Source organism: Labrenzia sp. THAF82 (assembly GCF_009363435.1).
Lineage (GTDB): Bacteria > Pseudomonadota > Alphaproteobacteria > Rhizobiales > Stappiaceae > Roseibium > Roseibium porphyridii.
This window is the reverse complement of record NZ_CP045354.1, coordinates 5,976,658-6,034,328: the sequence shown is the minus strand read 5'-3', so window position 1 is coordinate 6,034,328 and position 57,671 is coordinate 5,976,658. Positions and strand designations below refer to the sequence as shown.

54 protein-coding genes and 1 tRNA gene (1 of these 55 running past the window's edge) are annotated in these 57,671 nt (G+C 55.7%); 36 read left to right on the top strand and 19 right to left on the bottom strand.

Going from position 1 to position 57,671, the window contains the following annotated elements; translation table 11 throughout:
* The 9 genes from rsfS to fdhF form a co-directional block, all read left to right on the top strand.
* On the top strand, positions 1-193 hold the 3' portion of the coding sequence (gene rsfS, locus FIV00_RS27725; RefSeq protein WP_209006734.1) for a ribosome silencing factor. 218 nt of this gene lie to the left of the window's left edge; the window shows 193 of its 411 coding nt (coding positions 219-411); the start codon falls outside the window, past its left edge; its stop codon occupies positions 191-193.
* Between the two features lie 97 nt (positions 194-290).
* On the top strand, positions 291-773 hold the full coding sequence (gene rlmH, locus FIV00_RS27720) for a 23S rRNA (pseudouridine(1915)-N(3))-methyltransferase RlmH (protein ID WP_152503731.1): 483 nt from the start codon (positions 291-293) through the stop codon (positions 771-773).
* 33 nt (positions 774-806) lie between these two features.
* Positions 807-1,304 (top strand): GNAT family N-acetyltransferase, encoded by a 498-nt coding sequence (locus FIV00_RS27715; RefSeq protein WP_152503730.1) that lies wholly within the window; start codon positions 807-809, stop codon positions 1,302-1,304.
* 297 nt (positions 1,305-1,601) lie between these two features.
* Positions 1,602-2,951: a murein hydrolase activator EnvC gene (locus FIV00_RS27710; RefSeq protein WP_152503729.1), complete on the top strand. Its 1,350-nt coding sequence runs from the start codon at positions 1,602-1,604 to the stop codon at positions 2,949-2,951.
* The gene (locus FIV00_RS27705; RefSeq protein ID WP_152503728.1) at positions 2,948-4,276 is read left to right on the top strand and encodes a S41 family peptidase; all 1,329 of its coding nucleotides are present in this window, start codon (positions 2,948-2,950) and stop codon (positions 4,274-4,276) included. Before FIV00_RS27710 ends, FIV00_RS27705 begins: the two co-directional genes overlap by 4 nt.
* A 124-nt stretch (positions 4,277-4,400) precedes the next feature.
* On the top strand, positions 4,401-5,546 hold the full coding sequence (locus FIV00_RS27700) for a divergent polysaccharide deacetylase family protein (protein ID WP_209006733.1): 1,146 nt from the start codon (positions 4,401-4,403) through the stop codon (positions 5,544-5,546).
* Positions 5,547-5,628: 82 nt separating this feature from the next.
* On the top strand, positions 5,629-6,159 hold the full coding sequence (locus FIV00_RS27695) for an RNA pyrophosphohydrolase (protein ID WP_152503727.1): 531 nt from the start codon (positions 5,629-5,631) through the stop codon (positions 6,157-6,159).
* A gap of 322 nt (positions 6,160-6,481) precedes the next feature.
* On the top strand, positions 6,482-8,158 hold the full coding sequence (locus FIV00_RS27690; RefSeq protein ID WP_152503726.1) for an NAD(P)H-dependent oxidoreductase subunit E: 1,677 nt from the start codon (positions 6,482-6,484) through the stop codon (positions 8,156-8,158).
* Positions 8,155-10,923, top strand: coding sequence for a formate dehydrogenase subunit alpha (fdhF, locus tag FIV00_RS27685; protein ID WP_152503725.1), 2,769 nt, complete (start codon positions 8,155-8,157; stop codon positions 10,921-10,923). Before FIV00_RS27690 ends, fdhF begins: the two co-directional genes overlap by 4 nt.
* A 223-nt stretch (positions 10,924-11,146) precedes the next feature.
* On the opposite strand, the gene FIV00_RS27680 is transcribed toward fdhF, so the two are convergent.
* From FIV00_RS27680 to FIV00_RS27670, 3 genes are all read right to left on the bottom strand, one after another.
* On the bottom strand, positions 11,147-13,282 hold the full coding sequence (locus tag FIV00_RS27680; RefSeq protein WP_152503724.1) for a hypothetical protein: 2,136 nt from the start codon (positions 13,280-13,282) through the stop codon (positions 11,147-11,149).
* A 140-nt stretch (positions 13,283-13,422) separates the two neighbouring features.
* Complete coding sequence (gene queG, locus FIV00_RS27675; RefSeq protein ID WP_152503723.1) at positions 13,423-14,556, bottom strand: tRNA epoxyqueuosine(34) reductase QueG; 1,134 nt, start codon at positions 14,554-14,556, stop codon at positions 13,423-13,425.
* Positions 14,557-14,574: 18 nt separating this feature from the next.
* On the bottom strand, positions 14,575-15,267 hold the full coding sequence (locus FIV00_RS27670) for a glutathione S-transferase family protein (RefSeq protein WP_152503722.1): 693 nt from the start codon (positions 15,265-15,267) through the stop codon (positions 14,575-14,577).
* A 217-nt stretch (positions 15,268-15,484) separates the two neighbouring features.
* Between FIV00_RS27670 and FIV00_RS27665 the strand changes: the two genes are divergently transcribed.
* On the top strand, positions 15,485-16,291 hold the full coding sequence (locus FIV00_RS27665) for an undecaprenyl-diphosphate phosphatase (RefSeq protein WP_152503721.1): 807 nt from the start codon (positions 15,485-15,487) through the stop codon (positions 16,289-16,291).
* Here FIV00_RS27665 and FIV00_RS27660 read toward each other — a convergent pair.
* Complete coding sequence (locus FIV00_RS27660) at positions 16,283-17,308, bottom strand: YafY family protein (RefSeq protein WP_152503720.1); 1,026 nt, start codon at positions 17,306-17,308, stop codon at positions 16,283-16,285. The genes FIV00_RS27665 and FIV00_RS27660 overlap by 9 nt on opposite strands.
* Before the next feature lie 159 nt (positions 17,309-17,467).
* Between FIV00_RS27660 and FIV00_RS27655 the strand changes: the two genes are divergently transcribed.
* On the top strand, positions 17,468-17,701 hold the full coding sequence (locus tag FIV00_RS27655; RefSeq protein ID WP_152503719.1) for a DUF1127 domain-containing protein: 234 nt from the start codon (positions 17,468-17,470) through the stop codon (positions 17,699-17,701).
* 28 nt (positions 17,702-17,729) lie between these two features.
* Here FIV00_RS27655 and FIV00_RS27650 read toward each other — a convergent pair whose 3' ends face one another.
* Both FIV00_RS27650 and FIV00_RS27645 read right to left on the bottom strand, forming a co-directional pair.
* The gene (locus tag FIV00_RS27650; RefSeq protein ID WP_152503718.1) at positions 17,730-18,992 is read right to left on the bottom strand and encodes an MFS transporter; all 1,263 of its coding nucleotides are present in this window, start codon (positions 18,990-18,992) and stop codon (positions 17,730-17,732) included.
* 177 nt (positions 18,993-19,169) lie between these two features.
* Positions 19,170-20,144, bottom strand: a complete 975-nt coding sequence (locus FIV00_RS27645; RefSeq protein ID WP_152504484.1) for a complex I NDUFA9 subunit family protein — start codon at positions 20,142-20,144, stop codon at positions 19,170-19,172.
* Between the two features lie 178 nt (positions 20,145-20,322).
* On the opposite strand from FIV00_RS27645, the gene FIV00_RS27640 reads away from it, so the two are divergent.
* A tRNA-Leu gene (locus FIV00_RS27640) sits at positions 20,323-20,409 on the top strand.
* A 131-nt stretch (positions 20,410-20,540) separates the two neighbouring features.
* Here FIV00_RS27640 and FIV00_RS27635 read toward each other — a convergent pair.
* From FIV00_RS27635 to FIV00_RS27610, 6 genes are all read right to left on the bottom strand, one after another.
* The gene (locus FIV00_RS27635) at positions 20,541-20,945 is read right to left on the bottom strand and encodes a hypothetical protein (protein WP_152503717.1); all 405 of its coding nucleotides are present in this window, start codon (positions 20,943-20,945) and stop codon (positions 20,541-20,543) included.
* Positions 20,946-20,970: 25 nt separating this feature from the next.
* Positions 20,971-22,590, bottom strand: coding sequence for a hypothetical protein (locus FIV00_RS27630; protein WP_152503716.1), 1,620 nt, complete (start codon positions 22,588-22,590; stop codon positions 20,971-20,973).
* A 4-nt stretch (positions 22,591-22,594) separates the two neighbouring features.
* A complete protein-coding gene (locus FIV00_RS27625) occupies positions 22,595-23,203 on the bottom strand; it encodes a LemA family protein (protein WP_152503715.1) in 609 nt (202 codons plus the stop codon).
* Between the two features lie 8 nt (positions 23,204-23,211).
* Positions 23,212-24,150, bottom strand: a complete 939-nt coding sequence (locus FIV00_RS27620) for a hypothetical protein (RefSeq protein ID WP_152503714.1) — start codon at positions 24,148-24,150, stop codon at positions 23,212-23,214.
* Complete coding sequence (locus FIV00_RS27615; protein WP_152503713.1) at positions 24,147-25,604, bottom strand: VWA domain-containing protein; 1,458 nt, start codon at positions 25,602-25,604, stop codon at positions 24,147-24,149. The genes FIV00_RS27620 and FIV00_RS27615 overlap by 4 nt, the downstream gene beginning before the upstream one ends.
* 92 nt (positions 25,605-25,696) lie before the next feature.
* The gene (locus FIV00_RS27610; RefSeq protein ID WP_152503712.1) at positions 25,697-27,334 is read right to left on the bottom strand and encodes an alpha/beta fold hydrolase; all 1,638 of its coding nucleotides are present in this window, start codon (positions 27,332-27,334) and stop codon (positions 25,697-25,699) included.
* Between the two features lie 176 nt (positions 27,335-27,510).
* Here FIV00_RS27610 and FIV00_RS27605 point away from each other — a divergent pair, with 176 nt between their 5' ends.
* Positions 27,511-27,741: a LuxR family transcriptional regulator gene (locus tag FIV00_RS27605; protein WP_152503711.1), complete on the top strand. Its 231-nt coding sequence runs from the start codon at positions 27,511-27,513 to the stop codon at positions 27,739-27,741.
* 26 nt (positions 27,742-27,767) lie between these two features.
* Here FIV00_RS27605 and FIV00_RS27600 read toward each other — a convergent pair whose 3' ends face one another.
* Entirely contained in the window at positions 27,768-28,412 is a 645-nt protein-coding gene (locus FIV00_RS27600) for a GntR family transcriptional regulator (protein WP_152503710.1), read from the bottom strand.
* Positions 28,413-28,566: 154 nt separating this feature from the next.
* On the opposite strand from FIV00_RS27600, the gene FIV00_RS27595 reads away from it, so the two are divergent.
* The 11 genes from FIV00_RS27595 (at position 28,567) to FIV00_RS27545 (ending at position 40,371) form a co-directional block, all read left to right on the top strand.
* Complete coding sequence (locus FIV00_RS27595) at positions 28,567-29,073, top strand: TRAP transporter small permease (RefSeq protein WP_173006190.1); 507 nt, start codon at positions 28,567-28,569, stop codon at positions 29,071-29,073.
* A complete protein-coding gene (locus tag FIV00_RS27590; RefSeq protein WP_247649297.1) occupies positions 29,070-30,359 on the top strand; it encodes a TRAP transporter large permease in 1,290 nt (429 codons plus the stop codon). Before FIV00_RS27595 ends, FIV00_RS27590 begins: the two co-directional genes overlap by 4 nt.
* Positions 30,360-30,377: 18 nt before the next feature.
* Complete coding sequence (locus FIV00_RS27585) at positions 30,378-31,391, top strand: DctP family TRAP transporter solute-binding subunit (RefSeq protein WP_152503708.1); 1,014 nt, start codon at positions 30,378-30,380, stop codon at positions 31,389-31,391.
* Between the two features lies 1 nt (position 31,392).
* Positions 31,393-32,385 carry a C-terminal binding protein gene (locus tag FIV00_RS27580; RefSeq protein ID WP_152503707.1) on the top strand — a complete coding sequence of 331 codons (993 nt, stop codon included), beginning with the start codon at positions 31,393-31,395 and terminating at the stop codon, positions 32,383-32,385.
* A 59-nt stretch (positions 32,386-32,444) separates the two neighbouring features.
* A complete protein-coding gene (locus FIV00_RS27575) occupies positions 32,445-33,095 on the top strand; it encodes an RraA family protein (protein ID WP_152503706.1) in 651 nt (216 codons plus the stop codon).
* Between the two features lie 28 nt (positions 33,096-33,123).
* Positions 33,124-34,326 (top strand): L-dopachrome tautomerase-related protein, encoded by a 1,203-nt coding sequence (locus FIV00_RS27570; RefSeq protein WP_152503705.1) that lies wholly within the window; start codon positions 33,124-33,126, stop codon positions 34,324-34,326.
* A 95-nt stretch (positions 34,327-34,421) separates the two neighbouring features.
* The gene (locus FIV00_RS27565; protein WP_247649296.1) at positions 34,422-35,312 is read left to right on the top strand and encodes a sugar kinase; all 891 of its coding nucleotides are present in this window, start codon (positions 34,422-34,424) and stop codon (positions 35,310-35,312) included.
* Positions 35,309-36,010, top strand: a complete 702-nt coding sequence (locus FIV00_RS27560; protein ID WP_152503703.1) for an SDR family NAD(P)-dependent oxidoreductase — start codon at positions 35,309-35,311, stop codon at positions 36,008-36,010. Before FIV00_RS27565 ends, FIV00_RS27560 begins: the two co-directional genes overlap by 4 nt.
* Positions 36,011-36,045: 35 nt before the next feature.
* Positions 36,046-36,573 (top strand): 2,4'-dihydroxyacetophenone dioxygenase family protein, encoded by a 528-nt coding sequence (locus tag FIV00_RS27555; protein ID WP_152503702.1) that lies wholly within the window; start codon positions 36,046-36,048, stop codon positions 36,571-36,573.
* 189 nt (positions 36,574-36,762) lie between these two features.
* Positions 36,763-38,889: a caspase family protein gene (locus tag FIV00_RS27550; RefSeq protein WP_152503701.1), complete on the top strand. Its 2,127-nt coding sequence runs from the start codon at positions 36,763-36,765 to the stop codon at positions 38,887-38,889.
* A 3-nt stretch (positions 38,890-38,892) separates the two neighbouring features.
* Positions 38,893-40,371 (top strand): radical SAM protein, encoded by a 1,479-nt coding sequence (locus FIV00_RS27545; protein ID WP_152503700.1) that lies wholly within the window; start codon positions 38,893-38,895, stop codon positions 40,369-40,371.
* 40 nt (positions 40,372-40,411) lie between these two features.
* Here the strand turns inward: FIV00_RS27545 and FIV00_RS27540 are convergent, their stop codons facing one another.
* The 5 genes from FIV00_RS27540 to FIV00_RS27520 form a co-directional block, all read right to left on the bottom strand.
* Positions 40,412-40,915, bottom strand: coding sequence for a hypothetical protein (locus tag FIV00_RS27540; RefSeq protein WP_152503699.1), 504 nt, complete (start codon positions 40,913-40,915; stop codon positions 40,412-40,414).
* 1 nt (position 40,916) lies between these two features.
* Positions 40,917-43,121 (bottom strand): glycosyltransferase, encoded by a 2,205-nt coding sequence (locus FIV00_RS27535; RefSeq protein ID WP_152503698.1) that lies wholly within the window; start codon positions 43,119-43,121, stop codon positions 40,917-40,919.
* A 403-nt stretch (positions 43,122-43,524) separates the two neighbouring features.
* Positions 43,525-43,872 (bottom strand): SMR family transporter, encoded by a 348-nt coding sequence (locus tag FIV00_RS27530; protein WP_247649453.1) that lies wholly within the window; start codon positions 43,870-43,872, stop codon positions 43,525-43,527.
* Between the two features lie 75 nt (positions 43,873-43,947).
* Positions 43,948-44,763: a hypothetical protein gene (locus tag FIV00_RS27525; RefSeq protein ID WP_152503696.1), complete on the bottom strand. Its 816-nt coding sequence runs from the start codon at positions 44,761-44,763 to the stop codon at positions 43,948-43,950.
* A gap of 232 nt (positions 44,764-44,995) precedes the next feature.
* A complete protein-coding gene (locus tag FIV00_RS27520; RefSeq protein WP_152503695.1) occupies positions 44,996-45,670 on the bottom strand; it encodes a hypothetical protein in 675 nt (224 codons plus the stop codon).
* Positions 45,671-45,713: 43 nt separating this feature from the next.
* Here FIV00_RS27520 and FIV00_RS30010 point away from each other — a divergent pair, with 43 nt between their 5' ends.
* The 12 genes from FIV00_RS30010 to ptsN all read left to right on the top strand — a co-directional run bounded on the left by FIV00_RS30010 (position 45,714) and on the right by ptsN (position 55,772).
* Positions 45,714-45,890, top strand: a complete 177-nt coding sequence (locus FIV00_RS30010; protein WP_173006188.1) for a hypothetical protein — start codon at positions 45,714-45,716, stop codon at positions 45,888-45,890.
* Positions 45,891-46,135: 245 nt separating this feature from the next.
* On the top strand, positions 46,136-48,490 hold the full coding sequence (locus tag FIV00_RS27515; RefSeq protein WP_152503694.1) for a heavy metal translocating P-type ATPase: 2,355 nt from the start codon (positions 46,136-46,138) through the stop codon (positions 48,488-48,490).
* Positions 48,491-48,499: 9 nt separating this feature from the next.
* On the top strand, positions 48,500-48,925 hold the full coding sequence (gene cueR, locus FIV00_RS27510; protein ID WP_152503693.1) for a Cu(I)-responsive transcriptional regulator: 426 nt from the start codon (positions 48,500-48,502) through the stop codon (positions 48,923-48,925).
* Positions 48,922-49,350 carry a cytochrome c gene (locus FIV00_RS27505; RefSeq protein WP_247649295.1) on the top strand — a complete coding sequence of 143 codons (429 nt, stop codon included), beginning with the start codon at positions 48,922-48,924 and terminating at the stop codon, positions 49,348-49,350. Before cueR ends, FIV00_RS27505 begins: the two co-directional genes overlap by 4 nt.
* A gap of 10 nt (positions 49,351-49,360) precedes the next feature.
* A complete protein-coding gene (locus FIV00_RS27500; protein ID WP_152503692.1) occupies positions 49,361-49,816 on the top strand; it encodes a cytochrome c in 456 nt (151 codons plus the stop codon).
* A gap of 125 nt (positions 49,817-49,941) precedes the next feature.
* A complete protein-coding gene (locus FIV00_RS27495) occupies positions 49,942-50,562 on the top strand; it encodes a ribonuclease D (RefSeq protein ID WP_152503691.1) in 621 nt (206 codons plus the stop codon).
* Positions 50,563-50,613: 51 nt separating this feature from the next.
* The gene (lptC, locus tag FIV00_RS27490) at positions 50,614-51,270 is read left to right on the top strand and encodes an LPS export ABC transporter periplasmic protein LptC (RefSeq protein ID WP_209006732.1); all 657 of its coding nucleotides are present in this window, start codon (positions 50,614-50,616) and stop codon (positions 51,268-51,270) included.
* Positions 51,267-51,842, top strand: coding sequence for an LptA/OstA family protein (locus FIV00_RS27485; protein WP_152503690.1), 576 nt, complete (start codon positions 51,267-51,269; stop codon positions 51,840-51,842). The genes lptC and FIV00_RS27485 overlap by 4 nt, the downstream gene beginning before the upstream one ends.
* 111 nt (positions 51,843-51,953) lie before the next feature.
* A complete protein-coding gene (lptB, locus tag FIV00_RS27480; protein ID WP_152504480.1) occupies positions 51,954-52,721 on the top strand; it encodes an LPS export ABC transporter ATP-binding protein in 768 nt (255 codons plus the stop codon).
* A gap of 89 nt (positions 52,722-52,810) precedes the next feature.
* Positions 52,811-54,370, top strand: coding sequence for an RNA polymerase factor sigma-54 (rpoN, locus tag FIV00_RS27475; RefSeq protein WP_152503689.1), 1,560 nt, complete (start codon positions 52,811-52,813; stop codon positions 54,368-54,370).
* Between the two features lie 286 nt (positions 54,371-54,656).
* Positions 54,657-55,244, top strand: coding sequence for a ribosome hibernation-promoting factor, HPF/YfiA family (gene hpf / locus FIV00_RS27470; protein ID WP_152503688.1), 588 nt, complete (start codon positions 54,657-54,659; stop codon positions 55,242-55,244).
* Positions 55,245-55,304: 60 nt separating this feature from the next.
* Positions 55,305-55,772, top strand: a complete 468-nt coding sequence (ptsN, locus tag FIV00_RS27465) for a PTS IIA-like nitrogen regulatory protein PtsN (protein WP_152503687.1) — start codon at positions 55,305-55,307, stop codon at positions 55,770-55,772.
* A 79-nt stretch (positions 55,773-55,851) separates the two neighbouring features.
* Here the strand turns inward: ptsN and mdoH are convergent, their stop codons facing one another.
* Positions 55,852-57,657 (bottom strand): glucans biosynthesis glucosyltransferase MdoH, encoded by a 1,806-nt coding sequence (gene mdoH / locus FIV00_RS27460; protein WP_152503686.1) that lies wholly within the window; start codon positions 57,655-57,657, stop codon positions 55,852-55,854.
* Positions 57,658-57,671 lie beyond the last annotated feature (14 nt).

Sequence of the window (57,671 nt, the reverse complement as noted above, 5' to 3'; positions counted from 1 at the left end):
TCATCTGCTCAAGGACCTGAAATCGGCTGGCGCACGCACCTCAACGGTGGAAGGCCAGGCGACATGCGATTGGGTGCTGATTGATGCGGGCGATGTGATCGTTCACATTTTCCGTCCGGAAGTTCGCGGCTTCTACAATTTGGAGAAGATGTGGGCGCCGGATTCGGATGACGCGCCGCAGTATGTTGGCTGACATACGGCTTTGAAGTCCTGACTTGGCCGGCGGTTGAGCCTGGGCTTCGCGATGCCGATGGAGTGATAACCGGAAACTTCGTTCCGGCGAGGAATTTATGCGCTTTACGCTTTCCTGCATTGGCCGGATGAAGGCCGGTGCGGACAAAGACCTTTTCGACCGATATCTGGACCGGGCGCGCAAATCCGGACGGGGTCTGGGTATTACCGGCGTCTCTCTCTCTGAACATCCTGAAAGCCGTGCGCAGCGGCCTGAAGATCGTAAGGCGGAAGAGGCAAAGGTCATCCAGCAGTCGCTGCCGCCGGGCGCTCGCCTGATTGTTCTCGATGAGCATGGCAAGAACCTGACCAGTCCGGCTTTCAGCCAGAAGCTTGAAGGTTGGAAGGATGAGGGCATTTCGGAAGTTGTCTTTGCTATCGGTGGGGCTGATGGGCACGGTCAGGAGCTTTTGGAACGGGCAGACCTGAAACTGGCGCTGGGTGCGATGACATGGCCGCATCAGATTGCGCGGATCCTGCTTGCAGAGCAGATCTATCGGGCCATAACCATCCAGGCCGGACATCCTTACCACCGGGTCTGACCCATATATGTGCTTCTCAGGAGACAGGGCAACATGCCGCCAATTCTGACGACCGACCGCTTGACGTTGCGGCCGATGAAAATGGACGATTGGCCGAGCTACGAGCAGTTGATGCTATCCGATCGGTCGCGATTCATGGGGGGGCCATTCACCCGCTTCAATGCCTGGGGGCTGTTCTGTCAGGATGTCGCACAGTGGCACCTGATGGATCACGGTGCACTGATGATCGACGACAGTCAGACAGGTGAGTGTCTGGGTCAGGTCGGTATCAATCACGGACCTCTCTTTCCCGAACATGAGCTTGGCTGGTTCGTTTACGCACATGCCGAAGGCAGGGGAATTGCGTTCGAAGCTGCAAGTGCCTTTCGCGATTGGGCGAGAAACCAGCGCCGTCTGCCGGGATTGGTGAGTTATATGGACCCTGAAAACGAACGCTCCGCCTGCCTTGCAAAACGCCTGGGTGCGACGCTGGACAACGATGCGCCGCGACCTGATCCACAGGATATCGTCTATCGCCACTTTGGCGGTTAGGGCGTAAGCTTGGAAGCTAAGACTCCATGCCGCCGGGTTCGGCGGGCCTTGCCGAGCGTTCGAAATGGCGGAAATCTTGGCTTCTGCCCGTATCTCGCCGCATTCGGCGATTATCGCTCAAAGATTACCGGACAAACAAGGTTACGCGATACACCGGTGGAAGGCGTCGTTAGTGAACTATTTATTAGGGTAAACGGTTCGTTAACGCAGACTGTGTATCGGTGAATAAGATAACCTTTTGGGAGCTTAGGCAGGTTGTTACCGGATCGCATCAGATTTGCGAGACCTGGACTTGAGATGCGGATAGTCAAACGACCGCTCTTGAGCTGCCTGCTTGTGGCTGCACTGGCGCTGCCTGCAAACGGATTGGCGACGGAAAGCGTCGACGAGAGTTCTCAGGAGCAGACAGAACTTGCCCCGGAAGTGAACGCAGCTCTGGAGCGGAAGAAACAACGCGAGCAGGAACTGGCCGCGCTCTCTCGTGACATCGACGTATCAACTGATCGGCAGGCCGCCATCGCGCGCGAAATCAGGGCGCTTGATCGGGATCGTGAAACGCTGAATGCGAAAATCATCAGCACGTCCGACACGATCAAAGGGCTTGAAACCGAGCTGACGGCAACGGAACGTCGGTTGCGCGCACTTGGTGAGAACGAAGACGCGGTTCGACTGTCTTTGATTGCACGGCGGGATATTTTGGCAGAAGTGCTGGCAGCCCTGCAGCGAATTGGCAAACGGCCTCCGCCCGCACTTGCCGTGCGCCCCAGTGATGCTCTGTCTGCCGTACGTAGCGCCATTTTGTTGAACGCCGTTATGCCCGAGCTGAAGGTCGAAACCGAGGCGCTTGCCGCCGACCTTGAAGAATTGCACCGGCTGAAAACGGTGATCGCGGATGAAAAGAACCGACTGCGCGGCGATGCCATGCGGTTGGCTGAGGAAAGGTCGCGTCTGGAATTGCTGTTGAGCGCAAAGCGGCAGGAACATCAAAAATCGGTACGCGTGCTGGAACAAGAGCAAAAGCGCGCGGAAGAACTGGCCAACAAAGCCGGGTCCCTGCAGGAGCTGATCGCAAGTCTGGAAGCCGAAATCGAGAGTGCACGTGAGGCTGCGGAAAAGTCGCGCCAGGCTGCTCTGGACGCAAAACAACAAGATTCGCGGAAATTTGATCCGTTCTCTGACCCCGGCCGTCTTGCGCCGGCAATCGCATTTGATGATGCTGTCGGGCAGCTGCCGCAACCGGTCGTCGGCACGTTGTTGAAGGATTTCGGTGAAGAAGATGATTTTGGTGGGGAGACCGAAGGTCAATCTATCGCCACAAGGCCGGGCTCTAATGTAACCTCACCTGCAGACGGTTGGGTTGTTTATTCAGGTCCGTTCCGATCTTTCGGACAGCTCTTGATCCTGAATACGGGTGATGGCTACCATGTGCTCCTGGCCGGTATGGACCGGATAGACGCGGAATTGGGGCAGTTTGTTTTGACCGGGGAACCGGTCGGTGTGATGGGCGCGACCCAATGGGCGAGCGCTTCGACTTTCGGCTTGGGTTCAACCCAACCGATCCTATATGTTGAATTTCGAAAAGACGGCCGTGCGATAAACCCCACACCTTGGTGGGCGCGCACAGAAGAGGAAAAGGCTCGCGGATGATACGGAAAGCTTCCTTGCTGGTTGTCGGTGCTCTGATGGGTGCTGTGGCAGTCACGACCATGTCCCAGATGCCGCTGAACGTTTCAGTGGCGGCCAATGCGGCCGCGACGGACACTTATCGGCAGCTCAATCTGTTCGGTGACGTTTTCGAAAGAGTGCGCTCGGACTATGTGGAAGTGCCTGACGATGCGCAGCTGATCGAAAGCGCCATCAACGGAATGCTGACTTCCCTCGACCCGCACTCCAGCTACATGTCTCCAAAAAGCTTCCGGGACATGCAGGTGCAGACCCGCGGTGAATTCGGTGGCCTTGGCATCGAAGTGACGATGGAAGAGGGCCTCGTGAAAGTGGTGTCTCCGATCGATGAGACACCGGCTGCCAAAGCAGGCGTTCTTGCGGGTGACCTGATCACCTATATTGACGGCGAGCAGGTTCAGGGACTGACCCTGAATGAGGCCGTTGAAAAAATGCGCGGTCCGGTCAACACCGATATCGTTGTGACCATCCGCCGTAAGGGTGCCGCTGAACCGTTCGACATCACAATCACGCGTGACGTCATCCGCATTCGCTCTGTTCGCTGGCGCGAAGAAGACGACGTCGGATATGTGCGCGTCACGCAATTCAACGAGCAAACTTTCGACGGCTTGAAGAAAGGCATCGAGCAGATGTCTGAGAGCATCGGTGAAGACAAGCTGAAAGGCTTCATCATCGATTTGCGCAACAATCCAGGCGGATTGCTGGATCAGGCGATTGCCGTTTCAGACGCTTTCCTGGATCGCGGTGAAATTGTCTCCACGCGAGGCCGTGAGGCAGATGAAACGCAGCGCTACAATGCGCGTGCTGGCGATCTGACCACAGGCAAGCCTGTGATCATTCTGGTCAACGGTGGCTCCGCATCGGCATCCGAGATCGTTGCAGGCGCTCTTCAGGATCACCGTCGTGCCACTATTCTCGGCACCCGGTCCTTCGGCAAAGGGTCCGTGCAGACCATCATCCCGCTTGGCGCTAACGGCGCGATCCGTCTGACAACGGCTCGTTACTACACGCCGTCCGGCAATTCGATCCAGGCAAAGGGCATCGTTCCGGACATTGAAGCTTTGCAGGAACTGCCGGAAGAGCTGGTCGGTCGTGTCGACACCAAAGGTGAGGCTGGACTTCGCGGTCACCTGGAAGCCGACGGTGAAGAGGAAAGCGGCAGCCAGGCCTACGTGCCGGCAGATCCGGAAGACGACACCCAATTGAAACTCGCGCTGGATCTCCTGCGCGGCGTTCAGGTCGACAGCGCATTCCCGCCTGTCTCAGACAGCGCTGCTGTCAAAAACTAACAAGTAACACGCGCTGGTCCGCCAGCGCGTGCCCTCCGTTTCGTTCTGCGTATCAAAACAACAATGATGACGCCGGTAGCTGGTGCGAGTCTCAGCCAGACCCGGTCAACGGGCTCAGGACGGTATGTCGAGCGAAGATCTCACAGCTCCCTTAGGCATGGGCAAACGGCGGCTCGTGAAGCTGCCGTTTGGCCTTATCGGTGCAGGTATCCTCAGTGTCGCAATTACGACCATTGTGGTGTGGGTCGCAGTGGTGGACGATCCCATTGGCGGCGAACCTGTCGCACTCCTGCCGCTGGATGCAGTCGTCGAGGGCGTCACGTCTCACGACATCGAAGTTGTCGAAATCCGACCTGGACTCACCGGTGATCTTGGCCCCAACCTGCGGCCTGAAACGAGCGAGGATCTCCTCGGTCCGCGTTATCAGATGATCGAGCGCCCGGATGGTCTGAGCCACGATGCTCCGGTTGCGAACCTTTCGATCAATCCGGACAACAGGGTTTTTGAGCGAACCGACTACGGTTTCCTTCCCAAGATCAGCGATGCCGGAGTGCGGCCGCTCGATGCTTATTCCCGCCCTGTGGTGAGCGAATTCAAGTCGATCCCGAAAATCGCAGTTGTGTTGAACGGCATGGGGTTGAGTGAAACCGGAACGCAAAACGCAATCGACAGCCTTCCGGCAGACATAACCTTTGCCATGGCCCCTTACGGCGACGATCTTGACCTTTGGATGCAGCAGGCGCGCACCAGAGGCCATGAGCTTTTGCTGCAATTACCGCTGGAGCCGTTTGATTTCCCGGACAACGATCCAGGTCCACACACGCTGCTGGTCAGTCTGAAACCCGTGGAAATGATGGATCGGTTGGCTTACCTCCTGACCCGAGCAACCAACTATGTCGGCGTCATTCCTGAAATGGGTGCACGGTTCACCTCCACGAAGCCATCCATGGACTATCTCATGGAGAAGCTTAAGTCCCGTGGACTGATGTTTGTCGACAATGGAGCATCTTCGCGCAGCCTTGCGCCCCAGGTGGCCGGCGATCAGCGCATACCCTATAGCGGGGTCGACGTTGTTCTGGACGAAGTTCCGCGGGACGATCACATTGATGCCAAGCTGCTTCAGCTTGAAAGTATTGCTCGCGCACGGGGTGTCGCGGTGGCATCCGGATCTGCGCTACCCGTTACGGTTCGCCAGCTCAAAGAATGGGTTCAGGACCTTGAACAACGCGGTTTGCAGTTGGTACCGATCAGCGCGACCATTGATCGATAGAGTGTTTGCGGCCATGGGCCCCGATATTCAGGGTTTGATTTGATCGTGTCGCTAACAGTGTGTGTTTCCAATAGGTGATTTCGTGACAAAGCTTGAACTTGGCCCCGGTTTTCCAGAGCCTTCTGGAGGCCTGCCCTACCGCCCTTGTGTCGGTATCATGCTGATTAACAAGCACGGCATGGTTTGGATCGGCAGTCGCGACGATGGCGGAAGTTCCGCTAACTATGAATTCTCGTGGCAAATGCCCCAAGGCGGGATCGACAAGGGCGAAACCCCTGAACGGGCGGCCCGGCGCGAGCTCTATGAGGAAACTTCCGTCAGGACGATCAGTCTGCTCGAAGAAGCGCCGGAATGGTTCGCGTATGACTATCCTCCGGAAGTGGTGCAACGGAGCCGCAAGGGTAAATACAGAGGTCAGGCGCAGCGTTGGGTTGCTTATCGTTTCGATGGGGACGACGACGAAATCAACATTCTGGTACCGCCGGACGGACACTCAGCGGAATTCAGCAAGTGGCGCTGGGAACATGCAGCACAGCTTCCCGGTCTGATTGTTCCGTTCAAGCGCCCGGTCTATGAACGCGTCGTCGCAGCATTCTCACACCTGACCGACTGAATAGCCTGCGGTTGGTACGAGCGTTCGCTCGAATGGCCGCGGGCTTTGATGACCCGCGTCCTGCAACGCTACGGTGAAATTTGCCGTGACTAAAAATTGTGCTGAACCGGTGACGAAGTCATCGTCAAAGCGTCAGCAATTGAAGTCCGTTTGACGTTTTTGAAACAGACAGGCCATAGACGCCTCGCTAACATCCCGCCGAATTGAGACGTTTTGAAGCAAAACCGCCTTGCGGATTTGAAATTTCAGGACGTAACCGACATATGCTGAAGCACACACCCGGTTGAGCCGGTATGCTGCGGAACACTTGGGAGGAACGCCAATGTCTTTCGGCAAGGGGCTTTCACGGAAGCCGTCCCAGCCAAAAGGGCGTCAGTTGGAAGATGCGGCCTTAAGCGAAGTCCAGGCATTGCTGGGCGACGAACCGCGCCGCGCCGATCTGCTCATCGAGCACCTTCACAAAATTCAGGATGCTTATGGCTGCCTGGAAGCCCGACATTTGCGTGCATTGGCAGAAGAAATGCGGCTCTCACAGGCCGAGGTCTATGAAGTCGCCAGTTTCTATCATCATTTCGACATCGTTCGCGAAGGCGAAACCAAACCCGCCGCGTTGACCATTCGCGTCTGCGACAGCGTTGCATGCTCGCTAAAGGGTGCAGACGCACTTGCTGGCGTTCTTGAGAGTGGACTGGATCCGTCAAAGGTCCGCGTGCAAAAAGTTCCGTGCATCGGCCGTTGTGCTGGGGCTCCTGCTGTTCAGGTCGGCAAGCGTGCCGTTGACAATGCCACCGAGATTTCAGTCCGTTCGATCCTGTTCGAAGGTGAAACGTCTCCTGAAATGCCTGACTATATCGGCCTTGAGGAATACCGTGCAAACGGTGGTTACAAACTGCTGGACCGTGTTCGGGCAGGTGACCTCGACGCTGCTGCCATTGCCGACAAGGCGCTCGAAGCGGGTCTCCGTGGGCTCGGCGGCGCCGGTTTTCCAACGGGTACAAAATGGAAAATCGTCAACGATCTGCCCGGACCGAAATATCTGACGATCAATGGTGATGAGGGCGAACCGGGCACGTTCAAGGATCGTCATCATCTTGAACGGGATCCTCATCGCCTTCTGGAAGGGGCCCTGATTGCTGCCCACGCAATTTCTGCGGATCGCGTCTATCTCTATATGCGCGATGAATACCCGGCAGTTCTTGAAATCCTGAAGACCGAAATTTCCGCACTGAACGATGCTGGCGTCATCACGACAATCGGGATCGAATTGCGACGTGGTGCCGGTGCATATATTTGCGGCGAAGAAAGCGCGATGATCGAGTCCATTGAAGGCAAGCGGGGCCTTCCGCGCCATCGCCCACCTTTCATCGCGCAGGTCGGCCTCTTTGGTCGGCCCACATTGAACCATAACGTCGAGACGCTCTATTGGATCCGGGACATTATCGAAAAAGGACCTGACTGGTTTGCATCGCAGGGGCGGCGGGACAAAAAGGGTTTCCGCTCCTTCTCGGTCTCTGGCCGGGTTCGCGATCCGGGGGTCAAGCTCGCGCCTGCCGGTATCACGATGAACGAACTGCTGGAAGAGTTCTGCGGTGGCATGGATGAAGGGCATGTCTTCAAGGGATATCTGCCGGGTGGTGCTTCGGGTGGTATTCTGCCGGCATCGCTTGCCGATGAATCACTGGATTTCGGAACTCTCGACAAGCACGGCTGTTTTATCGGAAGTCATGCTATCGTTGTCTTCTCCGATCAGGACGATATGCGCGACGTGGCGCTGAATCTGATGCGCTTCTTCAAGCACGAGAGCTGTGGTCAGTGTACGCCGTGCCGCTCCGGAACCGAGAAGATGGAGCAACTGCTTTCGGATGGCGATTGGGACAAAGGCAAGATTGCGGACCTTGATGAAGTCATGCGCACTGCATCGATCTGCGGTCTCGGTCAGGCGGCCAGCAATCCGGTCGCGTCGGTGCTTAAATTCTTCCCTGAGGAGTTTGACAAATGAGCCAGGTCACATTCTCTCTCGACGGCAAGACTGTAACAGCGGAAGACGGTGAAACCATCTGGCAGGTTGCCAAGCGTGAAGGCGTCGCCATCCCGCATCTGTGCCACAAGGATGCGCCGGGCTATCGCTCCGACGGCAATTGCCGTGCATGCATGGTGGATATCGAAGGCGAACGGGTGCTTGCGGCGTCCTGTATCCGGACACCCGCAGAAGGCATGGTTGTCAACACTGAGACCGAGCGTGCTTCAAAGGCACGCGAAATGGTGTTTGAGCTACTTGCCTCTGATCAGCCAGGTCGCGACCACCATCCTGACCCGCAAAGTGATTTCTGGAAGTGGTCGGATGCCATCGGTGTTTCCACCGGCCGGTTCGCAGCCGGTTCCAAGCCGGATCAGGACGTTTCGCACCCCGCAATTGCAGTCAACCTCGACGCCTGTATCGCATGCAATCTGTGTGAAAGGGCCTGCCGTGAAGTTCAGGTCAATGATGTGATCGGGATGGCCGATCGCGGCTCTCACACGATGCCGGTATTCGATCTGGCCGACCCGATGGGCATCTCCACTTGTGTCGCCTGCGGAGAATGCGTCTCCGCTTGTCCCACCGGGGCATTGATGGAAAAAAGCCTCCTGGACGAGACGGCAACCAAACGTGAGATTTTCGCGGAAGAAACGATCGACAGTGTCTGTCCGTTCTGCGGTGTCGGTTGCCTGACTTCGGTTTCGGTTGCCGACGGCCGGATTGTCAGTGTTGAAGGTCGCAACGGGCCGGCCAACGAGAACAGGCTCTGCGTCAAGGGTCGTTTCGGCTTTGACTATGTCTCCAGCCCGGAGCGACTTACCAAGCCGCTTATCCGCCGGGACGATGCGCCCAAGCGCGGCGACATTTCCATGACACTTGAAAATCATCTTGATTTCTTCCGTGAAGCAACCTGGGAAGAAGCGCTTGAAAAGGCCGCCGGTGGTCTGAAGGCGAGTTTCGAGGCCAAAGGCGGTGCAGGTGTTGCCGGTTTTGGGTCCGCCAAGGGCTCAAACGAAGAAGCTTACCTGTTCCAGAAATTGATCCGCCAAGGCTTTCAAACCAACAACGTTGACCATTGCACGCGCCTTTGCCACGCATCATCGGTGGCAGCGCTCATGGAAGGGATCGGGTCCGGTGCGGTTACGGCACCTTTCAATGCCGCGGAAGATGCCGATTGCATGATCGTCATCGGTGCCAGACCGGAGCAGAACCATCCGGTTGCCGCAACCTATATCAAGCAAGCCGCCAAAAAGGGCACGAAACTCATCGTCATGGACCCACGTGGCCAGGGTCTCATGCGACACGCTGACTATGGTTTGAAATTCAAGCCGGGCACGGATGTCGCGATGCTGAACGCAATCCTCAACGTGATCATCTCGGAGGAGCTCTATGACAGCCAGTATATCGCGGCTCATGTTGACGGCTTCGAAACGTTGAAGGAAAAAATCCGAGACTTCACGCCCGAGGCTATGGAGCCTGTCTGCGGTATCGGGGCTGATACTCTTCGCGAAGTCGCGCGCCTTTATGCGACCAGCGCCAAATCGATCATCTACTGGGGAATGGGCGTTTCGCAGCATGTTCACGGCACGGACAACGTCCGTTGCCTGATTGCCATGGCGCTGACAACTGGACAGATCGGCCGGCCCGGAACCGGCTTGCATCCCTTGCGCGGACAGAACAATGTTCAAGGTGCCTCCGATGCTGGCCTGATCCCGATGGTTTTCCCGGATTACCGGTCTGTTGAGAGCGCAGATATCCGGTCGGAATTCGAAGACGCTTGGGGGCGCACGCTGGATCCCGTGAGGGGCCTGACGGTCGTTGAAATCATGAATGACATTCTCTCTGGCGGCATCGAGGCGATGTATATCCAGGGTGAAAATCCGGCAATGTCGGATCCCGATCAAAGCCACGCCCGCAAGGCGCTTGCGAGCCTGACGCATCTGGTGGTTCAGGACATTTTCCTGACCGAAACAGCCTGGCATGCAGATGTCATTTTGCCTGCATCTGCGCATGCGGAAAAACTTGGCACCTATACCAACACCAACCGCCAGGTTCAGATTGGCAGACCTTGTGTTCCAATGCCTGGTGAAGCGCGTGAAGACTGGACTATCCTGATCGACATAGCCAATCGGCTTGGGCTTGACTGGTCCTACGACGGAGTTCCGGCGATCTATGAGGAAATGCGTTCGCACATGGCCTCTCTCAAAAATATTTCCTGGGAGCGGCTGGAACGTGAAGGCACGGTGACCTACCCCGCAGATGCGTCTGATGTGCCTGGCAACGAAATCCTGTTCGGACAGTCTTTCCCAACGGCTGACGGACGCGGAAAAATTGTTCCGACAGATTTGGTGCCACCGGACGAGTTACCCGATGACGATTTCCCTTTGGTGCTGACCACAGGCCGAATGCTGGAACATTGGCACACGGGTGCCATGACCCGGCGGGCAGCGGTTCTCGACGCAATCGAGCCGGAGCCCGTGGTGTCCATGAACCCCCGCGACATCAAACTTGCGGGATTGGATATTGGGCAACAGGTAACGGTCGAGACGCGTCGGGGCGCGATCACGCTGACTTTGCGGGCTGATCGGGACGTTTCGGCAGGGATGTTGTTCGTGCCATTCTGTTTCTTTGAAGCACCGGCCAACTTCCTGACTAATCCGCAGCTTGACCCGTTCGGAAAAATTCCCGAATTCAAATTCTGCGCGGCACGCATCGGTCCGGCACAACAGCAAGAAGCTGCCGAATAGCGGTTCCCAAACACCCGAGTCTCATAGGCTAGAACCATGCGAGCGGGGCTGACGAGTTGCCGCGAATTTTAAATTTCAGCGGAAGGGTTTGCGAACAGAGCGCTGTGGGCAGACTTTGGAGCCTCCATGAGCAGGCCGAAAAGGTTTTGCCATTGAAACGAATTCTGGATGAAAAAGGGCGGCCATTTGGCCGCCCTTTGTGTGTCAGTGGAATGTCGTCCGCTCAATTCGCGGTGACAGTGACATTCAGGAGATCCGGGATCGTTTGAGGTGCGGCCATGCTGCCGAGAATTTGCGCGAGCGGCACCGGATTGGCCGGAACGAGCGTGACCTTCAACTCACCCGGGTTCTCAAGGAACTTGGAGACCGCTTCGCTCACCATGTTCGTGAAGGCTTCGTTCTGGATCGGTCTCGTCGCTTCGGTGGCCTGAGCAACCAGGGCCTCGCGGAAGACGTTTTCCGGAATGCCTTCAGCATCCGCAATATGCTTCAGACCCTTGGCCGTAATGCCGGCATCGTTGATTACAAGCGAAGCATCAACGAACTGCGCCGTGATCGCTGCCATCTGACCCTGACCTTCCGGATCTTCAAACAAGGCTTTCGGGACGTTTGCAAAACGAGCCGATGCTTCGGCTCTCCCGACACCTTCAATGTTCACCATCAGGCGCTCCAGGCGCAGCTCAAGAGTGGATTCGTCCCAGTAGAGCCGGGTTTCATCAGACCAGACAATCTCTTCAAGCCCGAGCGCCCGAAGCATGTCTTCAACGTCCTTGTCATCGACGGCGCTGATCGGGGCGCGGATACCGTCGCTCTTAAAGAAGAGGCTTGTCGGGATCGGCGGCACCGTTGTGGACGCTTTGAACTCGGTTTTGCCAATCTGAATACGCCCTTCGTCAGGAACGTTGACATCCAAGCCCTGCACTTCATAACCGAATGAGCGCGGCATGAAGGCGCGGGCAACTTCCAGCGGATTGTTTTCGCCGTAGCTCGGGTCGGCCATCAGTGTGCTGATCATGGCTTTCATCGGCGTGTATTCGGCAAACTCGATATCGCCGATCGCAGCCCAGTCGAGTTTGACAGAAGCGCCTTCCGGCAGCTCTGGGGCATCCACTCCGACAATCATCATCTCGCCAATGCCATCGGAATTGACGTTGGTCATCGCCATTTCCTTGATATTGACATCAAAGCCGCCATCCGTGTCCGGCGAAGGCACATTCAGGGAGACGCCGCTGACACGGGCATCGGAAATGCCGAATGAGCGATAAAGCTGAAACACGCTGGTGATGATCTTTTCAGGAGAAGGTTCCTTGGTGTCCAGCAGCTCGTCAAAAACGGCGAGGAAATCATGGTCGCGCTTGGTGACCGTCATTTCGCCCATGGTGGCGCTCTCGACATTCATCTTGAGCGTCATCCCCGGGAGAATTTCCTGGGTGTTTTCGTAGTCAACGGCAGACCCTGAACCGATCATGACAATTTCGTCGCCGGTCACAGGAACATCCGGGTCAAAAAGATCAACGAACGCGGCCGCGTCGATGTTTTCGTAGATGGTTTTGCCCTGGCTGGTGGTCTGGTTGACCATGTTGCCAGATCCGGGTTCGAGCGTCTGCAGGTTCTGTGTGACCTTGTCGATGGAATAGGACCCGATGAAGCCGTCTTTGGCATCGGCCATGACGTATCCATCCATCTGCATGGTGCCGGTGACCACAGGCGTTTCCTGACCGTCCTCGATAGCGTAAGCCTCGAAGGTCATGGCTGTGCTGTCGACCTTGACTTCCTCATATGAGGTCAGAACGGTGGCCTTGAGGAACGGCAGCCAGCGGCTTGCCTGGCGCTTGGGATCTTCAGCCGGAATTTCCGGCATATTGAAGCTGTAGCCGGTCGCGGATATTCCCGCCATGCGGCCTTCTGCACGCAGGCGGCCTTCCCCTTCCACCGAACCGGTGACGATCAGAACACTGTCATCGGAATAGGTCCAGGTGTCGGCGGAGAAAGCACCGGCATCATGTGTCAGACCGGTAATGGTGACGGTGCCCGACTCCATGGATAGTGAATATTCTAGGTCCTGGGTCGTGGTGTCGTCGCCGTCGTCCGACGGCAAATCGGAAATTGTGCCTGCAAAAACAAGTTTGCTGTCGGTCAGGGTCAGCGTGTCACTGCCCTCGTCGTAGTTGACGGATCCGTTTTCAACGTCAAGACCCAGCGCTGACAACCCCGCGACATATGCGTTGAAGGCGGCTATTCCGTTGTCCTGCGCCAAGGCAGGCCCCGTCACCAGAGCCATAGCCGTGGTGAGGCATAGGATCTGAGCGCGGGCTCGGAGGGAAGAGCGTGAAGACGGAAGCGTAGTTTGTGAAATCAATGTTTTGGCTCCAAATCGGATGATCGGAAATGACCGGGAAAGAGATGGTCAGACCCGATATAGGGAGACGTCCATGGCCATTCCATGACTATGAACCATTCTCTTGCCGAGGTCGAATCAAGTCCGGCTGTATCAGCGGCTTATCTCTGCCATTCCTGGCGAACGGTTTCATCGGTTTCCGAGGAAAGAGCCTTCGATTTCAGGCTATCCACAAGGTGATCTTGGCCGAGCCGGCGAAACGCCCAGACCGCAGCACCTCTGACAACCGGATCCGGGTCGTCCAGAAGAGTCATAGTGATTTGAACGAGATCCGGTGTCTTAGAGTTTCCTGCCGCGATCAGGACATTTCTTAGGAAACGGTTCCGTCCGATCCGCTTTATCGGCGAGCCGGAAAACAATTTGCGGAACGCGCCGTCGTCCAATTCGAGGAGGTCGGCCAGCCGCGGGCTCTTGAGATCATTTCGCGCCACGAGCTTGGCTTCTCTGGCGGTGTCGGCGAACTTGTTCCAGGGACAAGCGGCCAAGCAGTCATCGCAGCCATAGATACGGTTGCCCATGGCTTCGCGGAATTCATGCGGTATGGGGCCTGCGTGCTCGATGGTCAGATACGAGATGCAGCGCCGGGCATCAAGCTGGTAAGGCGCGGGGAAGGCATCGGTCGGACAGCTGTCGAGACAAGCCCTGCATGACCCGCAGTGATCGATCTCCGCGCCATCGGGTGGCAAGTCAAGCGTTGTGAAGATCGAACCGAGAAAGAACCAGGACCCGAGTTCGCGCGAGACCAGATTGGTGTGTTTGCCTTGCCAGCCGAGGCCCGCGGCCTGACCGAGCGGCTTCTCCATCACCGGGGCCGTATCGACGAATACCTTGACATCTCCACCGGCTCTGGAGACGAGAAAACTTGCAAGCTCCTTCAGGCGTCCCTTGATGACGTCATGATAATCGCGATGCCTGGCATAAACCGAGATGCCACCTTTAGTGGGATCTTCCAGATGCGCCAATGGATGGCTTTCCGGTGCGCCGTCCGGGCTGTAGTTCATGGCCAGCATGATGACCGAATTCACATCAGACCAAAGCGCAGGTGGTGCTGCACGGCGATCCGCCGTGTCGGCCATCCATGTCATGGTGCCGTGAAAATCATTCTTCAAAAAACGGCGCAGTCTTTCTCCGGCTTCGGGAATGCTGTCGGCAGCAGTTATTTTCACGGCATCGAAACCGAGCTGGTCTGCCTTTTCCCTGAAAGCAGTCAGAACTTTATGTGTTTTTGCGTCCAAACCAAACGAACTGCCGGTCTAAAAATCCAGGTCCGCGTAGGTAGGGGCAGGCGGCATGCCGAGCACCTTTTCGCCGAGGAGTGGCCGCATGCTGGGGCGGGATTTGACCCGCGCATACCAGGACTTGATGTCCTCCTCGTCGCCCCACGGGACTTCTCCGAGATAATCGGCGCAGGAAAGCCCCGCAGCAAGTGCAAAATCGGCAAAGGTCAAACGGTCACCGGCGATCCAGCGGCGGGAGGCAACCAGATAGCCGAAATACCTCAAATGATGATTGATGTTTGCGCGCGCCACCCGAAGCGCCGCTGAATCGGGCTCACCGCCGCCGGCTGATTTCGGCATGATCTGCTTGTAGATACGTTCGCGCACAAAATGGCCGACAACCTCAGCATCGAGTTTGGTAAGGCTCCATTCCACCAGCCGTCTGGTTTCAGCTCTGGCTTCGGGATGGTCAGGCATCAGGCGCTTGTCGGCAACCGCATATCCCCGGGTCTCGTCGAGATATTCCATGATCGGTCCCGGACCACAGATCGCGGGGCCTTCATTTTCCACCAGAACCGGAACGGTACCGGCGGCATTCAGCATCAAGAGCTCCTGTGGCCTGTCCCATGGATCAACGTGATGCTCCTCGAAGGCTGCTCCGTATTCGGCCAGGATAAGCCGCACAAATCGGGACGACGGCGAGAAAGGGTGATGATAGAGCGTAAGCATTAAAGCGTTTAGAGCCTGAACTGTGGCAAGACTAGGGTGCAGACCCTGAGCCCGAAGGGAAATTCGCGTTAACGTCCAGTTTGCCCGGATATGGTTATCAAGGATTTGACGGCACGAAATTGCTCCGGCAAACAGGCCGCATTGAATAGCAATCTGAGTCGCGAGACATACCCGCTCGGGCCGGAATGTAGCAAGCCATTTGGAGACCTGTGACAAAATGGATGGCCAAACGATTGTCAGCGCTCTCATTCTGGGGATTGTCGAGGGGCTGACAGAGTTCATTCCTGTCTCGTCCACTGGTCATATCCTGTTGCTTGGGCACTTTCTTGGGTTCGAAAGCACGGGCAAGACCTTCGAGGTTTTGATCCAGTTGGGCGCGATTCTGGCCATATTGTCAGTCTATTTCGCTCGTTTGTGGAACCTGGCAATCACATTGCCGAGCGATCCGACAAGCCGCCGCTTCGTGTTTGGTATTCTGGTTGCGTTTCTTCCCGCCGCCGTCATCGGGGTTATGCTGCATAGCTTCATCAAGGAGGTGTTGTTCGAAACACCCGCCCTGATTTGTGCGACTTTGCTGATTGGCGGGGTCATCCTTCTGTGGATCGACAGATTGCCTTTGTCTCCGCGCTACACCAATGTCATGGACTACCCGTTGTCGCTTTGCCTCAAGATCGGCTTCTGCCAGTGCCTCGCCATGGTGCCGGGCGTTTCGCGCTCGGGTGCCACAATCGCCGGCGCATTGCTGATGGGAACCGACAAGAGATCAGCTGCAGAGTTTTCTTTCTTTCTCGCCATGCCGACCATGGCCGGTGCATTCACCTATGATCTTTACAAGAACCGGAATGTGCTCTCGATGGATGATGCGGTGATCATCACGATCGGGTTCGTTGCCTCGTTCATCGCCGGGGTTTTTGTGGTGAAGGGTCTTCTGGACTTTGTATCCCGGCACGGTTTTGCTCCGTTCGCCTGGTGGCGTATCGGGGTTGGTATCGCCGGTTTTGCAGGGCTTTATTTCCTAGGCTGATTTATCCAGCGGCGACCGTTCATAGAGCGACTTGAGCGCGCTGAGTTCCTCGGCCATCTCCCGCCGCAGATTTTTCGGACCAAGCAATTCAGCACCAGGTCCCAGCCAGCGGACCAACGGCAGGATCCGCGCGCGCTCGGTGGAAGGTATGCTGATCAGCACTCTGCCGTCCTCTGCGGGTGTAAAGATCGCATGCCGGTAATACCAGTCGGCACTGAGTTTGCGGGCCTGGTGCGGGGTGATCAGGATCTTGGCGATGTCTTCCTCTTTCTCCCATCGACGCATGGCCTGCGATAGCCAGGCACCGCCCGTAAGGCTCTTGATGGAGAAATCCTTGTCTGGCCGAAAGTAGAGCCCACTGACTTCCAGCGAACGTACTCTGTCCGCCCGGTAGACCTTCAACAGGTCCGTGTCGACACAGCGACCGGCCAGGTACCAAAGATCACGGTCGAACATGACGCCAAAGGGTTCGACGTCATGCGACTTGACGGTTCGTCTGGACGGATTGACGTGTTCAAATCGCACGCGCTTGCTGTCCAGAATACCTGCCATGAAGCCGTCCAGCGCGGTTTGCCAGTCTTCAGTCGGTTCCGCCTTGGTTCCGGAATGAAAAATATCGGGTGGTATAGGTTCGATGCCGACGATCCTGTCGGCGTCCTTGAGAAGGCCGTGCACGGATTTGGGCAGCGACGCGAGCAGTTTCTTTTCCGCAGCGCCAAGTTCGGCAGCAAGAGGTACAGTGCGGCTCGAGCGCACAAGGGCCATGGCAGCCAGCAGGGCCGCCGTTTCATTGCGTGTCAACGCCACCGGCGGCTGAAGATAGCCGCTCGCAAGGCGGTAACCGCCTTCCGCTCCACGTTCTGCATCGACCGGGACACCGAGGGCAATCAGCCTGTCGATGTCACGATAGATTGTGCGCAGCGAAACCTGAAAGCGTTCGGCAAGCGCGGTGGCAGGGACAAGTTTGCCTCCGGTTAGCAACAGCAAAATGCCGAGCGCACGTTCGATTGGGTTCATGGATTGAGGTCCTGATCCAGGCTGGAAAAATGAATCTCAAAAAAATGATAACCTGAGAACAGAACGGGATCAAACCTGACTCGCTGTTGTCAGGATTGCTTTGGCATTCTCCTCTCGTCCCCGGAAAGCGGGGCTTCCAGATCCCTTAGGAGAAGTGAGATGAGTCTTGAGATCGATACCGTTTTTCGCAGCCGTGCGCATAGCCGCGGTCTTCTGCTTTCCGCCCTTCGTGTATTTGTTGCTGAGTTCAACAGCTATTTCCGCCGCAGAGCAACTCACAAAGCTCTGTCACATCTGAACCATGATGAACTGCGGGACATTGGCCTTGTGCGCACGACAACCGGGTATCGCGAATTGCACCACGACCGCTTGGGCGCGGAATTCTGGAACTAATGATGAAGTCGGCGGCTGACCTTGAGTTTCAGCCGCCGGACCTTCTGGTAAGCGCCTTGATTTCAGGTTTGTTCCAGGCAAGGAACATGACAGCCAGGGCAAGGATGGCGGCGATGATGACGCCGTAGAAAGGCAAGTCCAGGTCGAGCCCGATCAGTTCTCCACCGATCAGGGAGATGACGCCAGCGACCAATGTGAACACGGCTATTGTAACGCCCATCACCCAGCCTTGCTCTTCGTCACCGACCGCAGCCGAATAAAGCCCGAGAAATGTCGGGTAGGCGATCCCAAACACAAAATAGAAACAGAACACCGGAATGAAGGTAAGTATGGCCACCGGAGACGCAACGAATGCCGCCGCCGAAAGGGCCCAGACAGTAAAGGTGATCCCCAAGATCGCTTCTTTGCTAAGCCGCTTTTGTGCCGGCACAACAAGAAACGTGCTGGAAAAGGCAAGGGCTGCCCCGATTGTCAGCATCACCATGGAGCCGCCAAGGGTGCCATAGCCAAAGCGGCTGGTCAGGTAGTTGTCGACAAAAATATAGAAGGAGAGGTTGGCAATGTGAAAGAAGAAGAACACAAAGGTCAGCCGCATCACCTTCGGATATTTGGTGATTTGCCACAACAGCTCGAATATTTCAGCCGGGCGGAACACGAATGGCTGTTTTTCGGCAACAGCATCTTCCTTGTCCTCAAAGCCGAAGATCACCAGAAATATTGCAATCGCCACCAGTCCGAAGCAGGCATAAAATGGCAGTTTGATGCTGGCAATGCTGCCAATCAGGATAGGGTCGGATAGAAAGCCGCCGATCAATGGGCCACCAACCAGACCGAAGCTGACGCCCGTGATGATGTAGCCCATGTTGCGGTTTCGGTCTTCGTCATCGACGCTGCCGTCGATCATCGCCGCCTGGGCAATGGGCTGATTGCCTGCCGTCAAACCGGTGATGGCACGGCCGAGAATGAGCAGCAGAAAACTGTTGAGGTAGAGGGCGATGATTGTCAGGGCGTAGCCGCCAAGCGCACCGAACAGACAGATCAGAATGGCATTCTTCCGACCAATCACATCTGAGAGCTTTGAGATGTATGGTGCGCCGAAAAACCAGCACAGAAAAAAGACGCCGATGATCAGGCCGTAGTTGAAATGACGGACCGCATCCGACGTGTCCTTCGGCAACATCGAGGTCGACGGTTCCATGATCAGGCTGTTGATGATCGGAAACACCAGGCCCTGACCGAGAAGGTCTACGAAAACAACGAAAAGCAAAGTGACTTTGGTAAGAAATGACACAATGGGCGCCTCCCAACTGGTCACAAGCCTAAGACATGCGCAAATACGCGGCAATCGAAAGCTTGGGCGATCCATTCACCCGCTAACGATTGTCCTGGAACAGGCACTTGTTTCCGGTGCCGAAGACATGAAAAAGGCGGGCCGAAGCCCGCCTTCTGAAACTCAAATTGATGACCGTCAAGCTGGCCGGTGCGCGTCGTATTGGCCGCGTTCGCGAAACCGGTCGAGGTAAGTTGGCAGCACCGAGGCAAGTGTTGCCGGCGTGATGCCAAGGCCTTCAAGCGTCCGCCCGTCGGATTTTGCGGTTTCGGAGACCACATTGTCGGTTTTCAGAAGTTCTACCTGGTCTGCCGTAAGGGGGGCATAGGGGAACAGTTGAAAGATCTTGCCCATCGCGGATGCGACCGGGAACGGGATTGGCAACAGCAGGCGGGAGCGGCGTGTGACGCTCAGCATGTCTTCAAGGCAGGCCTTGAAGCTCTTGATTTCCGGCCCGCCAAGCTCATAGACGGTACCAGGGTTGAGCTGACCATCGACAGCGCGCGCCACAGCCTCGGCGACATCGCACACATATACAGGCTGGAAATTGGTTTCACCGCCGCCAATAAGAGGCAGGCTTGGCGAGAAGCGGGCCATATCCGCAAACTTGTTGAAGAAGTCGTCTTCCGGTCCGAAGACGATCGAAGGGCGCAAAATGACACTTTCCGGCAGCGTCTCCAGGACGCCGGCTTCTCCGGCTGCCTTTGAGCGGGCATAGGCGGAGCTGCTGTCCGGATCTGCTCCGATTGCCGAAATATGTGTCACGCTTGAAAGGCCGGCTCCGCGAGCAGCTTCAGCGATTGCTCTCGGACCGAAAGCCTGAACCGCATCAAATGACTGCTTTCCGGATGGAGCCAGTATGCCGACTGCGTTCACGACGGCATCCGCACCGAGAACAGCACGTTCGACTGACCAGCGGTAACGAAGGTTTGCCTGGATGGGCATGATCTGGCCGGGTGCACCGAGGGGCTGCAGATGGGTCGCCAGGTCCGGACGTCGCACGGCTGCGCGGACACGATAGCCCCGCTTGGCAAGGGCCTGGACAATATGACGGCCTAGAAAACCGGAGCCACCGAAAATCGTGACGAGTTTGCCGTTAAGTGGTGTGGACATTGTGAAAATGCCTTCTGTCGCGTCCAAAAGGTTTGACTGATCCGCCATCAAGCAGGTCCGTCTTCCAGTGTCTTAGCCCTTTGCAGAGCGTGTGTGAAGGGCTGGCTTGGAATGAGGAAAAATAGTCGCGCAATAATGATTGACAAGCCCAGGTCCGGCGCTTACAAGCCCCCCCACAGCCCAGGTGGCGGAACTGGTAGACGCGCTAGCTTCAGGTGCTAGTGCCCTAACGGGCGTGGAGGTTCGAGTCCTCTCCTGGGCACCAAAATCCGATCTCAGACAATCCAGTTCAGTCTGATTTCTCCGAAAAAGCTCCGGTTTTCCGGGGCTTTTTTCGTTTTGGGTTATCTTTTGAAACTCCAGTTCTGCGAGTGCGCTGCCAGACCGAAGCTTCATCTAGCGGTTTAGGATGGGGTCGAGATAAATTCCCGGCACAAACCCGGTCATTCCATAGTGGTCGATCTGACACCAGACGCCGCCGAGCAGTTCGCGTTTCCCCTCCGGTGATGCATTTTCGAAAGTCAGCGGGACGATCTCGGGCGAGCAGTTGAGAACAAGCACTTCGCTGGCTGATCGCGCAAGACTTCCAACAGTCTCTGCAGAACGGCTTCCTTGCGCGCGAACGACGAGGCGCATCCCGTTTGGAACATTTCGAAGTTTGTAGGCTGGTCCCCAGATGCCAAATCCTGGCAAGTCACCGGTGTCGGCCGGGTCGGGCTCATTTGCGGAAACCGTTTGTAGTCCCGTCAGGAAAACGGCAGCTGCGGCTAGGACACGGAAAAATGGGCTTCTTGTGCTCATGTGTTGCATTCCTTCCAACCGGCTGTCAGCGCGCCAGACCGGCCTGGCGCGCGTTGTTCAGGGCGGCCAGGCATTGAGGTGCTGACGCTGGAGCGAGCGTTTCAACGCCATGGGTCTTCAAGAGATCAGCAAAAGCTGAAAGATCGCCTGGGAAACCGACACGAACAGCGATCACCAATGCGTTGCCCAGCAATATGCAGGGGTCTCCGGCGCTTGAAGGGCTGGTTGGCTGAGGCGGAGGTGCCGGGTTGGCAGCCTGTCCGTCCGGATTGAACTCAGGTATGAAATCAGAAGGGTCTATGCCTATTTCGCGTCCGCCTGCGATCATTGTCGCAGGGTCCTCGCCGCCAAAGCCCGGCGCGCCAGACTGGGCAATGGCGGCCCAGGGGCGATTGTCATTGGCAATAAGCCCGCTGGACATCAGATCAGCCAAGATGAGTGCGCATTGAACGGGTTGTGCACTGGAAACGCTGACCAAACCTTGCGCGGTCAAAAGCGCCAGAACCTGTTCTCGTTCGGCCCGCGAACCACCACGCAGCAAAGGGCTGATCAAGGGTTGCAATATGCTGCAGGACTGAGCCAGCAAGCCTTGCGGATCGGATTGGTGCTGGGAAGACTGGTTCGTTGTTGTTGTGGGCTGTGGTGTCGGGCGCGGTGCGGACACCGTGCTGGGACGCACTTGTTGACTGGCCACTGGTCCAGGAGGAGGTGGTGGTGCGGCTGGACCCAGTCTGGCCTGTTCTTCGACCAGAACCCAGAGCCCGGCATCCTGGGAAATCAGGTCGAGCGCTTTTTGACAGGCAGCCTGATCAGCGGTCGGTTCCGTGCTCTTGACCGCCGAAATTACGTAAATGCTGCGCATATCTTGGATTTGCTTGGTTCCGGCGCGGCTGTTGATCTCCTTGGTCAGCCGGTCCAGCTCGGAACATGCATTGAAACTGGACCCGGCAGGCGAAGGTGTTGCTGGTGCCGGGCGGCCAGACTGTTGAACTTCTGGCAAGGACCGTGCAGCAAGGTCGAGACGTATTGTCATCGCTGCGAGCTGGTTGTTGCCCTTAAGCTCGAGTGTGGCTGTCTGAGCGCCGAGTCCGTTGAAGGTAACGGTGACGGCCATCGGCATGCCGCCCCAACTGCCAAAGCCGCCGGTCCAGGGTCCGGCGTCATTGCCGCTTAAGGGAATTGGGCCGGGCGTAACTTCCTGTGGCAGCGTCAGTGTTGCTGTCGATGGACCGGTCTTTTGCACCCTGACCTCACCATTGGCATCAACAGGCGTGGGTTGTGTGCGGCCTGCCGCCGTGACAGAGCCTGAGCCGCCGGTGACACCGTAGACGTAGCTGCCGATTGCAGCTCCGCTGCTCATGAGTCCGGGCGCAACGACAGGACTGTTTGAAATGTGCTGCATATCCACCCAGCCGTTCAGCCCGGCAAGCACTATCACGCACATCGTGCCTTCACACTGGTTTGTGACCTGAATTCCGCAGGTTCCAACACCGATGCCTCCAAGGACCGGACTGTTGGTGGAGGCACTGTCATAAACCCGGAGAGATTGCCCGTTCGGGGCCGAAGTTACACAGGTGTCGTCAGACGCCTTGGCAGGCAGGAGTGCGAAGGACAGCACGACCAGGCTGATGAGAAGACGCAACATGGGCTCAGGTCCTGTCTTGCTGAGGAGGAACGGCAAGTTCAAGGGCATCTAGCGAAGGATCCTTTGAGACTTCCTTCATTTCGGCCGCATCGAGTTCGAACATTTGAGACGGTTTCAGTTTGTTGAGGCCTGCAACAAAATTCCATGGAATGGATGCGACACGGGTGTTGTAGGCCTGGACATTGCCGTTGTAGATCCGCCTTGCAGCGGCCACCTGATCTTCTGTCTCTTCAAGCTGTTTCTGCAATACGAGCAGGTTTTCGTTGGCGGTTATTTCAGGGTTGTCTTCCGTGTAGGCAATGAACTGCCCAAGCGCCTGACTTAAACCGGCTTCAGCCTTGGCAATATCCGCCTGTTTGTCGCTTGCCAATGCTTCGAGAGCAGCAGATCGCGCCGTGACGATCTTGTCGATGATTGCCTGCTCGTGGCCGATCGCCGTCTTGGCAGCCTGAACCAGATTGGGCACAAGTGCGTGCCGTCGCTTGAGCTGAACCGTTATTCCGGACCAGGCTTCATCCACACGGAACTTGGCCGACATAAGCGTATTGTAGCAAAGGACATAAGTTCCAATGACCACGCCAACCAATAAGATCAATATCATGAAAAACGACATATGCTGGGTCACTCCGCGTAGCGTTTGAAGGAGGTCGACGCTGCCGCAAATGCAGCGACGATTTCCTTGACGAAGGATTGAAGTACTGTGTCATCCAGACTTTGCAGGTTGTGAAAACCGCCGAAATAGACGGTATCGCGATCCACGATGACACGTGCTGCGAAACGGTCCGCGAGCTCCAGCAGCGTGGTTTGAAATGCGGGTGTCAGCACTTGCAGCACGTTGACGGAAATCTGATCCAGATCCCCATCGTCCGCCCGGGATGTCACTCTGATGTTGAAGGTGTCGTTAAACGCCACGCTTTCCGTCTTCAGGTCACGGTCGAATGGTCCGACAGCTCCGAGCGATTCCGGCATCAGCACGATCCGAATACCCGTATCCCGATCCAGCTTGTATGCCGCAATCATCATCACGACGTTGCCCTGTGCACCTGCATTTGCCAATTTGGTGGTCTGTTTGGGCCCGCCAAAAAAAGCAGCTGACGAAAAAGCGCCAAGACCGAGCCACAAAGGCGTGCCGCTTTCCGACCGGCCCCACATTTCACTTTCAATGTTCAGCGGAATCGACCCGCCAATTCGCAGTTTGAAAAGTTCGGGAATCTTTTGCCGTATGTCGCGCAATCGGCTGGCCGGTATTTCCGGGCGAAACCGAAATCCGAGATGCTCACCTGTTTTCCAAAGGCGCTCTAGTCGATCTTCGGTAGCGCCGGTGAAGTGGTTGATTGCAAATCCGCCGGCCATGCCGAATGTCACGAGCGCTATGCCGTAAGGCAAAAGACTGTCGCCGAGAAAAGCGAGAATGAAACCCGGGAAAGCCAGAAAGAAAAGCGGAAGTTCCAGTTTTTTGAAGGATGCCGGAAGCTTCGAGGGTTCTCGCTCTGGTCTTTGCCTGAATTCCGGTGCTACCGCGCCTTCTATCGGATCCCAGAATGCGTCCTGCCCACTCATGGGAAGGTCACATTGATGGTCTGTTCTGATGCTGGGCTGACCGTTATTGACTGAAAGACCGGCTCTCGTTTGCTGCCGTCCCATGCCTCGGCGCGAACGGAGTATTGTCCAGGCAGAAGAAAAAGCGCTCCGCCGCCAAGCACCATCTTAACATACGCCTCATTTTCAGTTTTTTCCCCCTGAAAGACGTTCAGCCGGGAATCGTGTGCTTTCAGCTCGGAACCGTCAGCATTGAAGGCACGCAGAGTGACTTTCGACGTTTGGGCGATCACTTCGGCCTGTGCCGTTTCTCCGGTAACCACATCCAGTTCAACGCTGCCGGGCGACATCTTTTCAAGGCGTGTGATAATGAGCTTCGCCTTGTATTGGCCACTTGGAACGACCGCTTCCATCGCCTGGGTATAGGCCGTGAACTGTTCACCCGTGATTTTGTTTTCAACCTGCCAGAGGAAATCCGTATCCGAGAGACCAAGATCCTGGTTGGCCATCACCGCATAGAGATCGATCTTGCCGGCTCCAAGCGATAGGTTGACTTCTGTCAGCTCGCTGTCGGTCACCGTGATGTCCGCAACCGCTGAACTGCCTTTGTCCGTTCGGGCTGCGAGACGATAGGCGCCAGGTTCCAGTCGTTCACTGATGTCAGGGCGGGTGGTCAGGCGAATTTCTTCCCCGCCGCCGGCGGGCGTTGCCGACCAGTAGACACGAATACCGTCAGCATCGGTTAACGGGGCCGAACCTTCCTCCAGGCTGACCGTCGCTTTGATGTTTTTAGCAAGCGAGGGCGCTGGTTCAGGAGCCGGGGCAGGAGCTGGCGAAAGCGAAACTGTTTGCTGAAGAGCATCGGCCAGATCACCCTCATTGTCCGCCTGCAGATAGAGGCCACCCGTATTTTCCGCAAGGCACGCGACCTGGCGGCCTTCTTCCTCGTTCAGTCCGAAGCCGATCACGTGTGTCGTAAAGTTGATCCCAAGTGCTTCCAGCTCGTTCGCGACAGCACATGGGTCTGCTTCACAGGTTTCAATCCCGTCTGTCACCAGAATGACGGTGGCTTTGTCTTCTTGAAACTGAAGTTCCCGTGCGGCGCGGCGCACGGCTTCGGTCAGAGGCGTTTTGCCCTTTGGCTTGAGTGCAGCCACAGATGCAACAAGTTTGCTCGACTGCGTCGAGGCAGGCCCGACCGGGACCAGGGTTTCAATGTCGCTGCAGTCGCCCTTGCGGTTATGTCCATAGGCAATCAATCCAACCTCAAGTGCTGGCGGCAGCTGTCCGACGACGCGCGCCAGCGTGTCACGTGCCGTCACGATCTTGGGGGTGCCACTTATTTGTCCCCACATGGAACCCGACCCGTCAAAGACGATCATCGCCCTGCCGGGATCAGTATCCTGAGCCTGTGGCGCTTGCAGCGTGAAAAATGGGCAACACAGTAAAAAAGCAAACCTTGAAATAAAACGCATCGCAATCTGTCCTGAAGTCTCAAAGGAACTCAGGAGAGCACGTGTCCCGGAGCGGAAACAGCTATGGATTTTGATAGGGTGGGTTGTTTACGTCAGTCGAGAAAACGGACCCAGTCTCGCCAGTGACTGAACGGGAGACTGTGGCCGGCATTTTCGACAAGAGAGACCTGCGCTTCAATGCGCTCGGCAAAGGCCAGAATGCGTTCCGGGCGTATCGACCGATTTTGTGTTCCGTGAATAAAATGAATGGGAACATCCGTTGGTTTGATCAGCTTCTCCCAATCAGAAGCAACAAACCGGCAATCGTTGATGAAGCTGTCCGAGCCGCGTTCGACATGAAACAGGTGACCTTGCCAGAAAAGGTCCAGCAAATGCGGATCGTTGCACGCCTCGAGATCCGCCTGTGCACCTCCAAAAACGGTTTGCGCAAAGCCGCCCGGCCCATCGCGTTTCAACCGTTTGTCACCCAGTTTTGCCATGTAGCTCAAAAGCGGCACTGAGACACGCGGCAACAAGGCAAACAGTTTTTGCTGCGGCGGTGCTCCGGAAAAGTCCTGAAAGCTCCGCATGGGGGGTTGAGCGGAAATGCAAATAAGTTGCGCTACACGGTCCCGGAGATGGGGAAGACAGACCAGTGCGAAAATAGCGCCAACGTCAAAAGCAACCAGCTGGACCTGTTCAAGATCCAGCTGGTCCAGCCAGTCGCATATGTCATGCGCGTAACGAGCGGGATCATGAAGCAGAATTCCGTGACCGTCGCTCTGACCGTGCCAGGGGCGGGCAGGGGAAAGCAGACGGATACCGTTTTCGGAAAAATATCTGTTTGTGGTGTTCGGCAGCCTGTTGCCGCAAAGACAGCCGTGGAGAAAGACAACGGCTTTACCGGTCGTGTCTCCCTGCTCCAGATAGTCGATCTTGCGCCCGTCCCGAAGTCTGAGCTCCGCGCGCGTGTGGTCTGCCGATGTGGTCTGAGGTTTTCGCCGTTGTGCAGAATTGGCGATGGCTCTGGCAACTGCAACAAGCTCCCCGCTGCCCCGTGAGCGGGTTTTCGTGATCATCGATTTGATTTGCTGGCGAACTGTTTCGACCGATCGATCGCGTGCCTCCGCAATCTCGGCTGGCGTATGTCCGCTGACCAGCATGGACAGGACATCGGTTTCTGATTGTGTGAGACCATAAAGGCTCTGCATGGCCAGGCTCGCGCCCTGTTGCCAGACACGTTCAACGCCCGTTAGTAACCAGATTTTGCCGTTGTGTGGATCTTCTTCAGCGGACAAGACCAACAGAACCTGCTTGCCTGTAGCAGCGTGTGGGACGCGAACAATCGGCCAGTCCTCGGCTCGGCCCGAAACAGCTTCGTTGAGATGACCCAATGCGTCGCCATCGATATCCAGTTCTTCAAGTGATCGACCGGCAGTAATTTGCAGAATTCGTTCGGCGGTTTCATTGGCCTGCAGAACCGTAAGATCCCGTCCCAGCCTGATCACCGGCCGGTCATAGTCTTCTGCAGGTTTCTGCAGGCTCGACAGCAGCTTCTCCGCAGTTTCGAAATGCGCTTCGATATCGCGTTTTCTGCGCAAAAGCTCGCGGTGTGCACTCCTGTTCGTAATGCTGCTTTCCGCGAGTGTGATCAGTTCATCGAAGCGATCCTGGTCAAGTACGGCTTCATAGACATTGGCAATCATGTCATCCAGTCGGGAAGGTGTTTCGCCGTTCTTGTTATCTTTCAAGGCTTTTCAATGCTCCGTACTGGACAATTACTTGTGTTTCCCGAGAGCGAATCGAAAACCGCACCGACGCCCGTTCCATGTTTCGCTCGTGCATACCCAATATTGGTCATGCCCTAAGGGAAGTAAGTTGTTACGTAGATTCGACAAGGTCAATGTCAGGAGGGTCGAGCAAGACCATGGGAGCATTTGCACGGATCGAAAGCGCGTTTGAGCCTCTCACGCAGCGGGAATGCGAATGCCTGATTGAACTGGCCTCTGGTGAACGTCCGCAACGCATTGCATCCACCCTTGGTATCGCTCCGATTACCGTGGAATTTCATATCCGAAACGCGCGGCGTAAACTTGGTGCGAAAACCCGGGAACACGCCATCGCGATTGCTTTGACAAACAATCTTCTCGCGTCTTAGCACTGCGTTTTCCTGCGAACGGATCTTCACTTGTTCCAGTAAGAGCCTTCCTTGCGGCCGATATGCCTGATCATCACGTCAATGGCTTCATCTGTTTTTTCGTTTTCCAGAAGCGACGCGATTTCAACGTGTTCCGCGAAGGACTTTTCCATGTGTTCAGGATGATTGCCCAACTTGTTCCTTAAACAGGCCATCTTCGCCGCGATTGTCTGATAGGCGTCGTTCAGGAATTGGTTTTTTGCGTGATCGAATAGCCTTTGGTGGAACTCCGTATCCAGGCCGAGATAGTCGCGTTCGTCGCCCTTCTTTCGGGCCCTGGTCATCTTCTTGGTGATTTCCTTCAGGCTTTTCGCAAGTCCTTTCGGATCCCGTTCCATTGCCTTTTTCAAGGCGGCTGTTTCCAGGCTTACACGCACATCGCAAATATCAAGCAATGAACATCGGTCGAGCGTGAAAACGAATGTTCCCCGTTGCGGTTCCGTGTGTACCAGTCCTTCCAGTTCCAGTCTGGCAAAGGCCTCCCTGACCGGTGTTCTGCTTACTCCGAGTTCCTTTGCAATCTTCGTTTCCGACAGGGCTTCGCCCATGTCCCGCTCACCGCTGATGATTTGAGCACGCAGCACGTCAGAGACCTGTTCGGCAAACGATTTCGGTCGCTCGATTTTCAACATGACACCATGAAACCTCCGGTTGGAGACGGCTTATAGACCGGATTCGTGACTGGCGCACAGTATTTTTGTCATTGACATACTGTATGCCAGTATGCCAGTACTCCGAAAATCGGAGGCCACGTCGGATCGGCACTCCACACTTGGGAGGAACCTGATGGCGCAATTCGAACGCGTCCTGATAGCCGTGAACCGTTTCCTGGTCGCAAGCTCGCTGGCGATTGTGTTTTTGATCGTGATTGCCAATGTCATCGGCCGCTATCTGTTCGGATCTTCCCTCGCGTGGGGCGAGGAAGTTGCGCGCTTTCTGATGATTTTCGGTGTTTTTGCCGGTGCCGGACTGGCTCTGAGAAGTGGCCGGCTGGTCGAGATCGATCTGTTTGTTGCGCTGCTGCCAAAGGCGGTGCGGTTGACGATCCGGTGGTGTGCCGTCGTTGTCATGGCAGCCTTTATGGGTCTCGTTCTTTGGTTTGGAATTCAGTTTGTCGAGTTCGGCTGGAACAAGGAAACCATGGCGACCGGTATCTCGCGCGGTATTCCCTATCTTGCCATTCCGTTCGGATCATTCCTGTTCCTGTGCCACCTGGTGCTGACATGCCGGAAATTCGTTGCCGGAGACTTTGAAACCGACACTCATCTTGATGAGGTCGACGTTCAATCATGATGGCAAAAACCCTCATCATATTGTTCTTCGCCACCCTTGTGCTCGGGATGCCGGTCGTTTTCACAATGGGTGTCGCCTCGACAGTTGCAATCCTGGTGGATGGAGCGCTGAACCCGCTGCTCATTCCGCAGCGATTGTTTGGCGGCATCAATTCCTTCCCCTTGATGGCCGTGCCGTTTTTCATTCTCGCGTCGGAACTCATGACGGCCTGTGGCCTGACGGCGGCCTTGCTGCGGTTCGCCAACGATCTCGTCGGTCACATTCGGGGTGGCTTGGGCCATGTGAACGTGCTGGTTTCCATGCTCTTTGCCGGTATCTCCGGTTCCGCATTGGCCGATGCTGCCGGTCCCTCGGCAATTGTCATGCGCATGATGCGCAATGCAGGCTACGAGCCCAACTATGCCGGTGCTCTGTCCGCGGCCACGGCAACCATCGGGCCGATCATTCCGCCTTCGATCCTGATGGTCATTTACGCGATCTCAGACAATCGCGTTACGGTCGCTGGGCTGTTCATGGCAGGCATCGTTCCCGGTCTTCTCATGGGCTTGGCGCTGGCCGCAGCCAATCATTACGTGTCGGTGAAGAAAGGTTACCGCGGACGCGAGAAGAGAGCGTCCGGTTCCGAGGTCACCAGAAGTGCCCTGGCTGCTGGTCCGGCAATGCTGATGCCTCTGATCATTCTCGGTGGCATTTTGGGTGGCGTCTTCACACCGACAGAAGCAGGAGCGGTCGCAACCGCCTATGCATTGCTGCTTGGTCTGGCAATGCGCACTTTGAATGGGTCAAAGCTTTACACCGTGCTTGTAAGGGCCAGTGTAACCACGTCGTCCGTGCTTTTGATTGTCGCCATGGCATCCGTCTTTGGATGGCTGCTGACATATTTGCAGATACCGCAAAGCCTGGCTGCACTCATATCTGGCGCAACGACGGATCGTTTGACGGTTCTGTTCCTGCTTGCCGGTTTTGCCCTTGTTTGCGGCCTCTTCATCGACACGCTGCCAGCTCTCATCATTCTCACCCCGGTTCTGGGGCCTATCGCACTGCAGTTCGGCATCGATCCCTTGCAGTTCGCGATGATGCTCGTGCTCAACCTGACCATAGGCATGATCACGCCTCCGGTCGGACCGGTTCTCTTCGTCATCGCGACGGTTGGCCGCCTCAAAATCGAGGGCCTGTCGCGCGCTGTTCTGCCGCTCCTTGCCGCAGAAATTCTGGTTCTGTTGCTCGTCATTCTCGTGCCGAACATCAGCACCGCTTTACCTCGCTTTTTCGGATTTTCGAATTAGCAACCCGGGAGGAAACCTATGAAACGGACTTCAAGATTATTGGGTGCCACAGCGGCACTCGCCATCATCGCCGCGGCAGGTGCCGCCCAGGCAAAGGAGCTGAAATACGCTCACTTTCAGGCGGCTGACATGTCGTCGCCCAAACATGCTGCTGCGCTCGCATTTGAAACCTGCGTTGAAGGCAAGACGTCCGGAAGCATCGATGTTCAGGTGTTTCCAGCCTCGCAGCTCGGTGACGGGGGGCAGGTCATAGAGGGCCTTCAGCTCGGAGCAATCCAGATGGGCGTCGTCCACGATGGTCCGATTTCTGCGGTCTACAAACCCTTTGCCGTATTCGCAATGCCGTACCTCTTTGACGATCAGGCTATGGCCTGGTCGATCGTGGACGGGGCATTTGGCGAGGAACTGTTCGATGACATGCGCAGCCAGACCGGCATTCGTGTTCTTGGTCTGGCGGACAACGGCGTCCGCAACTTTACCAACTCAAAAGTCCCGGTAGCTGAGCCCGATGACATGAAGGGTCTGAAGATGCGCGTCATGACAGCGCCTGTCTGGACCAAACTCGTGGAATCGCTGGGTGCTTCTGCAACGCCTGTTCCCTGGCCGGAATTGCCTGGCGCCCTGCAGCAAGGTGTTGTTGATGGCCAGGAAAACGGCGTTACCAACATCGTCAATGCGTCGCTCTATCAGCACCAGAAGTATGTGTCGCTCGATGGTCACGTTTTCTCCTGGCACGCTTACATGATCAACGATGCCTTCTATGAAGGGCTTACCGATGCCGAAAGGCAGGCCGTCAATGAATGCGTCGAAATCTCGAAAGTCATACATCGAGGCATGACGGCTGCACAGGATGCCAATGCAGCAACAATCCTGGGTGAGAAAGGCCTCGAGGTCGTGCCGGTCAGTCCGGAACAGAAGGCGAAGTTTCGTGAACTGGCGCAGCCGGCAGTGCGCGAATACATCGTTGGCGAGATCGGCGAAGACTGGCCGAACAAGCTCGACGCCGCAGTAGCTGACTACAGGGGTCAGTGATATGCGGGCGGAGGCTGTTTCCCTAGAAGCGACACCCTTTGCGGCAGTGCTTGAGCCTGGGTACGCGGACTATAAGCTGGAACAAGAAGCCATTGAGCCGTTCGGTGCAAAGGTACTTCCGGTTTCACCCAATCAGGACGCGGTCTCCGCCTTGTCCAAAAAGAACGTCTTTGCGGTGCTCATAAGAGAGCGCCGCATCGACCCCGCGCTTTATGACGATTTTCCAAGCCTGAAGCTGATCCTGCGTTACGGCGTCGGGGTTGACAATGTGAACCTGAAGAAAGCCACGGAACGTGGCATTTACATAGCCAACATCCCCGATTACGGCGCTGAGAACGAAGTCAGCGACCACGCGCTCGCTCTTTATCTTGCCGTCGCAAGACGGATCGTCACGCGAGACGCTGAGGTCAGAAAAGGGCTTTGGGGCATCGGCCAGAAACATCCCGTGCCGGGCCACCGCGGGGCAACGCTGGGGTTGATCGGTTTTGGGCGCATCGCCCGCGCTGCATGCCAACGCTTCAGGGCCCTTGGCTTTTCTCGGGTCATCGTAAGTGACCCGAACCTCGATGAAGCGACGCGACAGGATTGGGACGTTGAACGTCATGATCCCGACAGCCTTTGCCGTGAAGCCGATGTGGTCAGTCTGCATACGCCTTTGACGCCTGATACACGCAACATCATCGATGCAAAACGCATTGCCATGATGAAACCCCAGACAATTCTTCTGAATGTATCGCGTGGGGGCCTGATTGATGAAAACGCTCTCGCAGAAGCCTTGCATGCAAGGCGCATTTTCGGCGCCGGCATAGACGTTTTTCAGGTCGAACCGCCTTCTGCGGACAACCCGTTGCTTGGCGCACCGAACGCCGTGCTCAGCGATCATTGTGGCTGGTATTCGGAAGCGTCCGTCAGCGAGCTTCAAAGGCGTGCAGGTGCAGAACTGGCGCGTGTACTTCGAGGACTTCCCCCCAATAACTGGGTCAATCCGTGGTGAGCAAAGGGCCGCCATCCAAGAACTTACCGTTTCAGGACGGTTCAACAGGAGTGTCTGTAATGGAACTTAAAGACTTGATTGAAGGTTTCCGCGAAACCGCGACCGCCTCGGTCGCTGATGCGGTGGACAAGGTGACTGGACGCAAGGGATACCTGGACGGCGCTATAAAGCCCCGCATCAATGACAAGAAAATTGTCGGTCCCGCAGTCACTGTGCTGGAAGGACCAACCGATGAGTTTGTCCCACCACAGCATGCGCTTGATGCGATTGACGATTCCGCGCCCGGATCGATCATCGTCATATCTATTGCAAGCGACGCAAATGTTGCCGTTTGGGGTGGACTGATGACCGCAGGAGCTGTGGCCAACAAACACGAAGGTGCCGTGCTTGACGGTGCGGTTCGGGACATCACGGAAATTCGCCGTGACTACGATTTTCCGGTCTTTGCGCGTGCAACGTCGCCAGGAACGACGCTCGGACGTCACAAAACCCTGGCCGCCAATGAACCGGTTCCTGTGGGTGATGTGATCGTCCATCCCGGTGACATTGTGGTCGGGGACATTGATGGCGTTGTCGTTGTGCCAATTGGAAAGGCCGAGGAAGTGCTTGAAATGGCACGAGAAATCGATGTTCGCGAAGCCGAGCAGGCCAAATTGATCATGCAGGCAGGCTCCTTGCGTGAAGGCTTGGCGAAATACGGCCGGATCTGACCGGAAATCAAAACGGAGGACACGCGAAATGAGACAGCTGAAATCGACTATCGCGGCATTGGCGGTGACAGCTCTGGGTGCTGGAGGGGCCTTCGCAGAGGGCGCTCCCGATCTGGAAGTGATCGCAGAATGGAACAAGCTGCCTTACAAGGTCGTTTCTGAAGATGTGCAATCTGCATGGGAAAACAGCGACATCTTCGGCAAGGCCCTCATCCAGGGAGCCAAGCTCGACAGCGACGGCAATATATATGTTTCAACAGCGCGTTGGGCCGGGCCTGAGATGCCTGCGACCTTATCCAGGTTGGTGAAGGAAGGCGACCAATGGGTTCTGGAGCCCTATCCGTCGGAGGACATGAACGCTGTCGGCAATCCGTCCGGGCTTAAAGCTGTACTTGGCTTTGAAATCGATCGAAACGATGTGATGTGGATACTCGATCAGGGCCATATGGCAGGCAAGATGGCCGAAGGTGATGCGAAGCTGGTTCTTTGGGACATCAAGGCTGGCGAAGAAGTTGGTAGGTACGTCTTTTCTGCCGACGAAGCCGATCCAAAGTGTTCGTTTCTGAACGACATCGCGGTCGATAACGACACCGGATTTGCCTATATCACGGACAGTGGGATTTTCTGTAATCCCCTGCACGGCGGACTGATTGCCTACGATAGCAATTCAAATACCGCCAGACGGCTGCTGGACCAGCACAAATTCACCAACGATGAGCCGCATTTCTTTTTCAACATCAATGACCGTCAGGTTTTGAAGAACGGCGGTATGAAAACCGGTGCCGACGGAATTGCTCTGTCCGGTGACAAGGGAACGCTGTACTGGACCAATCTTACGGGCAATACTCTTTACAGCCTCGATACCGACCTGTTGCGCGATTTCGACACCAGCGAGACGGTTCTTGAAAATGCGGTTCGCGTGGAGACCAGTTTGCCGTCGAACACGGACGGCATGACAGCGGATCGGGACGGGAACGTCTATATGACGGCGCTCTCGCTCGATGGATTGATGAAACTCGATGGCAAGACCGGCCAATTGTCCAGGTTTGCTCACCATCCCGAAATGAACTGGCCGGACACACTCGCTTGGGGTCCTGATGGCGCCCTTTACGTTGTTTCCAACCATCTTCACGTTTGGGTGGATGGCGACATGAATTTCGAGGACCCGCAGATCCCGAACTTCAGGATTTGGCGAATCCCAGGCGTTGGGCAAAGCTACACGGCTGAATAATTGTTCCCACACGGTCGCGAGCGTGTGCTCGCGGCCGATTTTCCCGACAAAGAGTACCAATCATGCAACCTGACATCATTTGCCTGGGGGAACCCATGCTCGAATTCAACGAGCAAACTGATGGCCGATATCTGAAGGGGCACGGTGGGGACACCTCCAACGCCGCTATCGCTGCCGCGCGGCAAAATGCGTCCGTCGGCTACCTGACTCAGCTGGGTAAGGATGCCTTTGGCAAGGAATTTCTGGAGCTTTGGCAAAGTGAGGGTGTCGACACCTGTCACGTGAAACAGCGTGGGGACGCGCGTACCGGGATTTATTTTGTCAGCCATGACGAGCGCGGACATTCTTTCACCTATATGCGAAAGGGATCAGCTGCCAGCTTGATGTCGCCTTCGGACCTTCCTCTGGAGTATATTTCCGGAGCGCGCATTTTACATGTGTCGGGGATCAGTCAGGCGATTTCCGCAACAGCGGCAGATACTGTTTTTGCAGCCATGGAAATTTGCCGGAAGGCTGGTGGCTGGGTTTCATACGATACCAATCTCAGGCTCAACCTGTGGCCTCTGGAAAGGGCGCGTGCGGTCACCCACGCCGCCATGGCAAGAGCACATATTGCACTTCCCGGATTGGAAGATGCAGTGCAACTGACCGGTCTTACGGATCCTGACGCGATTGCCGATTTCTATTTGAATCTTGGATGTGAAATCGTTGCCTTGACGCTCGGCAAGGAGGGAACACTCATTGCGCTGCCCAACGAACGACGTCGTGTGCCCGGGTTGCCGGTCAAGCCGGTTGACGCGACCGCAGCCGGCGATACGTTTGACGGAGCCTTTCTTGCGGAAATGGCGGCGGGACGGGATCCATACGAGGCTGCAAGATACGCGAATGCCGCAGCGGCCTTGTCAACGCAAGGCTTTGGCGCAGTTGCTCCAATGCCCAAAAGACAGGACGTGGAAAAGTTCATGAACGAAGGTAGAGCCGCATGAAACGAGCCTTGGTTACCGGTGGCACCAGCGGTATCGGCTTTGGCGTCGCTCAGGAACTGATCAACAGCGGATGGCAAGTGACGGCAACGGGTGTGTCCGACCACGAGGTTGCCCAATGTCCTCAAATCGAACATCTCACCGCCGTCAGGTTGGATGTGACAGACGACCTGTCGGTATCGAACTGCATCGCTGGACTTGACGGCCTTGACGGTCTCGTCAATTGCGCTGGTGTTTTGATGCGTGGCAAAGAATACGAACTGTCGAATTTCATGACGGTCCTGGACGTCAATCTGACCGGCACGATGCGCATGTGCCTTGCGGCCAAGCCAATCTTGGAAAAGTCGGGCGGAGCGATCGTCAACACGGCATCAATGCTCAGCTATTTCGGCGGGGCCCTGGTTCCGGCCTATTCCGCATCCAAAGGCGGAGTTGCGCAGCTTACCAAGGCACTTGCCGCCAATTGGGCAGCCGATGGTGTTCGTGTCAATGCGGTTGCCCCCGGCTGGATCGAGACTGGTATGACAGAAGGACTTCGGGAGGATGTCAGCCGAGAAGGAACCATCCTCGCCCGGACGCCAATGGATAGATGGGGCCAACCGCGAGAGGTTGGTGCGCTCGTCGCCTGGCTATTGAGCGAAAAAGCAAGTTTTGTCACCGGATCGGTCTATCCGGTCGATGGCGGCTATTCAGCCGTCTGAAGTCATTGAAACCGGATACTATTGGGAGAGAAGCCATGCCGGTCACCGAGAAGGATGAAAATCCTCGAATTCCTTATCAGCTTCCATTCCCGAAAGATGCCCAGGCGGAAATCGTCGTGCCGAGTGCCATTCCCGATGACGAGCGCGTTTGGGTCCCGCAGACCGCAAACGTCTGGTTCCGGCCCTTGTGCCTGAACCGGAGCCAAGGCTACTGGGTCAATTTGCTAAGGGTGCGGAAATCCGGAGTTCTTTCAAGGCACCGCCATCCAAATCCTGTGCATGGATATGTTTTGAAGGGCCGTTGGCATTATCTCGAACATGACTGGGTCGCCCAGGAGGGCGGCTATGTCTACGAACCGCCGGGCGAAACACATACTCTGGTCGTTCCTGATGACGTCGATGAGATGATCACTTTGTTCCAGGTAAACGGCATCATGTATTACGTCGATCCATACGGAAAACATCTCGGCTATGAGGACGTATTCACCAAGATCGACATGTGCCGGAAGCACTATCAGTCTGTCGGGCTTGGTGCGGACTATGTGGATCAGTTCCTGCGATAAGTTACGCAACGACAAGTAGTGATGCTGGATGAAAGACTTCGGAGCGGCAAGTTTGACACGCTCCGGGCCGGACATCGGCAGTCTTCAGGTTGTCCGACAAAGGAAAATGAGCTTTGATGATGCTTTGAGCAGACACGCGTCTTGATCGCCCGGTTTTCGGCGTGAACGCAGTTTGGTGAAGGTGAGCAGATGAAACTCAGAATTCCGGCGGGCTTAGTATTGTTGTTTACGCTCGCAGTTGGCCAGATCTGGGTTCAACAGGCACAAGCGGCTGCGGACAGGATCGCGGTCGTTGTCGGAAACACCAAATACGACACATCCCCCCTGGCGAATGCATCAAATGACGCGGCGCTTGTTGCCGAAGTCCTCGCGCAGGCGGGTTTTGAGGTCAATCTGTTTTTTGACCTCAAGAAAGATGAATTCACCACCCTCATTGAGGAAATGGACAAAACTTTTGACGGCGCTCAGATTGGTGTTTTCTATTTTGCCGGTCATGGCTTTCAGGTGGATGGCCAGAACAAGCTGCTGTCCGTCGATGTGGATACGTCTTCTGCGGAATCGGTAAATCTGAAAGCGGTTCAATTGCGTGATGTCATTGACGCGGCATCGACCGGGAAAGGTGGCGGACTGCGTTTGATCATTATCGACGCTTGCCGCGACGACCCGTTTTCCGGGTTGGATCCGCGTTTTCAGGCAGGACTGTCCTATTCAGAAGCGGGTGGTGAGGAAACGTTGCTGGCATTTTCCACCAGTGCTGGAAAACTCGCCTTTGATGGTCCCGCAGGTGGTAACGGACCTTACGCGATTGCTTTGAGCCGGGCGTTCGAATCTCCGGGAATCTCGCTCTTTTCCGCATTTCGCCGCGTTCGCCAGCAGGTGAGGGTCTCAACCGAAGGATTGCAGATCCCTTGGGTCATCGGGTCTGTCGAGCGAGAGCATGTGCTGAGGGGGAATTCGGGATCTGCGACACCTGAACCCCAGGTCGAGGCCGGAGACTATGATCTCGACACTGTTCTTTGGTATTTTCTGAGTAAATACGGAACCGAAGACGAGCTTGAGCGCTTCGTCCGATCCTTCCCGTCCAGTCGGCATATTTCGGCGGTGCGGACCCTCATGCGCAATTTGGACACAGGCGAAAGACAAGTCGCAGAGGCATCGCGCAGCGTGAGCGTGCGTACGGCTGCAATCAACCAGCAGGATGTCATTGAACGAGCCAGACAAAAGCGTCAGGAGCGTCTGGCATTTCAGCCTCAGACAAATATTCCCGCAGAACTGTTCAGACTGTGGCCCGAAGACCTGCCGAATGCTGCAGGAGGTTTGAGAGATATCGTGACAGCCTGCGATCTCCTGGCTGCCCATCCCGCAGACCCGCAACGTGTTGCCCCCTCGATCCGCGACGGACTGATCAACATTCGAGATGCCGTCATTTTATGCGGTTTTGCACTCGTGGAAGACCCAGGGAACCCTAGGCTGCAGTTCCAGCTGGGGCGTGTTCTTGATGTCGCCAAACGGTTTGAATGGGCCAAGGCCTTTTACAAGCTCGCTGCGGATCAGAACTACTCGGCTGCTCTGACAAATCTGGGCTACATGTACTATTCAGGCCGCGGTTCCGATGTGAATTATGAGGAGGCCCGCCGGTACTATCTGAGGGCGGCCAGTCTGGGCAACCTTCGTGCACGAACCAATGTCGGCACCCTTTATATCAAGGGTCGTGGTGTCGCCCAGCAACCGGCCGAAGGCATACTCTGGTATCGCCTGGCTTCCGCCATGGGATGGGTCAACGCACAAAACGCCTTGGCGGACCTCTATCGGAAGGGGATCGGGGTCGAAAAGAACTATGACGCCTCCGCTGCGCTCTACCGGCTTGCAGCCGAAAACGGTCAGCGTGAGGCCATGAACAGTTTGGGCCGAAGTTATCTCTCAGGCTGGGGTGTCGAAAAAGATCGCACGACCGCACATCTTTGGCTGATGCGGGCGATTGACGCCGGGGACCGTTTCTCACCTTATTTTCTCGCCCGGGATCTGATGGGTCAAAAACCCGATGCAGCAGGAAAAGAGAAGATCCTCGAGCTTCTCAATTTGTCTGCTGATCGGGGCTTCGGTCAGGCTTACTTCGAGCTGGGTCGGGTCCATGAGGAAGGTGCTCTTGTTTCGCAGGACCCGCTGGAAGCCTTCTTCTTCTATCGGATCGCTGATCTGAAGAAATACAAAAAAGCAGCAGAAGAAGTCGAACGATTGAAGGCGTTGCTCAGTTCGGACGACATTGCCAAGGTCGAAGAACGCATCGAGCAGCGACTTCAGCTGAACGGCCTCTGACCTATGGACGCTGTGTGTATTGAAGATCAGACGGCAAGGTTCCAAAAAGCGGCCGACTTTCTTAATGCCGGTAACAGTGCGTACTTGGATGCCCGCAGGAACCCGGCCTCGGGCAAGAAAGCAGCGCTTGATTTGGTTGCAGCGGCTGCAGGTGAAATTGGTTCACGTGTCGGTGGGCAATCGTTACAGGGTTTCGGTGAGTGGCTTTTGAAGGATGCCGGTAAAGTCAGAATCTCAACTCTGAATGCGGCATCATTGGCCTGTATACAGGCAGAAACCTGGGACCTTGCCAAGCGGCTTGCGAACGCGGTGAACAGTGTTGACCATCACGACTTGCTCGCTCAGCGCTTGCATGATGCAGCCGCAATCAAAAGCAGTGACCTGTCGCTCCCGGTTGATGATTGGCTTAAGGACAAATTCTGCAAAGCACCGTTTGAACAGATTGAAACGCGAGCGAACGAGACGGTTCACTTTTGCTGCTCGGCGTGGCAACCGGTTCCGATTGGAAAACTTGACCAGAAACCGGAGCGTGTCTGGAACTCGGACGCAGCAAAAGAAATCAGACGCTCGATCCTCGACGGAGACTACTCCTACTGCAGTCGCTGGCATTGCCCGATGATAAGTGGTCGCAGGCTGCGCAAGCTTGAGCAAATGGGCGCTTCTTCAGAGGTCATGACAATTGCCAAAGGACGAAACGCGCCTGAAAAACCGGATACGTTTTCTCTGAAGCAAACACCGAACCGAGCGATCCTGTCTCACGACAGGAGTTGCAACCTGTCCTGTCCAAGTTGCCGGACAAAGGTCATCCAGATCAATCGTAAACAGTCGGCAGATCTCGATAGTCTGATCAACAAAGACTATGCCGATTTCCTGTCGGCGGCCTCAAGGATCAAGGTGACAGGGTCTGGTGATCCATTCGCCAGCCGGCATTTTCTCAATTTCCTGAAGCATTTCACGGCGACCAATACCCGCGCGCAGAGGCTTCAATTGCACACCAATGGCCTCCTGCTTGATGAGGCCACGTGGAATAGACTGGACCTCTGGGGCCATGTCGAAAGCATCTGGATTTCGGCCGACGCCGCCGACGCTGAAACCTATTCTGTCGTCAGGCGTGGTGGAACCTTCGAGCGTCTTTTGAGTAATTTGCGCTTTCTCGGCAATATGCGGCGTGCAGGCGCCTTCTCTAAGCTGCGGCTGGATTTTGTTGTCCAGAAACAGAATTTCCGTGAAGTTCCCGCATTTGCAAGCCTGGCGCAACATGTTGGCGCCAATGGTGTCTATTTCCTGCGATTACGCAATTGGGGCACGTTCACACAGCAGGAATTTGAAGATCAGAATGTCTGCGATCCCAGCCACCCCGACCATCCGGAACTACTTTCGGTTCTAGCGGACCAAAGGCTGAGAAGCCCGCTGGTTGAGCTCGGGTCCTTGCAGCCCTTTGTTCGCGATGCCCTGGACAAACAGCACAAGTCCGCGTGCTGACGATCAACAAATTGGTTCTGATTGCCGAGAGGTGAATGCGTCAGGACGCGTAGTCTTCGAGATATTCAAGCTCTTCAGTCATCGTGTCGTTGGGCGTTGTCAGCTGCTTGCCTTTGCAGGTCTCAACAAACTCTTCTGGATCTGCCGCCAGCGTGAATTCAAAGTCGGGAGCCCAGTTGTTCCGAATACGACTGATGCGCCGCGACAGGTACGTTGCCCACGGCAAGTCGCAAAAGTGAATTTTCTGTTCTTCATGGCTTGGCACGGCTTCAACGCGAAAACCCATCTGCAGCAAACTTGAAAAAGTGTTGCTGTCACAGACGACAACGACCGTATGAAAGGCATCAAGGTGATCCTTCATGTCCTGCAATTTGGCGTCTCGCTGCGCTTCGGATATGCCAAATGCCCAGACGAGCGCCACGGGCTTGGACTTCGCTGTTCCGGACAAAAGAACGGCCGTATCCTTTCGGGAACCGGCGAAACGGCAATAGAGAGAAATTGCGGGTTTTAGCAATCGGCTTCTGATCTTGTCTGAAAACTTCATGTCAGGCGCCGATCCTTTTTCTGCCGGAGAAAGAGCCGGTCGGCAAACCCGCAGTCACCGCGAAGTAATCTGCAATTTGGTTTGCACCTCTCCAGCCTTCGGACAGGATGCGACACTTTTCTTGCAAGTCCTGCCGTGTCTGCGTTTGCAAAATTTCGTCCAGGCAACCTTCCAGGTTGAATGGATCGTCTGTATCGCACGTCAGACACCAACCGGCCTTTGCAGCATATTCGGCCCTCGTTTCCTGGAGATCCATCTCCGGTGCTTTGTTGGGAACAAATACGGTCGGCAAGGACGACGCGAGAAACTCGTGAAAGGAGTTATATCCGGCTGCCGAAACCGCGAAGTCGAAACCGTTCAGATAGAGCCCGAGCGGGTATGCGGTCCGCCGATGGTATCTTTCGTTCGGCTCCCTGTCGTAGTCCGGGCTGATTGGCGATTTGATTTCAACAAAATGAACGTGTCTGTTGCGTTCAAGAACGGCGTCGATTGCTTGACGGGCAAAGGACATGTCGGAGTTTCGCTCCGAACCCAGCTGAACCAGACCAAGGGTGGCATCCTGCGGCAGGTCCAATAGGCGTCGCGCAGTTGCCCGCGTCATCATTTCCGCCTGGTCTACAAGCAAAACAGGGTCCGTGTGAACAAGATGATCACTCCCGATCCTGGCATATCCAGGATCCATTGGTGCAGCGACTTCGCCGGGTTCGACAACAAGGTCAAAGTGCGATGCGCGCCGGGATATCTCAGGTGCTTCCGCGCGCCACATTCCGCGCCGGATCCAGGCGGAACTCGCATCACCATAGTCTGATATTGCCTCGAGCAATCCGGAATAGGGTGTGTTGCCGTCGAAACTGACAAGTTCCGGACGGTAAAACGAGAGAGCGTCGCGCAGTTCCCGATAAAAGAAGTCGTTCCAGTCATCGACACGGCAGCCCAATCGGCGATGAAACGGGCGAAACTCGACAAGGTGTCCCATCTTCTGAGCAACCTTGACTGCTTCAGAAAGGGAAAAGAAAACTGTTTTGACGTCCGGCCCGAGTGCCTTTGCCACCGCCAGCTGTCTTGTCAGATGGCCAAGGCCGATCCCGTTTGAAGTCACAGCAAGCACAACATGTTGCCTGGGTGGTCGCGTCTTCAGCGATGGTCCTGCAGCATGCAGGTTGTGAACCTTGCCGGCCAGCTTTTCAAAGCGTTCTTCAAACTGTTCCAATCCGAAACGGGCCGACGCAAACTTTCTGGCATTTGTTGACACTTCCAGTCGATAGGTTTTGTCATCCAGGATCCGATCATAGTGCTCCGGCGCCTGCGAGGGGGTTCCGTAGAGCGCGGCGTCATCAAACCAATCGCGGAAATAGTTCGGCAGTACGGTCGGCAATCCCGCGGACAGCGCTTCCAGAACGCAGTAACCGAACGCTTCGATCCAGGCAGGGCTGTGAAAATAACTGTAGGCGTCAAGCCCCTTCAGGAATCCGGAAACCGGTTGCGTTGTAAATGGAAGACAGTGCCAATTGGATGGAATCTTCTCCAGTTCACTCAGATATTCCGGCCCCACGCCGAGCATGCGGAACTGATACCTGTTGTTCTCCGGATAGGCGAGCACAGCTTCTTCCGGGTCGGGCCACTTTTCGCGACCTGGGCGGGAGTGCCGCCCAATGACAAGAGGTCCGTCGATCTCACGGTTGTCGCAAATCGGAAAGTCATTCACATCTATCAAGTTGAGCCAGTCATCGGCACTGAGTTGTGCGGATAACCCCTGTGCTTCAAACCCCTGCCTCACCGTCGGTCCGACCGGAAGTATCGTCAATCCGTGACCAAAAAGGTCTCCGGCAACCCGTGACAGCTGATCGGCGTCATAGGCCTTTTCGCCAAACCGGTTCAAGGGTGGTTGGTGCGCAACAAGTGCGAACGTGTCCGCCTTGAAGCGCGGCACTTGCTTGAGCTGGCCGTCGAGCAATGTCGGGTGATATGCAAGGCAAAGGCGGCACTGCGGCGTCACGCCTTGGGGAACAATAGTTGTTTTCGTCCTGCGGATTTCGTTGAGCAGTTTCAAATTGGGGGGGCGTGATTTGGTCAGGATTGGCGAAGCGACCGGGATCAGTCCGACCTTTAGTCCTGCCTTTGCTGCTGCCCTTAACTCGTAAAACAGTGCAGTCGAGGTTCCGCCGGGAAATCGAATATCCGCAAGATAGACCAGGTCAAAAAACACGAACGAAAGCCTGCATGCCGGGCTGAAAAAGTTGTCTTTTCAATATGATCAGTAAGCCGGATTTCCGACACGGCCCTGGCTCAAAGTCGTGGACCGGCCTATGGAATCATTGTCAGAACCGCCATTGCCCACCGTGGTGTTTGTGTTGCACGCACTCGCGAGCGCCACCGTCAGACCATATGCAACGAGTTGTTTTAAATACGACATCCGAAATCCGCCCGACAGACAACACTATTGGTGAAATTTACATGGAGAAACCCGAACTGTTCAACCGAAAATTCCGCTGCGTCACTCATTCCGTTCAAAGAGCATGGCCTCACCGGTTGAAAAAGCTGTGAGGCCCTCTGTCAGTTCGCAATGCGCGGAAGAGGATTGCGTCTATTGAAACCCGAAATGCCCTGCTTCAGTGTCCAACAACATCTGAGAAGACATTGATCACAACAACTCCGGCGATGATGAGGCCAAGGCCCAGAATCGCGGGCAGGTCGAGTTTTTGATTGAAGACCAGCCAGGCAACGAGTGTGATCAGTACAATGCCGGCACCGGACCAGATGGCATAGACAATCCCGGTCGGCAGGAGACGGATGGGGAATGACAAGAGCCAGAAGGAAACAGCGTATCCGACAATTGTAATGATCGAAGGCCCTAAGCGGGTGAAGTTTTCGGTTCTTGCCAGGGCCGAGGTCGCGATTACCTCGGCGACGATGGCCGCGATAAGAAACAGGTAAGTGGCAACAGGCGTGGCAGGCATCGACGTTCTCTGGCGTTCGGACATTGTTGTTCCCGCCAGAAGGTCTGGACGGTGGTGAACCGTATTGCAACCATTTTAAAAGGCGTACTTGGTCTCCAAGAGCAACCCGTAGCGATGGTAGTTCTGATCAAAGACGACTTTCTCGTTGGTATAGATGTTGCGTCGGTCGAAGTTGGAATGAAGCCACCAATAACGGCCGCCAACGCCAAGCTTCCAGTTTTGGGTGAGATCTACGTTGAGCATGGCGTCCGCTTCCAGACCGTAGGTCCAGTCGCTTTCCCAGGTTTCAATCTGGTTGTAGCTCCAAGGAACGCCGGCCACATCGACTGACCATCCGACCCGTTCGCCAATGTCACCTTCCGCCGTCATTCCCAAACGGATTGCGTGCCAGTCTCGTGACTGCTCAACCGTGACGGAACGATAGGACGCCTTCAGGTCGTCGGAAAGATATTGGTAGCCGAGAAATCCTTTCAGCCGCACCTGGTTGTTCGCGAATTGAGCGAACTGCCAACCACCGTCCAGTACAACATAGCTGAGCGTGGTCTGACTGGTGTTGTCCATGTCCAAACCGACGAAATCGGTACTGCCGTCAACATTGCGACCAAGGCCAACAAATCCGCGAAAAAAGGTTCCTTCGGTCACGTCTTCAAGCGTTCCGACAATTTCGGCGGTATGGGACGTGACATCGGCGGTGCTGGAAATATCATATCGGGCGTTGTCCAGATCCGATTTCGATCTGCTGTACCAATAGCGGAGCCCGATGCTGCCGCGCAGACTTGAGGTCTGATAAATGCCGTCTGGACCTTGATGGGCATCGGCAGCAACCGAAGGGGTTGCAATACCCGCTGACAGGCAGATAACCGCAGACAGCGACCAGAAAAGTTTTTGCATCACCGAAACACCATTGGTTCTAACAGAAAGAAATTCGCGTTATTGGTGTGTCAGAATAGTGCTACTTATGGTTAATGGAGCGTGAAGATGCACTCAAATATGGCGAGGCGCCAATCCATTAAGGTGGCCCGTGTCGGGCTCCCGCTGACCACCATTGCGATGCGTGCAATCAGAATGTGGAGGATGCTCGTGCGATCAAAAAATCTGAAAGGCGTTACGGTCTGGAACCCGACTAGAATCGAGCGACTATGCCGACCAGTGGGCCATGTGTGATCGTGTCATATTCAAAACTGGATCTTCCGGATTTGTCATTGTCATAGTCGACACTGAGAGCCTTGTATTGCAGATGTGCTGACCAGGTCTTGTTGAAGTGATAGCCAGCGCCGGCCTGCACATTCCAGGTGAAGTCGGAACCGGCACCGAAGCCGCCGATGTCGCCACGGCCGTTTACCGACCATTTGTCATTCAGCATGTGAAAGGCGCGAATACCGACCACCGGATCGATCCAGTTGTCTCCTCTAGTGATGTCGAAGTTGCCCGCAATTGTGCCGGTGGCATCAAGGTCAAGGTCGATATCCCAATAACGCCCACCCGCATACACATCAATTGACGTTTGCGAGGTGCTGTAGGCTCTGTAAAAAAGCATGCCTTCAACTATCAGTTGACCAACCCCGACACGAATTCGTCCACCTGATCTGGGGGTATCTGTCGCTCCACCCAGGTTCATATAGGCGACATCAAGCATGCCGCCGAATTTCTGATTGTATAACGCTTCAGCGTGGATCATCCCGCCAAAGCGGAGGTTTTCCAGAATGTCACCCGTGCCGATGTCAATGTCGGTGCTCGGAAGTCGCCCAACCTGTGATGTCCCCGAAATATTGGCCGCTATGAAATAGGGAGCGAGCATAAATTCCCAGGTCCGATTGATCCTCTCATTGACGAGTGGCTCCGTGACATTTGGCTTGTTGGATAAATCGGCAGCAGACGCGCTGGCAATACCTGCGCTTAACAAAAGTGAAGCGGAACTAAGCAAATTCAGAGAAGTAGTGAGTTTTCTGCCGATTTTCATAAAACTGATCCGTATTTTTATCAATTGTTTTCTTGCTCAGGGCTTTATTTTTATTTGAAGTCATCATGATTTTAACTTCGAAGGATGGCAAGGAAATTGTCATTCGGTATTTTTGATGGGCATCAGCCCTTGTTTTGAAGGCCTGCGCCCAGTTGACATTTGGAAGACACGTGGGCGTAGGCCAGAGAATGCGAGGTGCTCGCCTATTGAGCATCTGCTGTCTACGCGTTTCCCCGTCTTGACCTTCCAGTGACTGGAAGCCCTAACTGACAGCTTCATGACAAGATCGGAGTCATCAGGATAATGCAGGAAGTCTTGGATCAAGCCGCTCAGGAAAATGTTGGTCAGGCGACCGACCCGGTATGCGGCATGTCCGTAACGCTCGGAAAAGGCAAACCTTCCCTCAAATACAAAGGTAAGGACTACCATTTCTGCAATCCGAAGTGTCATGACAGGTTTGACGCCGATCCTTATTTCTTTTTGTCGGGCAACAACGACCGGAAAAAAGCCCAAGAGGCGGAACGAAGCTCAGGCGAAGCGCTCTTCACCTGCCCGATGGACCCGGAAATCGTCCAGGAAGGGCCGGGAACATGTCCGATCTGCGGGATGGCTCTTGAACCGATGAGCGGTGTCTCCGATGAGCCCAATCACGAACTGATCGATTTTACCAAGCGGCTCTGGGTGAGTGCACTGGCCGCCATTCCCTTACTTATTCTGACTATGGGACCGATGGTCGGTGTTCCAATTCGTGACTGGATTGGCGAAAGCGTCGCAATTTACCTGGAGGTTCTGCTGGCGACACCGGTGGTTCTCTGGGCAGCGTTGCCGTTTTTTCAGCGCGGCTGGACATCGTTGACCACGCGTCACTTCAATATGTGGACGCTGATCATGATAGGCGTGGGAACCGCCTATGCCTATTCCATGGTGGCAGCATTCCTTCCATTTCTCTTTCCCGACAACTTGAAGAGCGCAAGCGGGCACCTTCCGGTTTATTTCGAAGCGTCCGTAGTCATTGTGGCATTGGTGTTTGTCGGGCAGGTGTTGGAACTGAGGGCGCGTGAACGCACCGGCGACGCCATTCGCGCACTTCTCGACTTGGCACCAAAGACCGCGCGACGGGTCACGCCGGAAGGTGATGAATATGATGCGCCGTTGGAAAACATTCTGGCAGGAGACAGGTTGCGGGTCAGGCCGGGTGAGGCCGTGCCGGTCGACGGAAGGGTTTTGGAGGGCAATTCATCGGTCGATGAAAGCCTGGTCACTGGCGAGCCTGTACCGGTCGCAAAGACGGACGGTGACAAGGTAACCGGTGGCACTTTGAACAAATCGGGTTCCTTCGTAATGCAGGCCGAGCTGGTTGGTGCCGATACCATGCTCGCCAAGATCGTTGACATGGTTGCGTCAGCACAGCGCTCAAGGGCTCCCATTCAGGGCCTTGCTGACCGTGTTGCCGGCATCTTCGTTCCCACTGTTGTAGCAGTTGCCTTTCTGGCATTTGTCGTCTGGCTGGCAGTCGGGCCAAGCCCGTCCTTCGTGCATGCCGTTATTGCAGCTGTATCGGTGCTCATTATCGCCTGCCCCTGCGCGCTTGGCCTTGCAACACCGATGTCAATCATGACGGCGACCGGCCGAGGTGCCCAGGCAGGCGTCCTGGTAAAAACGGCTGAAGCTTTGGAACGACTAGCGTCCGTTGACACGATCGTGGTCGACAAGACGGGAACGCTTACGGAAGGCCGACCCATTGTGAGCGATGTGCTGACGGCAGATGGTGTTGACGAGAACACGGTTTTGCAGCTTGCAGGAGCATTGGAAAAAGGCTCTGAACACCCGCTGGCAGAGGCCATTCTTGATGCCATCGCGCATCGAGATATCGATTTGCCGGACGCCCGGGAATTCCAGGCGATGACGGGCAAGGGCGTGACGGCAAGTGTCATGGGCGAGAGTGTTGTTTTCGGAAATGCGGCTTTCGCGCAGGAGGCCGGAGCCGATTTGTCCGAATTGCAGGAACGGGCGGAGGAACTGGCGCATCTTGGCAAGACGGCGATGTATCTCGTGCGCGGAAAAGGAAACAAGGCGGCCCTTCTGGGCGTGATTGCCGTTGCTGATCCGGTCAAACCCAATGCGAAAACTGCTATCGGCGCGCTGCACAAGGACAATATCAGGATTGTCATGGCAACCGGCGACGCTCCGCGAACCGCGGAAGCGGTCGCAAAAACACTCGGGATCGATGACGTGCGGGCTGGTGTCCTGCCGGAAGGAAAGCAAAAGCTGATAGAAGAGCTGAAAGCTGCGGGTCACATTGTGGCAATGGCCGGAGACGGCGTGAATGATGCGCCTGCACTCGCGGCAGCCGATGTCGGCCTGGCGATGGGAACGGGAGCCGATGTTGCCGTTGAAAGCGCCGGTCTCACACTCTTGAAAGGTGACCTGGAGGGTATCCTGCGGGCGCGCAACTTGGCTCGCGAGACGGTGCGCAATATCCGCCAGAACCTCTTTTTCGCGTTTATCTACAATTCCGTCGGTGTGCCGATTGCTGCTGGGGTTCTTTATCCCATTTTTGGTATTCTGCTTTCACCAATGCTGGCGGCAGCAGCCATGAGCCTGTCATCAGTGTCCGTGATCAGCAATGCCCTGCGTTTGCGCACTCTGAAACTGTGAGGCGGTCAGATGAATATCGGATCAGCAGCTGAACAAAGCGGGTTACCGGTCAAGACCATCCGATATTATGAAGACATCGGACTGGTGCTCCCGCAGCGGAGCGAAAACGGTTACCGGGAATTCTCAAGTTCTGATCTGGAGCGGTTGAAATTTCTTCAAAGGGCGCGAAGCCTCGGATTTTCAATAGAAGAGTGCCGTGAGTTGCTGTCGCTTTATGGCGACAGGAACCGTGCCAGTGCGGACGTCAAGAAACTGACTCAGGCGAAAATCCGTGAAGTCGATCGCAAGATTGGCGAGCTGAAATCGTTGAAACGGGTTCTCTCTAATCTTGCGGAAGCCTGTCACGGCGACAATCGGCCCGACTGCCCGATAATTGATGATCTCGCAGGGCAAAGGCCTGCCGCAGTTGACGGCCTCAAGGAAAAGGGCAAGTGACGGCGCGGACATTGGCTGTTGTCGCGGCGGGTCTGGCGACAATTCTGGCCTTGGCTCTCGCCACACAATTCAAAGACACCGGTGAACGTAAATATCCAGGGCAAGGTGTGCCGATGGTCGAAGTCACCATTCCCGAGTTGTCGGAACAGGCCAGAACAGGGCAAAAATTGTTTCAGGAAAACTGTTCGGCGTGCCATGGCGACAATGCCGTTGGAAAAGAAGGTTTCGGCCCACCGCTCGTTCACAGGATCTACGAGCCAAATCACCACAGTGACGGAGCATTCTTTGTTGCGGCCAAACAAGGCGTCAGAGCGCATCATTGGCCGTTTGGCGACATGCCTCCGGTGCAAAACGCCAGCCCGCGGGACGTTGAGCGCATTGTGGTCTTTGTTCGAGAACTCCAACGCGCGAACGGGATCTACTAGGAGGCAATGAATGAAACTGGGACAAACAGGAATTGCACTGCTGGGTACCCTGGTTGCGGTGGGGACGGCATTGGCGCATACCGGCGCAACTGGCATCGTCAAGGAGCGCATGGATGCAATGTCCGAAATCGGAGATCACGTGAAGGCCGTCGGCACCATGTTGAAGTCTGGCGAGCTGGATCTGGCCCGGGTATCGGTTGCTGGTGAAGCTATTGCAAAACATGGCGGTGCAGCCATGTTGAAGCTCTTCCCTGAAGACAGCCTGCATCCGCCAACAGAGGCAAGTCCCGCGATCTGGACGGAATGGGCGAAGTTTCAAACACTTGCCGATGATCTTCAGGTTGCCGCGTTGGCTTTGAAAAGCACGGCCGACGAAGGTGGAGACAAATCACAGGTCGCCGAGGCCTTCGGCACACTCGGGAACACCTGCAAAAGCTGTCACGAGGCGTTTCGCATTAAGAAGTGAAGGTCGCATTTCCCCTGCGGAAATTGATCCAGCTACCAATCCGCTTGCCACACGTCGTTCCATGTTTTACCTGACGGTCAACATTTTGATGCTTTGGCCGTATGGGCGACAGGAGACAATTCGACATGACCATCCGCTACCACAAGGGAGATCTCCCTGATCTGAGCGCTTACGAAAAGGCAAGTGCAGTAGCGGTCGATTCCGAAACGCTTGGCCTCAATCCTCATCGTGACAGGCTCTGTGTCGTTCAGCTTTCACCCGGCGACGGGTCCGCAGATGTGGTTCAGATCGCGCGCGGTCAGGCAGATGCGCCCAACCTTGCCGCATTGATGACAGATCCATCGAAACCGAAGATTTTTCATTTTGCCAGATTTGATGTTGCCGTCTTGAAGCACTATCTGGATATCCGTGTGTCACCCATCTGGTGCACCAAAATTGCGTCGAAGCTGGTGCGCACATACACAGATCGTCATGGTTTGAAGGACATTACCCGCGAGCTGCTTGGAGTGGAACTTTCCAAACAGCAGCAGAGTTCCGATTGGGCGGCCGAGACTTTGTCTGATGCACAATTGGCCTATGCGGCGTCAGATGTGCTCTATCTTCATGATCTGAGGGATCGGCTCCAGGCGATGCTCAAGCGGGAAGAACGTGAACACATCGCCAAAGCATGCTTTGACTTTTTGCCGACGCGTGCCGAACTTGATCTTAAGGGATGGGAAGACAATGACATCTTTGCGCATTCCTGATCTTTCCGGTTCTGCTTGACGGGCGGTGCCGGCGACAAATCGGAGACTTTTTTGACAGCAGTCACTGAATTCCCTGCAGAAGCAACTCACAGGCGGAAGCCAAGCAAGGCGCAGCGCGTTGCGAGACGGCACAGCCTGATGGTGCGCATATTACGCTGGCTGCTACCGGGAATAGGTCTTCTTATCCTCGGGGGGATGGTCGCGCTTGTGGTGTTGTTCAATTTTCTGAACAGTTTTGGCGCTGCCAACATGATGCTGACCAGCGAAGGTCTGGTGATGGATCACCCTGAGCTCTCAGGGCATGATGGCGAGCGCTCTTACAAGGTGACCGCAAGCAGAGCGATACAACGGTTGAGCGACCCCCGGATCATCGATCTTGAGACAATACGCGCCGATATCGTGCTGAGCGCTGATGAAAGCGCGGAAATCATCGCCTTGAAAGGCACCTACAACAACGCAGCGGAAACGCTGCGCCTTTATGAGGGTATCCAGCTGGAGTGGAGCGAAGGCTACACAGTGGATCTCTCGGAAGTACAAGTGGACCTGAACAACGGCGCCCTGTCCACATCGGAGCCCATCTCTATCCGTTCCGACCAGGGTCACGTTGTTGCCGGTAAGCTTTCTTATGATCAGAACAAGGGTCTCGTCCGGTTTTCGGACGGCATCAAAATGACGCTCAATCCGGCTGCTGAGGACGGGAACCAATGAAATCTCTCAAACTATTCGCGATCGCTGCTGTGTCCGTGCTCTTCGCCAGCGCAGCAGGGGCGCAGACTTTTTCCGACGCTTTTGCCGGGTTCGGGTCGAACGACGGACAGCCCATTGAGATTGAAGCAAGTGAACTTCGGGTGGAAGACAACAACAGCACTGCGACATTTGTTGGCGATGTGGTTGTTACCCAGGGGGAAACAAGCCTCAAAACGGAGCGGCTAAAGGTCTTTTATGCGGGCTCTGCGAGTGACACGACAAATGAATCGGCCGTCCAGCAGAAGATCTCGCGTCTGGAGGCCGCAGGTGGTGTCTATATCGCCTCCAAGGATCAAACGGCAAAGGGCGATGCGGCGAGTTTCGATATGAACCGCGAAATTATGGTCATGACCGGCCGGGAAGTTGTGCTCAGTCAAGGGCCTAACGTTGTGGTTGGCAACAAGCTGACAGTCAATTTGAAAACGGGTCAGGCGAACCTGACCGCCGGTCAGGGCAACGTATCGGCGGAAAGCGGCGGCGGAAGCGGCCGGGTGAAGGTCCGAATTCTACCTAACAGCGTAGAAGGCAATTGAGTTGCTTGTTTATCTGACTCGACAGCTCCCCTCGCAGCACCTATGTGAAGCTGCGGTAAGGATCGGACGGACGGCGCATCGGTGAAAAAAACCTCCACGGAATTTGACGACTTGACGGTTGGCGCACCGGGGCAGCGTGGTGAGCACGAGGATCTCTCCCGTTCACTGGTGGTAGACGGGATAGGCAAGACCTATGGCCGTCGTCAGGTGGTCAAATATGTGAGCTTGACGGTCAAGCCGGGGGAAGCGGTGGGTCTTCTCGGTCCGAACGGTGCGGGCAAGACTACGACCTTTTATATGATCACAGGGCTGATCCGGCCTGATCAGGGCCAGATTTCCCTTGAAGGTTTCAACATCACCCGGATGCCGATGTATCGGCGCGCGCGTCTCGGCATCGGATATCTGCCGCAGGAAGCATCCATTTTCCGGGGGTTGACTGTTGAGGAAAACATCCGGGCCGTTCTTGAGGTGATTGAGCCAAACCGGCAGAAACGGCGCGAAGAGCTGGACTCTCTGTTGGCGGAATTCGGCCTGACACACTTGCGCAAATCACCCAGTATCGCGTTGTCCGGTGGTGAGCGCCGGCGTGTTGAAATTGCACGCGCACTGGCGAGCCGCCCATCCTTCATGTTGCTTGATGAGCCTTTCGCGGGTATTGACCCGATCGCCGTTGGCGACATTCAGCAGCTTGTGCGGCATCTGACACAGCGCGGCATCGGTGTCTTGATCACCGACCACAATGTCCGCGAAACGCTCGGTCTGATCGACCGCGCCTATATTATCGCTGCAGGCGAAGTGCTTACAGAAGGCCTGCCGCAGGAAATTGTCACCAATCCTGACGTCCGCAGGCTCTATTTGGGTGAACAATTTACGCTTTGATGACTCGTGACCCGCTAGGTTATACACTCGGTCTGAAACGAATAAGCAAAAACCAGACCACTTAGGTAACGCGGGCACCCTAGAAGCATATGGCCATTTCAACAAAGCTGGAGATGCGACAAAGCCAGTCGCTGATCATGACGCCGCAGCTGATGCAGGCGATCAAGCTTTTGCAGATGTCCAACCTAGATCTCGTTGCCTACGTCGAAGCCGAACTGGAACGAAACCCGCTTTTAGAAAAAGGTGAAGGCGAACCAGGCGAACAGGGGACTTCCTCCGAACCGATTCAGGAAAACGCTTCCGACGCCGGCGCCGGCACTTCGGATGGGTTTGACGGGGCAACTGAGGAGCCAAATAGCGGCGACTGGATGCAAAGCGACCTTGAAACAGGCTCTGAAGCTATTGCCTCTCGCATGGACACTGACCTCGGCAACGTTTTTCCAGATGAACCCGGTGTTCCAGCCTCTCCGGATCCGGCTCTACTCAAAGCTGGCGACAGTTACAAAAACGTCAGCAGCGGCGGTGCTTCGGAAGACTATAACCTGGAGGCATTTGTTGCCGATGAGGCGTCTCTCGGCACAACACTCGAAGAGCAGATGAACCTTGCTCTCAGTGACGAGGCAGACAAACTGATTGCCGGTCACCTGATCAACTCTCTGGATGAAAACGGCTATCTTTATATTGACCTTGGCGAAGCCGCCGAGCAACTCGGCGTTGATATTGCACGGATCGAGAGCGTGCTTGCCGTGCTTCAGACATTTGAGCCTGCGGGGGTGTTTGCACGGGGTCTCGCCGAGTGCCTGAAACTGCAGCTGATCGACAAGAACAGGTTCGATCCGGCCATGGAAGCGCTGATTGAGAACATTGAACTGCTCGCCAAGCGTGACCTTGCGGGCCTGAAGAAAATCTGCGGCGTAGATGACGAAGATCTCGTTGAGATGATCGCCGAGATCCGTGCGCTGGACCCCAAGCCGGGAAGCGTATTTGGTTCTTCTCTGGTTCAACCGGTCGTACCGGACGTCTTCGTCAAAAAGGCAAATGACGGCACCTGGACGGTGGAACTGAATTCCGACACCTTGCCGAAGGTCCTCGTCAACCAGACCTACTATGCGCGGATCGTCAAAACTGCACGGGAAGAGACGGAAAAGGAATACCTGACGGAATCGCTGCAGACCGCCAACTGGCTGGCCAAAAGCCTCGACCAACGGGCAAAGACGATCTTGAAGGTATCGACGGAAATCGTTCGTCAACAGGACGGGTTTCTGACCTATGGCATTGAACATCTGCGCCCGCTCAACCTGAAGACCATCGCGGAAGCGATCGGAATGCATGAATCGACCGTTAGCCGAGTGACGTCCAACAAGTATATGGCGACTTCGAGAGGCATTTTTGAACTGAAGTATTTCTTCTCCTCTGCGATCTCCGCAACAGTTGGCGGCGATGCCCATTCCGCCGAATCTGTCCGTCACAGAATCAAGCAGATGATTGACGCAGAAGACCCGAAATCGATCCTTTCCGACGATACGATTGTCAAAATTCTGAAGGATGACGGCGTCGACATTGCCCGCCGGACGGTGGCCAAGTATCGCGAGGCGATGAAAATCGGCTCGTCGGTACAAAGGCGGCGCGAGAAAAATGTCAGGCTATGACGCTGGTGACGACATTTTGAAGCGTTCGTTTGATGCAACTTCCAAAATGAACCAGACGGTTTCAGTGAAACAATACACTGATTTTACACAGTAGTTCGGCAACGAATGCTGGCCGAATCGTTATTAATTGACTCTTTGAGCTGCCGCAATTATAGGACCGCCCTCATGAGTTAAACAGGGGATGGCGCTTCGGCACTGACTGGTCCATTCTGTACGCTTGAAACGTTACGCGTTTCAGCATCGGCAGAGGGCCGGTGTATCAGACAATACAAAAGAAGAGGTCCCCATGGCTTTGCGGATTTCGGGTAAGCATGTTGATGTGGGCGATGCATTGCGCGAGCACATCACTGACCGAATCGAGGACGCCTTATCGAAGTATTTCACAGGCGGCTTCACAGGCCACGTCACACTCAGCAGGGAAGGTAACGGCTTCAAGTCAGAATGCAGCCTGCATCTGGACACCGGCATTGTGCTTCAGGTGTCCGCACAGGATCAGGACCCGCGGAACAGCTTTGACGCTGCTGCTGACAAGATTGAAAAACGTTTGCGGCGCTACAAGCGCAAACTGAAGGACCATCACGGCCATAATGGCAATGGCCGGGAAGCTTTTGAGGCAGCATCCTACGTTCTGGCGTCCCCGGACGAGGATGAGGAAGTGCCGGCAGACTTCAATCCACTTGTGATTGCAGAAACCTCGGCAAAAGTGAAGACAATGACTGTCGGAATGGCGGTCATGGAGCTTGATTTGACCGAAGCACCGGTTGTCCTGTTCAAAAATGCGGCAAATGGCGGTGTCAATGTTGTTTATCGCCGGTCCGATGGCAATATTGGGTGGATAGACCCGGCACTGGTAGCCAATGAGGCTGCCGAATAAAGATGCGGACGGGACCGGCTTCCAGCTGGGAGCCGGTTTCCGAAAACTGTAGGCGATAGTATGGATCTTAGTGATCTTCTGGGTAAAGACGCAGTCATTGCCGGACTGAAAGCGAAGAGCAAGAAACAGGCAATTCAAGAGTTGGCCGCAAAGGCGGCGGAACTGACTGGTCTTTCCGAACGTGAGATTTTCGATACGCTGCTGCAACGCGAGCGTTTGGGCTCTACGGGTGTCGGTCACGGCATAGCGATCCCGCATGGCAAGCTGACGCGTCTCGACAAACTGGTTGGCCTCTTCGCCAAACTGACGAAGCCGGTTGATTTCGATTCCCTGGATGACCAACCTGTCGATCTGGTTTTCCTGCTGCTCGCGCCAGAGAGCGCGGGTGCTGATCATCTGAAGGCGCTGGCACGCATCGCGCGCCAGTTGCGAGATGTCGACGTAACCCAGGGCTTGCGCGCGTCTGGCGATGCGGAAGAGATTTATGCGTTGTTGACCCAGCCGATTGCGTCATCCAACGCGGCTTGAACCATCTGACATGCGCTGAAACAAAAAAGGACCGGCAGTCAAGCCGGTCCTTTTTGTGTGTACCTTAAATGTATCTGCCTCAAGCCTCCGCTGGCTTGGCGTCTCCCTGGACAAGGCCCTGTTGGTCTGCAGGAGGGACCTGGCCTTTGGTGAGCGCAGGCAGATGCAGGTCAGCGAGTTCCGGTGGTGGAGAGCTTTCCTCCGGTATGCGCCAGAGCGTCGACCGTATTGCAAGCTTGCCCAGTGTCTTGGTTGAAGTGCTAACCGCAATGACCGATGCCAGCAACGGACCGACGGCGACCGGAATGACTGGCCAGACGAGTCCGATAGGCTGACCGGTCAGCCAGAGAAGTCCTGCACTGCCGAAAAGCGTTTGCGGCCAAAGTTTTTGAAGTGCGAGGGCCACGGGCAACCGACGGACACCGCGCGCCTGGGCGCCCCATCCGATGGTTTTTCCGAACAGCAAGCCACCCATGAAGAGTGTATGGGCAACGGCCATCACCGGCGCGATCATCGCGGCATAAAGGATTTCAGCGCCAACGCTGAGCAGCACGCGCACCGGACCGCCAAATGCCTTGCGCAGGTCTGCGCGTGCAAGCACATCGGCGACCGTAGCCAGCTTGGGCGCAAACACCATGGTCAACACCGAGAAAAAGAGCAGTGCTCCGGTATCCGGGCGATAGGGCATGTAGTCGGTGACCATGCCAAGGACAGCCGCCGCGGTCATGAAGCCGATCCAGGCCGGAGACCCGAGGAACATCAAAATGGCGAGTGCCAATTGCGCACGGCTGACAGGCTTGAGATTCGGCATGTTCAAAAGCCGGCGGTATTGCAGGTTACCCTGACACCAGCGCAGGTCGCGGCGGATAAACTCCAGAAGATGAGGTGGATTGACCTCATAGCTGCCGGTTTCGAGCGGCAGAACCCGAACTTCGTAGCCAGCACGCCGCATCAGAACAGCTTCCACCTGGTCATGGGACAGGATCGCGCCGGAAAGTGGCCCCTTGCCGGGTAACTCAGGCAACCGGCAATGTTCCTTGAAAGGCTTTAGGCGTAAAACCGCATTGTGACCCCAGTAAGGTCCGCAATCGCCTTGCCACCAGGCGCTGCCAATAGTGTAGGAGCGCATGCCAAGCCGCATGCCGAACTGGAAAATACGTGCAAACGCACTGTCGGTCGGCAGACCGACCACAAGGCTTTGCAGGATGCCAACATTCGGATTGGCTTCCATACGCCTGACGAGCCCGGTAATCGCTTCGACAGACATGAAACTGTCAGCATCCAGCACCAGCGCGAAGTCATGTTGGTCGCCCCACCGATCACAGAAATCTTCGATGTTGCCTGCCTTGAAGCCTTTGTTGTCGGTGCGCCGCCGGTAAACCACGTCCATCTGGCCTTCGAAGCGCTCGGACAGGCGGGCCGTCATCTGCTGCTCCTGCAACGCGATGTCGTCCATCGACGTGTCACTCAAGACGTAAAGCGTAAAGTTCTCTGCCTGGCCTGCGCGGATCAGTTGGGAGACCATGGCGCTCAGATTGACTTCAAGGCTTTCTGCGTCTTCATCGCGCACACAGGAAAGCAAAGCCGTGGAGCTTTTAAGGCGTGCGTTAGGATCGCCATGGTCGATCGGGCAGACAGCCTCTACAGGGTTCTTGGAGAGCCGCATGATCGAAAGGCCGATCACCGCATTCCAGAAGCCGATGATCGTCCAGGGAAGCGTGATCATGAAACAGACGAGAATAAACAGATCGAGCGCGGAATAGCCGCCCGGTGAAAGGGTCACTGTCATCAACGCCGCGAGGCCCACAAAGCTCACGAGAAGAAGGAAAGAGAAGACAATCCTTCGCGTTGTCATATTCGCGGCTGTTTTTTCGGAAATAGACATGTCAGAGACCTGAA

Excerpts from the sequence above, each read along its gene's own strand:
- FIV00_RS27605 (WP_152503711.1), top strand. The coding sequence starts at position 27,511 with ATGGGAGCATTTGCACGGATCGAAAGCGCGTTTGAGCCTCTCACGCAG.
- FIV00_RS27690 (WP_152503726.1), top strand. The coding sequence starts at position 6,482 with ATGTCTTTCGGCAAGGGGCTTTCACGGAAGCCGTCCCAGCCAAAAGGG.
- FIV00_RS27670 (WP_152503722.1), bottom strand. The coding sequence starts at position 15,267 with ATGCTTACGCTCTATCATCACCCTTTCTCGCCGTCGTCCCGATTTGTG.
- FIV00_RS27715 (WP_152503730.1), top strand. The coding sequence starts at position 807 with ATGCCGCCAATTCTGACGACCGACCGCTTGACGTTGCGGCCGATGAAA.
- FIV00_RS27575 (WP_152503706.1), top strand. The coding sequence starts at position 32,445 with ATGGAACTTAAAGACTTGATTGAAGGTTTCCGCGAAACCGCGACCGCC.
- FIV00_RS27710 (WP_152503729.1), top strand. The coding sequence starts at position 1,602 with ATGCGGATAGTCAAACGACCGCTCTTGAGCTGCCTGCTTGTGGCTGCA.
- cueR (WP_152503693.1), top strand. The coding sequence starts at position 48,500 with ATGAATATCGGATCAGCAGCTGAACAAAGCGGGTTACCGGTCAAGACC.
- fdhF (WP_152503725.1), top strand. The coding sequence starts at position 8,155 with ATGAGCCAGGTCACATTCTCTCTCGACGGCAAGACTGTAACAGCGGAA.
- rpoN (WP_152503689.1), top strand. The coding sequence starts at position 52,811 with ATGGCCATTTCAACAAAGCTGGAGATGCGACAAAGCCAGTCGCTGATC.
- FIV00_RS27560 (WP_152503703.1), top strand. The coding sequence starts at position 35,309 with ATGAAACGAGCCTTGGTTACCGGTGGCACCAGCGGTATCGGCTTTGGC.
- rlmH (WP_152503731.1), top strand. The coding sequence starts at position 291 with ATGCGCTTTACGCTTTCCTGCATTGGCCGGATGAAGGCCGGTGCGGAC.
- FIV00_RS27540 (WP_152503699.1), bottom strand. The coding sequence starts at position 40,915 with ATGAAGTTTTCAGACAAGATCAGAAGCCGATTGCTAAAACCCGCAATT.
- FIV00_RS27590 (WP_247649297.1), top strand. The coding sequence starts at position 29,070 with ATGATGGCAAAAACCCTCATCATATTGTTCTTCGCCACCCTTGTGCTC.
- mdoH (WP_152503686.1), bottom strand. The coding sequence starts at position 57,657 with ATGTCTATTTCCGAAAAAACAGCCGCGAATATGACAACGCGAAGGATT.
- FIV00_RS27625 (WP_152503715.1), bottom strand. The coding sequence starts at position 23,203 with ATGTCGTTTTTCATGATATTGATCTTATTGGTTGGCGTGGTCATTGGA.
- FIV00_RS27630 (WP_152503716.1), bottom strand. The coding sequence starts at position 22,590 with ATGTTGCGTCTTCTCATCAGCCTGGTCGTGCTGTCCTTCGCACTCCTG.
- FIV00_RS27600 (WP_152503710.1), bottom strand. The coding sequence starts at position 28,412 with ATGTTGAAAATCGAGCGACCGAAATCGTTTGCCGAACAGGTCTCTGAC.
- FIV00_RS27515 (WP_152503694.1), top strand. The coding sequence starts at position 46,136 with ATGCAGGAAGTCTTGGATCAAGCCGCTCAGGAAAATGTTGGTCAGGCG.
- FIV00_RS27570 (WP_152503705.1), top strand. The coding sequence starts at position 33,124 with ATGAGACAGCTGAAATCGACTATCGCGGCATTGGCGGTGACAGCTCTG.
- FIV00_RS27615 (WP_152503713.1), bottom strand. The coding sequence starts at position 25,604 with ATGCGTTTTATTTCAAGGTTTGCTTTTTTACTGTGTTGCCCATTTTTC.
- FIV00_RS27700 (WP_209006733.1), top strand. The coding sequence starts at position 4,401 with ATGTCGAGCGAAGATCTCACAGCTCCCTTAGGCATGGGCAAACGGCGG.
- FIV00_RS27585 (WP_152503708.1), top strand. The coding sequence starts at position 30,378 with ATGAAACGGACTTCAAGATTATTGGGTGCCACAGCGGCACTCGCCATC.
- FIV00_RS27495 (WP_152503691.1), top strand. The coding sequence starts at position 49,942 with ATGACCATCCGCTACCACAAGGGAGATCTCCCTGATCTGAGCGCTTAC.
- FIV00_RS27660 (WP_152503720.1), bottom strand. The coding sequence starts at position 17,308 with ATGAACCCAATCGAACGTGCGCTCGGCATTTTGCTGTTGCTAACCGGA.
- FIV00_RS27565 (WP_247649296.1), top strand. The coding sequence starts at position 34,422 with ATGCTCGAATTCAACGAGCAAACTGATGGCCGATATCTGAAGGGGCAC.
- FIV00_RS27555 (WP_152503702.1), top strand. The coding sequence starts at position 36,046 with ATGCCGGTCACCGAGAAGGATGAAAATCCTCGAATTCCTTATCAGCTT.
- FIV00_RS27620 (WP_152503714.1), bottom strand. The coding sequence starts at position 24,150 with ATGAGTGGGCAGGACGCATTCTGGGATCCGATAGAAGGCGCGGTAGCA.
- hpf (WP_152503688.1), top strand. The coding sequence starts at position 54,657 with ATGGCTTTGCGGATTTCGGGTAAGCATGTTGATGTGGGCGATGCATTG.
- FIV00_RS27550 (WP_152503701.1), top strand. The coding sequence starts at position 36,763 with ATGAAACTCAGAATTCCGGCGGGCTTAGTATTGTTGTTTACGCTCGCA.
- FIV00_RS27635 (WP_152503717.1), bottom strand. The coding sequence starts at position 20,945 with ATGAGCACAAGAAGCCCATTTTTCCGTGTCCTAGCCGCAGCTGCCGTT.
- FIV00_RS27485 (WP_152503690.1), top strand. The coding sequence starts at position 51,267 with ATGAAATCTCTCAAACTATTCGCGATCGCTGCTGTGTCCGTGCTCTTC.
- FIV00_RS27665 (WP_152503721.1), top strand. The coding sequence starts at position 15,485 with ATGGATGGCCAAACGATTGTCAGCGCTCTCATTCTGGGGATTGTCGAG.
- FIV00_RS27525 (WP_152503696.1), bottom strand. The coding sequence starts at position 44,763 with ATGCAAAAACTTTTCTGGTCGCTGTCTGCGGTTATCTGCCTGTCAGCG.
- FIV00_RS27530 (WP_247649453.1), bottom strand. The coding sequence starts at position 43,872 with ATGCCTGCCACGCCTGTTGCCACTTACCTGTTTCTTATCGCGGCCATC.
- FIV00_RS27580 (WP_152503707.1), top strand. The coding sequence starts at position 31,393 with ATGCGGGCGGAGGCTGTTTCCCTAGAAGCGACACCCTTTGCGGCAGTG.
- FIV00_RS27500 (WP_152503692.1), top strand. The coding sequence starts at position 49,361 with ATGAAACTGGGACAAACAGGAATTGCACTGCTGGGTACCCTGGTTGCG.
- FIV00_RS27645 (WP_152504484.1), bottom strand. The coding sequence starts at position 20,144 with ATGTCCACACCACTTAACGGCAAACTCGTCACGATTTTCGGTGGCTCC.
- ptsN (WP_152503687.1), top strand. The coding sequence starts at position 55,305 with ATGGATCTTAGTGATCTTCTGGGTAAAGACGCAGTCATTGCCGGACTG.
- FIV00_RS27705 (WP_152503728.1), top strand. The coding sequence starts at position 2,948 with ATGATACGGAAAGCTTCCTTGCTGGTTGTCGGTGCTCTGATGGGTGCT.
- FIV00_RS27520 (WP_152503695.1), bottom strand. The coding sequence starts at position 45,670 with ATGCTCGCTCCCTATTTCATAGCGGCCAATATTTCGGGGACATCACAG.
- FIV00_RS27655 (WP_152503719.1), top strand. The coding sequence starts at position 17,468 with ATGAGTCTTGAGATCGATACCGTTTTTCGCAGCCGTGCGCATAGCCGC.
- FIV00_RS27595 (WP_173006190.1), top strand. The coding sequence starts at position 28,567 with ATGGCGCAATTCGAACGCGTCCTGATAGCCGTGAACCGTTTCCTGGTC.
- FIV00_RS27545 (WP_152503700.1), top strand. The coding sequence starts at position 38,893 with ATGGACGCTGTGTGTATTGAAGATCAGACGGCAAGGTTCCAAAAAGCG.